The following is a 57,250-nucleotide window of genomic DNA, read 5'->3' as shown; positions in this document are numbered from 1 at the left end:
GCGCCACGTGCTTGACGATGGCGAGTCCGAGCCCCGTGCCGCCGGTGTTGCGGTCGCGGGACTGGTCGACCCGGAAGAACCGCTCGAACACCCGGTCGATGTCCGACTCGGGGATGCCGACACCCTGGTCGGTCACGGCGATCTCGACCACTCCGTCGACCGCGCGCACCCCGATTCCCACCCGTGACCCGTCGGGCGAGTAGTTGATCGCGTTGGAGACGAGATTGTGCAGGGCGGTCACGAGGAGGGCCTCGTCTCCGTACACGTCCACGTCGTGCGCGCCGCCGGTGGCGAGGGTGATGCGTCGGGCCTCGGCCACGACCCGGTTCTGGTCGACCGCGACCGCCACCACGTGATCGACCGGCACGAGCTCCGCCCGGGTGAGGGCATCCGACGCCTGCAGCCGGGAGAGCTCGATGATCTCCTGGGTGATGCGGGCGAGGCGGGCGGACTCGGTGCTCAACCGGCCGGCGAACTTGCGCACCATTTCGGGCTCGTCGGCGGCACTGTCGAGCGCCTCGGCGAGGAGCCCGACCGCACCGATCGGGGTCTTGAGTTCGTGACTGATGTTGGCGACGAAATCCCGCCGCACGTTGTCGAGGCGCACGGACTCGGTGCGGTCCTCGGCGAGCAGCAGCACGAAGCGGGTACCGAGCCGGGCGATGCGCACGAACAGGTGGATGTCGCCGTCACCGAACGGCCCGCGCCGCAGGGTGAGCTCGTCGGTGATGGGCTCGCCGCTGCGGCGCACCCGGTCGACGAGGCGCACGAGCTCCGGATGCACCAGTGACTGGTTCCAGACCAGTCCGAAGGCATGGGCACCGGGCGACGCCTTCATGACGTTGTTCGACGGGTCGAGCACCACCCCGGCGGACTCGAGGGCCTCGATGACCTGATCCACACCGTCGGGCACGCTCGGGAAGATGACCTCGACGGCGCGTTCGCCGCGGAGCGACGCGTGGTGCAGAAGCCACACGAATCCCGAGCCGACCGCCAGACCGAGGGCAAGTGACACGAGCACCAACAGACCGGTGTCCATGGGAACAACATTAGGAGACAACCCGGTGGGCTCCGCCCCGATCGCCCCCATCAGGGCTACTTTGGTAAGTGTTCACGGCTCGGGCACCGGTCGTTAACCTCGGGCGACGATCCTGATTCCGTTTGCCGTTCCCGCTCAGGTACCAGTGAAAGGACTCCACTCATGCGCGAGGTATTTCAGCAGGAACTGCGCGAGGTGCAGGACCGACTCGTGGAGATCTCGGCTCTTGTCGCGACCGCCATCGACAACGCGACCCGCGCGTTCAACGAGTCCGACGTGGGACTCGCCGAATCCGTCATCGCGGAGGACTCGGCCATCGACGACGCGGCGCACTCCCTCGACGAGCTCGCCATCAATATCCTCGCCCGGCAGCAGCCCGTCGCCCGCGATCTGCGCATCGTGGTGAGCGCCCTGCGCATCAGTGCGTCGCTCGAGCGCATGGGCGACCTCGCCGAGCACATCGCGCAGCTCGCCCGGTACCGCTTCCCCGACAAGGTCGTGCCGCAGAGCCTCCGTCCCACCTTCCAGGAGCTCGGACAGCTCGACGTGGCCATCGCGCAGAAGCTGCACCAGCTGCTCGAGAACGAGGATGTGGCTCTCGCCGAGGAGATCCGCAACGACGACGACCGCATCGACGAGCTGCACCTCAGCGTGTTCGACGCGGTGCTCGGCGAGGCGTGGAAGGGTGCGGTCGTCGACACGGTCGACTCCACGCTGGCGAGCCGGTACCACGAGCGCTTCGCCGACCACGCCGTCTCGATCGCCAAGACCATGAAGTACCTGTCCACCGGCGATCTGGTGCCGAGCTTCCCGTAACGCGACGAACCGAGCCGAACGACGAAGGACCCCGGACGAGTCGTCCGGGGTCCTTCGTCGTTCGGCTCTGCCTTACTTCTTGGTTCCCTGCGCGGCGACCGCTGCGGCGCCTGCCGCGGCGGCCTCGGGGTCGAGGTAGCGGCCACCGGGTGTGATCGGCTGGAACTCGTCGTCGAGCTCGTACACGAGCGGGATGCCGGTGGGGATGTTCAGCTCGGCGATGTCGTCATCCGAGATGCCGTCGAGGTGCTTCACCAGCGCGCGCAGCGAGTTGCCGTGCGCGGTGACGAGCACGACCCGGCCCGACGCCAGGTCGGGCTTGATGTCGGACTCCCAGTACGGCAGCATCCGTTCGATCACGTTCTTCAGCGCCTCGGTGCGGGGCAGCCGGTCACCGAGGTCGGCGTAGCGCGGGTCGTGCGCCTGGGAGAACTCGTCGTCGTCCTCGATGGGCGGCGGCGGCACGTCGAAGGAGCGACGCCAGGTGGCGAACTGCTCGGGACCGTACTCCTCGAGGGTCTGCGCCTTGTCCTTGCCCTGCAACGCGCCGTAGTGGCGCTCGTTCAGGCGCCAGGAGCGCTTGACGTCGATCCACGAGCGACCGGCCCGGCGGAGGGCGATGTTGGCGGTGTCGATGGCCCGTACGAGGCGGGAGGTGTAGAGGAGGTCGGGCAGGAGCCCGGACTCGACGAGCAACTCGCCCGCGCGCTCACCCTCGGCCACCCCCTGCTCCGTGAGCCCCACGTCCACCCATCCGGTGAAGAGGTTCTTCTGGTTCCATTCGCTGTTGCCGTGCCGGAGCAGGATCAGTGTCGTAGTCGCCATGCGGTCAGTTTAGTGAGGATCAACCACGTCGGCGTCCCTCCCCGTCCGCGCCTCGCCCGCCGGAGGCACGGGACGGGCTGGGTTACGGTGGACGGATGCGGAACCGCGCGGCGTTCGCGCCGGTGGGCTCCGTCACCCGCGGCACGACCCATACCAATCGACTGCGACGCGTCGACCGGTGGATCGCCGCGCTGCCCTCCCTGCGGCGCACGGGGAACCCGGTCGTCGTGGACCTGGGCTACGGCGCGAGCGGGGTCACCACCCTCGAGCTGGCGTCGCGCCTCGCTCGGGTGCGCCCCGATGTGCGGGTGGTCGGGTTCGAGATCGAGCGCGACCGCGTGACCCGAGCGAGTGCGCAATTGGCCGCACGCCCCGCATCCGCGCCCGCCCTCCCCGCGGTGCGCTTCGACCTCGGCGGATTCGAGGTGCCCCTGCCTCTTGGCGAGCAGGCCGCGGTCATCCGGGCGTTCAACGTGCTGCGACAGTACGACGAGTCGGAGGTCGCCCCCGCGTGGCGGCTCATGCTCCGCCGGTTGCACCCCGACGGGGTGCTCATCGACGGTACCTGCAACGAGATCGGCCGGGTCGCGAGCTGGGTGGCGGTCACGGCCACCGGGCCGGCCTCCCTCACGATCGCGCTCCGCCTCTCCGACCTCGACCGGCCGAGCGTCGTCGCCGAACGGCTGCCGAAGGTCCTCATCCACCGCAACGTGCCGGGCGAGCGCGTGCACGACCTGATCCGCGCGCTCGATTCGGCGTGGCAGCTGAGCGCCCCGCTCGCCGCCTACGGTCCGACCCAGCGGTGGATCGCGACCGTGCGGCGACTTCGTGACGCGGGCTGGCCGGTGGGCGGCGGGCCGGCGCGGTGGCGCCTCGGCGAACTCACCGTTCGCTGGGAGTCCGTCGCTCCGGCGGGTTTCGTCTGGTCCGACTGAACCGGGCCGTCGCGCGCCCCTAGCGGGTCACGCGGCCCTAGCGGGTCACGCGGCCGAGGCGGGGGATGCGCGGCACGTCGGCGACGGCGCCGGCGTCCGTCGGCACGATGATCTCCTGAGCGGCTGCCACCTGGACGTCGTCGGCCAAGACGGTGAGCACCGCATCCGGCGCGACGGCTCGCTTGATGACCGCGAGCGCCACGGGACCGAGCTCGTGGTGCATCGCGCTCGAGGTGATCGCCCCGACCGGCACCGTCTCCCCGTCCCGGGTCATCGACACCACCGATCCGGGTGCGGGCAGCACGGCGTCCGATCCGTCGAGGTGCAGCATCACGACGCGACGCGGCGGCTTGCCGAGATTGTGCACCTTCGCCACGGTCTCCTGACCGCGGTAGCACCCCTTGTTCAGGTGCACGGCCGAGCGGAGCCAGTCCACCTCGTGCGGGATGCTGCGGTCATCGACCTCCGCCCCGAAGCGCGGGCGCCAGGCGGCGATGCGCAGCGCCTCGAGAGCAAGGACGCCCGCGGCGGACAGTTCTCCGGCGGCGACGCGCTCCACGAGCGTCGGGAGCGCCGTGCGGTCGACGAGCACCTCGCTCTCGTGCCAGTCGGAGCCGGGATGCGGCTCGGCCCGGGCATAGCCGTACCCACCGGCGGTCACCGCGCTCCACGGATCCGTCCAGTGCAGAGGCACGCCGTTCGGCGCGGCCACCGGCAGTCCGAGGTCGGCCACCGATCCGAGGGTGGCCACGGTGGCGTAGTCCGCGGTGCGGTCCTCGGGCTCCACGCGCAGCATGAAGCGCATCCGCAGCAACCAGGCGAGCAACGGCGCGGCCTGATCGCGTTCCACCAGCAGCCAGGTCACGGCACCGTCATCGAGCAGCTTGATGGCATGCTCCACCCGCCCGTGCGGATCGAGGAGCAGAGTCTCCGCCGACTCGCCCGGCGGCAGAGCGGCGATGCTCTGGCTCGTGAGCGAATCGAGCCAGGTGAGCCGGTCGTCCCCCGACACCGTGAGGACGGCACGACTGGACAGGTCGACGATGGCGCCGCCCGCGGCGAGCGCTCGCTGCTCCGCCACCGGGTTGCCGTAGTGCGCCGGCGTTCCGGCATCGGCACCCGAGGCGTCCACCGCGCCCGGGAGGGTCAGGAACTCACTCAAGGCGGGCCAGCCGTCCGGATGCATGGGTCCGCAGATCCTGTCCGAGCGCGGCGATGTCCCACGTCCAGAGCAGGTCGCGCTCGACGAGCCCGTACAGGCGGGTCGCGGCCGAATAGCTCTTCGATCCGTCGGTGCGGATCACGGCGTCGGTGGCCAGCTGGATGCGCGGGCCCTTCACCTGGCCGAGGTACACCTCGCTCACCCCGCCCGGGTGCACGAGGGACAGTTCGATGTCGAAGCCCTCGGCGGAGTTGCGCAGCGTCTCCACATCGGATGCCGTGCTGTACGGACGTTGCCCGACACCGGGGAGGAGCCCGGGGCCGGGGTCGGCGGCGGAGAGGGGTCGGCTGAGGCGCCAGTATCCGGTCTCCGTCGCGAGGGGCGTCGGATCGAAGCCGACGGCCGACTCGGCGTCACCGGCGTCCGGCGCCGGCGCGACCCCGACGAGCCAGGTCGACGAGCTGTAGTTGAGGTGCGGCAGCCCGTCATGACTGAAGCTGACGCGCTGACGGAACTCGTGCCGTTCGATCGACTCCCCGACGCTGTATTCGACGACGCCGGTCCCCTCCCACACCCCGAGCAGCCAGGACAGGGGGACGAGTTCGGCGGAGAGGCCGGTGGGCAGCTCGATCACGAGTCGTCCCCTTCCCGATTCGGCCGGGGGAAGCGATTCGTCAGCTCTGGCCCCGGAACAGGTTGTACAGCACGACGACCGAAATGGCGCCGATCGCGAGCGTGGCCAACACCAGAAGGCCGGTGTAGAAGAGTTCGAGAGCGATCAGCGACGACATGGGTTCGATTTTATCCCACTGATCCGACGAAGACCGCCAGCACCACCGTGACCAGTGCCAGCAGTACCGCCGCGCCGCACACGCTCAGCAGTACGCGCGCCACGAAACCGGTCTTGCGGCGGAGGGTGAGCTGCAGGGCGAAGGCCGCGATGGTGGTGAACGCGAGCACCACCGGGAACCAGCCGATCGCCTCACCACGCGGCGCGAACACGACCACGGCGACGGCCCCGCCGAGCGCGAGCACCCACACGGGCACGATGCTTCTCCACTGGTGGTCCACACCCTCATTGTGCCCCACGATGCGCACCGCCCCGGGCTGAACCATCGCCGGCGCGAACGGCGGCGGCACGGAGGCCGTCGCCGGTGGCCATAGTATGAAGTCAATTCTGTTCGGGAGGGTCTTTCGTGGCTCAGCTGTTGGTCCTGACCTCTGCGGTCGATTCGGAGGCGCTTCCCGCTCTCGCCCTCCTCAGCCACCGCACGCGGCAGATCCCCGCCGAGCCGGCCAGCCTGGTGAACGCGCCGGCCTGCGACCTGCTCTTCGTGGACGCGCGGCGGGACCTCGCGAGCGCCAAGTCCCTGTGCAAGATCCTCACGACGACGGGCATCAGCGTGCCGCTCGTGCTCATCCTCACCGAGGGCGGGCTCACCGCAGTGAGCGCCGACTGGGGGGCGACCGACGTCATCCTCGACACGGCGGGCCCCGCGGAGGTCGACGCGCGCATCCGCCTCGTGATCGGCCGGGCGGCGCAGGAGCAGACCGGTGCGAAGATCCAGGCGTCCGGCGTGGTCATCGACGAGGCCAGCTATTCGGCGAAGGTGCACGGACGGCCGCTCGACCTCACATTCAAGGAGTTCGAACTGCTGCGCTTCCTCGCCAGTCACCCCTCGCGCGTGTTCACGCGGGAGCAGCTGCTGAGCGAGGTGTGGGGGTACGACTACTTCGGCGGCACCCGCACGGTGGACGTGCACGTGCGACGCCTCCGGGCGAAGCTCGGCGATCTCGAATCGCTGATCGGCACCGTGCGGAACGTCGGCTACCGATTCAACGTGTACGAGGACGACGATGAGCACTCCCCCGCCGCGGTCATCGAGTCGTAGCGGGTCGGCCGCCGCGGTGACACCGGCCTTCCGGCGGCTAATCGCCGATGCGGCAGCCGTCGACGGGCAGCGCGCGTTCAACGACCAGACGCTGCTCACCCTCGGCACGGACGACGGCCCGCTGCTTCTCGAGGTGGAGCGCGACGGGCAGCTCGTCGGAGCGGCCACGCTGAGGGACGGTGACGCGGAACTCGTGGTGGCGCCCGCGTACCGACGCGGCGGGATCGGCACAGCTCTGGTCGGCGAACTGATCGACCGATCGCCGGAGGGGTTGGCGGTGTGGGCCCACGGCGACTCGCCCGGCGCGGCCGCACTCGCCCGTACCTTCGACTTCGATCGTGCACGCACCCTGCTGAAGCTTCGCGCGCCGATTGCGGACGTGCACCGACCGTGGACCCGCACCGACCTGGTGCTGAGCACCTTCGACCTGGACCGCGACGGCACGGACTGGGTGGCGCTCAACGCGCGGGCGTTCGCCTCGCATCCCGAGCAGGGCAGGCAGACGCTCGCGGACGTGACGTCCCGGAGCGGGGAGCCGTGGTTCGCCGGTACCGACTTCCTGCTCGCCCGGACTCCCGACGGGACCCTCGTGGGCTTCTGCTGGCTCAAGGTGGAGGACGGAGAGGGTGAGATCTACGTGCTCGGGGTCGACCCCGACCGGTCCGGGGCCGGCATCGGCAGGTCGCTCCTCGCCGCAGGTCTCGACCGACTCCGCGAGCGCGGAGTGTCCGTGGTGAGCCTGTACGTGGAGGCCGACAACCACGCCGCCGTGCGTCTCTACCGTTCCGAGGGCTTCACCGACGAGACCATCGACGTGCATTACCGCCGGAGCGGGGCAATGCCAAGATAGACGAATGGACAGCGACACCTACCTCGGAGACGCCAAGGCGGTTGCCGACCTGCTCGACGATTTCGACGAGGAAACGAGCAGCATCGACGACGGAACCCTCCCCGAGGATCGCTTCCTCGACCGCGAGCTGAGCTGGCTCGCGTTCAACAAGCGGGTGCTCGAACTGGCCGAGGACACCCGTCTGCCGGTTCTCGAGCGGGCGAACTTCCTCGCCATCTTCGCGAGCAACCTCGACGAGTTCTTCATGGTGCGCGTCGCCGGACTCAAGCGCCGCATCGTCACCGGCCTCGCGGTTCCCACGGTCACGGGACGGACGCCCGCCGAGGTGCTGTCGGACATCAACCGCACGGCGTACGAACTGCAGCGCAGACACGCCGAAGTCTTCGCCACCAGCGTCAAGCCCGCGCTCGACGAGGCCGGCGTGCGCGTGGTGAAGTGGGACACGCTCGACGAGGGGCAGCGCGCCCACCTGCACGAGGTGTTCTCCGACCAGATCTTCCCGGTGCTGATGCCGCTCGCGGTGGACCCGGCGCATCCGTTCCCCTACATCTCCGGTCTGTCGCTCAACCTCTCGATCCGGGTCCGGAACCCGAAGGGCAAGGAGAGCTTCGCCCGGCTCAAGGTGCCGCAGATGCTGTCCCGCTTCGTGCCGCTCAGCCCCGACACCGGCACCGGGCCGGTCGAGTTCATCGCCCTCGAAGACCTGATCGCCAATCAGCTCGACGCGCTCTTCCCGGGCATGGAGATCGTGGAGCACCACATCTTCCGCGTGACCCGCAACGAGGACGTGGAGGTCGACGAGGACGAGACCGAGAACCTGATCCAGGCCCTCGAGAAGGAGCTGCTCCGTCGACGCTTCGGACCACCCATCCGTCTGGAGATCTCCGACGACATGGACCCGGTCACCCTCGACCTGCTGGTGCGGGAGCTCGACATCACCGAGCAGGAGGTCTACACCCTCCCGTCGCCCCTGGACCTCGGCGGACTGTTCGCGCTGACCAAGCTCGATCGCCCGGCGCTGCACTATCCCAAGCACGTGCCGACCACGAGCATGCCCATCATGCCCACCGAGCCGAACAGCAAGCCCGACATCTTCGGGTCGATCGCCCGCCAGGACATCCTGCTGCACCACCCGTACGAGTCGTTCGCCACGAGCGTCCAGGCGTTCCTCGAGGAGGCCGCGGCCGACCCGAACGTGCTCGCCATCAAGCAGACCCTGTACCGCACGTCGGGCGACAGTCCGATCGTCGAGGCCCTCATCGACGCCGCCGAGGCCGGCAAGCAGGTGCTCGCCCTCGTGGAGATCAAGGCGCGCTTCGACGAGCAGGCCAACATCCTCTGGGCCCGCAAGCTCGAGAAGGCCGGCGTGCACGTGGTCTACGGCCTCGTCGGACTCAAGACCCACTGCAAGCTGGCCCTCGTGGTGCGCCAGGAGAAGGGTCGCCTGCGGCACTACAGCCACATCGGCACCGGCAACTACAACCCCAAGACGAGCCGCATCTACGAGGACCTCGGGCTGCTGACCGCCGACGACACGGTGGGCAAGGACCTGACGCGCCTGTTCAACGAGCTGTCGGGCTACGCGATCGAGAAGAAGTTCAAGCGCCTCCTCGTCGCCCCGTTGCACCTCCGCAAAGGTCTGCTCAAGCGGATCGCGAACGAGACCCGGAACGCCCTCGACGGCAAGCCGAGCGGCATCCGCATCAAGGTGAACTCCATCGTCGACGAGGCGATCATCGACGGCCTCTACCGGGCGAGCATGGCCGGAGTGCCGATCGACATCTGGGTGCGCGGAATCTGCGCGGTGCGCCCCGGGCAGCCGGGGCTCAGCGAGACCATCCGGGTGCGGTCCATCCTCGGTCGCTATCTCGAGCACTCGCGGGTGTTCAGCTTCCTAAACGACGGGGACCCGCAGGTGTACATCGGCAGCGCCGACATGATGCACCGCAACCTCGACCGTCGGGTCGAGGCCCTGGTGCGTCTCGTGAACCCCGACCAACTGCGCGAGATCGACGAGCTGTTCGACCTCGCCATGGCGCCCACCACGTCGTCCTGGTGGCTCGACGAGCTCGGCGAGTGGACCCGGATGCACGAGGACGAGAACGGCGACGTGCTCGACGACATGCAGAACACCGTCATGTACCAGGTGTCCGGCCGTCGGCGGTCCGGCGGCTTCCGTTGACGCCCTGGACGCTCTGAGGATGGCGGGTTCCTCCGTCGTCTACGCGGCCGGTGGCGTCGTGTGGCGACAGGTCGACGACCGTGTACTCGTCCTCCTCATTCATCGCACCCGGCACAGGGACTTCTCGCTCCCCAAGGGCAAGCTGGACCCGGGCGAGACGCTTCCCCAGGCCGCGGTGCGGGAGATCGCCGAGGAGACCGGCATCCGGGTGACCCTCGGACTCCCGCTCGGTGCGGTCGACTACCCCATCGCCAACGGTCGCACCAAAGAGGTGCACTACTGGGCCACCGAGGCGACGGATGCGGCAGTCGCGGCGTCGACGTTCTCCCCCAATGCCGAGGTGGACGGCCTCGAGTGGCTGCCGATCCCCGCGGCCCTCGGCCGCCTCAGCTACGCGAGCGACATCGACGTGCTGCAGCTCTTCGCCGACATGCACGACCACGGCACCCTCCGCACTTTCGCTCTTCTCACCCTCCGGCATGGCAAGGCCGTGCAGCCGTTCGAGTGGGAGGACTCGGATGCGTCGCGCCCGCTCTCCGCGCAGGGGCATGCGCAGGCGTCGGCCATCGTGCCGACCCTCGCCGCGTTCGGACCGCGCACGCTGATCTCGAGCAGTGCCAGGCGATGCATCGAGACCCTCGAACCCACGGCCGCCGCGCTCGGCCGACCCCTCAAGACGACGAACGCCATCAGCCAGGACGCGTACGAGTCGCACGGCGGTTCCGTGCCCCGGATCGTGCAGAAGCGCCTCGCCAAGCGCAGGACCGCGGTGCTCTGCAGTCACAGCCCCGTTCTCCCCGAGATCCTGCACGAGATCGCGATCGCCACCTCGACGCCGTCGGCGCTCCGGCTCACCCGCGCGGGCATGCTGAGCCCCGGCGAATTCACCGTGGTGCACCTCTCCGCGACCGACCCGGCCGCCGGAATCCTCGCCGTGGAGACCCACTCGCCGCCCTCCTGACCCACCCGGTGATGCCGCACGGGGATCGTCGGTCCGCCGATTCGCCGGGGGTGCTGTTCACCTCCCGTTCACCGGCGTGAAAGAGCCCTGTTAACACGCGTGGTTAGCGTTGCGACCGGTCAGCACCGGCCTGCAATCCCGATCACGAACCCGGAAGGGAACATCCTTGAACAAGAAGCGTTTTGGAGTCGTCGCCACCCTCGCGACCGTCACGACTCTCGCACTGACCTCGTGCGCAGCGAACGAGGGCGGCTCAGCAACGCCCGACGGCGGAGACGCGGGCAACGAGTCGACGCTCTCCGGCACCCTGGTGGGTATCGGCGCGTCGTCGCAGGGCTCCGCCCAGGAGGTCTGGCGTGCATCGTTCCAGACCGCGAACCCCGACGTCACGGTCGAGTACTCCCCCGACGGCTCAGGCGCAGGTCGTGAGGCCTTCATCGCCGGCGGTGCCGACTTCGCCGGTTCCGACCGGGCCCTGAACGAGGAGGAGCTGTCCGGCACGTTCGGCAAGTGCGTCGAGGGCACGTCGGCACTCGACCTGCCGGTCTACATCTCCCCGATCGCCGTCATCTTCAACGTGGAGGGCGTGGACAGCCTCAACCTCGACGCAGCGACCCTCGCCGGCATCTTCGCCGGGACCATCACCTCGTGGGACGCCCCGGAGATCGCCGCGCTGAACCCCGACGCCACGCTCCCGTCCGCGCCGATCACGGCCGTGCACCGCTCCGACGACTCGGGCACCACCGAGAACTTCGCGGAGTACCTGTACGCCGCGGCCCCCGACGTGTGGACCGAGGAACCGGACGGCGAGTGGCCCTCCGCGTTCGGTGGCGAGGCAGCGGCGCAGACGTCCGGTGTCGTGGATGCCGTGACCAACGGCACGAACATCATCGGCTACGCCGACGCGTCCCGCGCGGGCGAACTCGGTGTCGCGGCCATCAAGGTCGGCGAAGAGTTCGTCGAGTACTCGCCGGAGGCCGCCGCGGCCATCGTCGACGCCTCGCCGCGCGTCGAAGGCCGAGCGGACAACGACATCGCGTTCGAGCTCGACCGCACGAGCACCGAGTCGGGCGTCTACCCGATCGTGCTCGTGAGCTACCTGCTCGCCTGCGAGGACTACCAGGACGACTCCGTGGCCGAGCTCGCCAAGGCGTACCTCGGATACGTGGCCAGCGCGGAGGGCCAGGCGGAGGCCGCGGAGGCCGCCGGCATCGCCCCCCTGTCGGAGGACCTCTCCGAGCAGGTCGCCAGCGCCATCGAGTCCATCCAGTAAGACCGCACCATTCGTTGCTCGCCCCCGCCGTTCCTCGGAGCGGCAGGGGCGAGCAATTCCGGTTTGCTCCGCCTACCGGCATACTGAGCATGCTTTCCCCCACCCGACCGCTAGCCCCAGGGACCCGATGATCGCCGTAGGCACCACTCCCCCCGTCATCAAGGCGAAGCAGCGCCCCGGTGACCGCATCTTCTCCGCCGGCACTCTGCTCGCCGGTAGCCTGATCCTCGCCATCCTCGCGGCCGTCGCGGTCTTCCTGATCGTGCAGGCGCTTCCCGCCCTCGTCGCCGACCCCGCGGACATCTCCGGCGGTGAAGGCTTCCTCGCCTACGTCGCCCCGCTCGCCTTCGGAACCGTGTGGGGAGCCATCATCGCCCTCGCCATCGCGGTGCCGCTGTCCATCGCGGTCGCGCTCTTCATCTCCCACTTCGCCCCGCGCCGCCTCGCATCGGCCCTCGGCTACGTGATCGACCTCCTCGCCGCCGTGCCGTCCGTCGTCTACGGACTCTGGGGCATCGGCGTGCTCGCCCCGGCCATCGTGCCCGTCTACGTCTGGCTGACGGAGAACATGGGCTGGTTCCCGCTCTTCGCCCCGCCCGTGTCGGGCACCGGGCGCACGATCCTCACCGTCGCGATCGTGCTGGCGGTGATGATCCTCCCGATCATCACCGCGCTCAGCCGCGAGATCTTCCTGCAGACGCCCGTCCTGCACGAGGAGGCGGCCCTCGCACTCGGAGCCACCCGGTGGGAGATGATCCGCACCGCGGTCCTGCCGTTCGGCCGCCCCGGCATCATCTCCGCCTCGATGCTCGGACTCGGGCGCGCGCTCGGCGAGACCATGGCCGTGGCCATCATCCTGTCGCCCGCCGCCGTCGTGAAGTTCGCGCTGCTGCAACAGCAGAATCCGAACACCATCGCGGCGAACATCGCCCTGAGCTTCCCGGAGTCCTACGGGCTCGGCACCGACACCCTGATCGCCTCGGGCCTCGTGCTCTTCGTGATCACCCTCGTGGTCAACTCCATCGCCCGATACATCATCAACCGCCGCAAGGCTTTCTCCGGAGCAAACTGATGGTCGCCACCACAGACACCCGCCCGATGACCAACTCGCTGACGGCCGGCAAGCTGCCGAAGAACACCACGGTGCTCGTGCTCGCGGCGAGCCTCCTCATCCTGACGATCCTGTTCGTGATCCTGCAGCTCGCCGGGGCGACCGACGGCTTCAACTACGTGGGCGCGATCGTGCTCGGTGTGATCCTGTTCACCGTGGCCATGTACGCGATCTCCCTCGCGGTGGAGGGTCCCCGCAAGGCGACCGATCGCCTCGCCTCGATCCTCGTCACCGCCGCGTTCGTGCTCGCCCTCATCCCGCTGATCAGCCTCGTCTTCACCGTGGTCACCTTCGGTTCCGCCCGGTTCGACATCGAGTTCTTCACCTACTCGCTCCGCAACATCGTCGGCGCGGGCGGCGGCGCGATTCACGCGATCGTCGGCACGGTCGAGGTCACGCTCGCCGCCACGGCCCTCAGCGTGCCGATCGGCATGGCCACCGCGATCTACCTCGTGGAGTACGGTCGCGGGCGCCTCGCGCAGGCGATCACCTTCTTCGTGGACGTCATGACGGGCATCCCCTCGATCGTCGCCGGCCTCTTCGCCTACGCGCTCTTCGTGCTCTTCTTCGGCCCCGGCATCCGGATGGGCTTCGGTGGTGCCGTGGCGCTCTCGGTGCTCATGATCCCGATCGTCGTGCGCTCCACCGAGGAGATGCTGAAGCTGGTGCCGAACGAGCTGCGCGAGGCCGCCTACGCCCTCGGTGTGCCGAAGTGGCTGACGATCGTGAAGGTCGTGCTGCCCACCTCCATCGCGGGTATTCTCACCGGTGTGATGCTCGCCGTCGCCCGGGTGATCGGCGAGACCGCACCGCTCCTCATCGTCGCGGGGTTCACCTCCAACCTGAACTACGACCTGTTCAGCGACCGGATGATGACGCTGCCGGTGTTCGTCTACAACCAGTACGTGGCCCAGGGTCAGGACGCGCAGGCGTACATCGACCGCGCCTGGACCGGCGCCCTCGTCCTCATCCTCATCGTCATGCTGCTCAACCTCATCGCGCGGATCGTCGCCCGGGCCTTCGCGCCCAAGATCCGCTAACCCCCGTAAGGAAAACCCGTGTCAAAGCGCATTGAAGTGAACGACCTGAACGTGTACTACGGCAAGTTCAAGGCCGTCGAGGACGTGCAGCTCTCGATCGAGCCCCGCACCGTCACGGCGTTCATCGGCCCGTCCGGGTGCGGCAAGTCGACCTTCCTCCGCACGCTGAACCGCATGCACGAGGTGATCCCCGGCGCGTACGTGGACGGCGAGGTGCTCATCGACGGCGACAACCTGTACGCCCCCGGGGTCGACCCGGTGCTGGTGCGCCGTCAGGTCGGCATGGTGTTCCAGCGACCGAACCCGTTCCCCACCATGTCGATCCGCGACAACGTGCTCGCGGGCGTGAAGCTCAACAACCGTCGCATCTCGAAGAGCGACGCCGACGATCTCACCGAGAAGTCCCTGCAGGGTGCGAACCTCTGGAACGAGGTCAAGGACCGCCTCGATCTGCCCGGGTCCGGTCTGTCGGGAGGTCAGCAGCAGCGGCTCTGCATCGCCCGCGCGATCGCGGTGCAGCCCGATGTGCTGCTGATGGACGAGCCCTGCTCGGCGCTCGACCCCATCTCGACCCTGGCGATCGAGGACCTCATCGAGGAACTCAAGCAGCAGTACACGATCGTGATCGTGACGCACAACATGCAGCAGGCCAGCCGCGTGTCGGACCGCACCGCGTTCTTCAACATCGCGGGCACGGGCAAGCCCGGCAAGCTCATCGAATACGACGACACCACCACGATGTTCTCCCGCCCCAGCGTGCAGGCGACCGAGGACTACGTGTCGGGCCGGTTCGGCTAGACCGCTATGGCACAGAAGGCGAGCCGGAGTTTCCGGCCCGCCTTCTGTGCGTCATGCCGAAGGCGGGTCGGATTATCCGGCCCGCCTTCTGTGTGTCACGCTGCTTCGATGGCCACGATGGGCTCGGTGGTCGGCGCGTCCGAACCGCCGTCCGGCTCCACCGTGACGCCGACGACGGAGCCGCTCGCGAGCGATCCGTCGAGCACCCGGAACGTCGCCGCGTCCTCGTCGGCCCGGAAGGTGCCGGCCGAGGTCGCCGCCCCCTCCGCGTTGATGTACCAGGCCTGGTACACGCGGTCGTCGGGCAGCGGGTCGAGTTCGTCGAACACCACGGCGGAGCGGGAGAGCTCCCCCGACCAGACGAGCGTGGCGGTCGCACCCTCGGCGACCTCGGCGCTCACGCGCTGCACGTCCGGTGCGGCGTTCAGCTCGGCGAGTGCGGCGGCCTGAGCCTGCACCTGCTCGAGCTCTCCGCGATCCTGCAGCGTCGATCCGATGGCGATGCCGCCGACCAGCACGGCGACCGCCGCGGCTGCCGCGGCGAGCACCGTGCCCGTCCGGCCGAACCACCGGGCGTTCGCTCGGTCAGCTGCCGGCGTCGCGCCGGCCGGGGCTGCTCCCGCCCGGGCCGCGCCGGTTCCCGTGGCGCCCGTCGCGGGCTCTGCGGGGGCCGTCGCGGCGGGCGGCGTGTGCGCCTGGACCGTCGCCTCGTACACCGGGGCGTACGCGGCGGGGGCGGTCCGCTCGGATTCGGCTGCACCGGAGTCCTGCGTGCCCGAGATCGCCGGGAGCTGGGGCGTGGTCGCGGCCAGCTGCAGTACCCGCGCGCGGAGGTCGGGTGGCGGCGTCACGGGCGTGGTGGCGAGTCCGAGTTCCACGGCGGTATCGGTGAAGCCGGCCACCTCCGTGCGCAGGCTCTCGGACCGGGCGAGGTACGCCTCGAAGGCGGCTTCCTCCTCGCCGGTCAACGCACCGAGCGCGTAGGCGCCGGTGGACAGCGACGGGTCATCGCGTTCGGTCATGAGGTCACCCCCAGCGCATCGCGGAGGCGGATCATGCCATCGCGCAGCCGCGTCTTCACGGTACCGATGGGCACACTGAGCATGGTCGCGACCTCGCTGTGACTCAGTCCGCGATAGTAGGCGAGGGTGACGGCCTGGCGCTGCAGCTCCGTGAGCTGCGACATGGCCCGCTCCACCCGTTCGTGCTCGATCCGTGTCTCGACCTCTTCCGAGACGGAGTCGTAGCCGGTCTCGTGGTCGCGCGTACCGATTCGGAGATCCCGATCGCGGCTGGCCTGCGATGCCCGGATGCGGTCGACGGCGCGGCGGTGCGCCATCGTGAGGATCCAGGTGAGGGCGCCGCCCTTGCTCGCGTCGTAGCGCGGCGCGGTCTGCCAGATCTCCAGGAACACCTCTTGCGCCACCTCCTCCGACTGCGCCGGGTCGACGAGGACACGGCGGATCAATCCCAGAACGCGCGGCGCGACCTGGTCGTACAGTGCACCGAAGGCCTCCTGGTTGCCCGAGGCGACGAGCGCCAGCAGCTCTTCCCTGCTCCGCGGGTCGACGGAATCCAGATCGTCTGCACGGTCGGTTCCGGAAGGCACGAGGACAAGCATGTCAGCTTAACTTTGCGTTCGCATATCGGAGACTCGGCACACTTTCCGTTCGGAGAAGCACGCCGAACGGATTGCTCGCCTCGGCGAATCTACGGATGTCGGGATCCGGTGCCGGGAAGTCGGGTGCCGGACCGCAGAAACGCCTCTCGGCGCGAGGCCGCTCGAAGCGGCTATAAATGGAGCCCGGGGTTACTGCGGCCCGACGTGGCCCCGAAAGGCCGCACCCAGTCTAAACCACCGCGGGAGTCGCCGCACCGCGGGCGCCCCGCCCGCCCGGTCCCTGAGCCCGTCGAAGGGACGCACCGCACACGGTCCCTGAGCCCGTCGACGGGACGCACCCCGCACGGTCCCTGAGCCCGTCGAAGGGACGCACCGCACACGGTCCCTGAGCCCGTCGAAGGGACGCAACGCACCTCACGCCGCTTCGACAAGCTCAGCGACCGTATCCCGTGTCCGCCCGCACGGTCCCCGAGCCCGTCGAAGGAACGCAACGCACCCCACGTCGCTTCGACAGGCTCAGCGACCGTATCCGCGTCGCTTCGACGAGCTCAGCGACCGTATCCCGCGACCGCCGCCGCGGTCCCTCAGTCGAGCCCGTCGCTTCGCCAGAGGCGGGCGCACGCGGTCAGCTCGGAGGCCGTCTTCGTCAGGCGGAGGGCCCGGGTGGTGAGCTCGGTGGCACGGTCCGGCGTGATCGCGTCCACGTCGTCGGCCACGCTCGTGCACCCGGCCGAGGTGATGCGGCAGAAGGCGGCGGCCCGGTCGAGCGCGATGGCGAAGTCGCCGGAGAAGACGCCGCGCAAGATCTCGTCGGCGAGCGACACGATCTCCGTCGGTCCGGTCGGAGCGCTGGCCCCGGCCACGACCGCGTCGATGGTGACCGACACCTCGGTGCCGCGCTGGAAGTAGAAGCTCGTGCTCTCCGCATCGGACCGAATCATCGCCCGCACGAGATAGAGACGCCAGAGCGCACCGGGAAGGCTGCGGGGACTCGCCCGCGACCACAGTTCCGCCACCGCGTCGATGCCGTGCAGGTCGGTGTACTCCACGATGCGGTCGATCACGCCCGGCTCGTCGCTGTCGCGCACCCGACGCAGAAGGGCATGCGCCGACTCGTGGGCGACACGGGAGATGGCGGCGGGATCGTCTCCGCCGTGCATGCTCTCGAACTTGGCGCCCGCGAACTTCGTCGGCTTGTGGAACTCTTCGGTCACCCGTCCACCCTACGTCCGGCTGTTCACGGGGCGACGCGGTTGCGGCGTCCCTCGCTCCGCCGACTGCGAACAGGGCGCGTTCGCGCGCGATAGATTAGGGAACGCGGGCCTCTAGCTCAGTTGGTAGAGCAAAGGACTTTTAATCCTTGGGTCGTCGGTTCGAGCCCGACGGGGCCCACCCATCCGGACGCGCGTCCCGGTCGGCGACGGCGTCAGACCTCGCGCCAGTCGTTGGCCGTCAGGTGCGAACCGGCCTGCGGGCCCATCTGCAGCATGCCGCCGTCGACCACGAACGACGCGCCGGTCACGTAGCTCGACCCGGACGAGGCGAGGAAGGCGATGACCGACGCGATCTCGCGGGCATCCCCCGGACGACCGAGCGGGATGCCCGGCCGGTCGACCGTGTGCGGGTCGACGTCGGTCTGCCCCGTCATGGGCGTGGCGATCTCTCCGGGTGCCACCGAGTTCGCGGTGATGCCGTGCGCACCCAGCTCGAGCGCCGCGGTCTTGATGAGTCCGCCGAGGCCGTGCTTGGCGGCGTCGTACGGCGCGGAGCCCACCCGGGGCTGGTGCTCGTGAACGCTGGTGACCGCGATGATCCGGCCCCCGGTGCCCGCGGCGACCATGCGGCGGGCCGCGCGCTGGATGCAGACGAACGCGCCGTCGAGGTCGGCGGCGACGACGTGCCGCCAGGTCTCGTAGTCGAGGTCGACGAGAGGCGTCGAGTCACCGGTGCCGGCGTTGTTGACCAGCACGTCGAGGCCGCCCAGCTCGTCGGCGAGGGCATCGATCACGTCACCGCACTGCGGGAGCTCGGTGGTGTCGAGCCGCGCCACGACCGCGTTACGGCCGTGCGAGCGCACCTCCTCGGCGGTCTGCTCGGCTCCCTCGGAGTCGGTGTACCAGGTGATGCCGATGTCCATGCCGGCGGCGGCGAGAGCGACGGCGGTGGCCTTGCCGATGCCGGAGTCGGCTGCGGTGACGATGGCGGTGCGCGGGGTGAAGGTCATGCGTCGATCCTGCGCCGGTGGGCGGCGCCCGGCAAGCACCGGATCAGTGCCCGGCGGATCCTCCGGCGTCCGTCGCATCGGCCGCGTCCCTCGCGTCGGCGACATCGGGGAAGCCGGTGAACCGGATGCCCCACGACAGCGACCACTCCTGGTCCGGCTCCAGCCAGCGCAACCCCTGACCGCTGTTGAAAGCGTTCGCGGGAGCGGTCATCGGTTCGATCGCCACGGCGAGGTTCGGGCCCGCCGCCGTGGGGAAGATGTTCGGCGTGTACACCTGCAGGTAACCGAAGTTGTGGTCCGCCCACAGCTCGACTCCTCGACCGTCGGGAGCGGTCAGGGACGAACGGCTTGTGCCGTCGGCCTTCTGCACGGCGCCGAAGCCCGAGTTCATGTTCAGCTCGGCGACCCGACGGCCGCCCCTCAGGTCGAACGGCGTGCCGTCCACGCGGTGCTCGGCGACCGGGATGAGCTGCGAGTCGGTCTCGAAGAACGTGTCCGCGGGGACCCGCAGCACGAGCTCCGCCGTCGGCACGTCCCCGATCTTCACGTAGGGGTGCGCGCCGACCGCGACCGGCGCCGCCCGCCCCGAGTCGTTGCGGACCGTGTGCGTGACCATCAGGCCGTCATCGGTCAGCCGGTACCGGATGCGGGTGTCGAGGAGGAACGGGTAGCCGTGCTGCGGAAAGACGGTGGCGGCCAGCACGACGGTGTCGGCCGCACGCTCGACCTCCGCGTAACCGGTGTTGCGGAGCAGCCCGTGCGACGCGTTGCCGTAGCCGGGCTCGGTGATGTCGAGCTGCTGCTCCTCACCGTCGAGCAACCACACCCCGTCGCGGATGCGGTTGGGCCACGGCACGAGCACCAGACCGGCACCCATCGGCGCGATGCGGTCCTCGCCGTACGGCTCGACCAGATCGATGCCGTTCACCGAGAGCCGGCGGAGAGCCGCCGCGAGCGCGGTGACGGTGGCGCGCACCTCCCCCGCCGGCGTATCGCGGCGCAGGGTGAACTGGTTTCCGGAGACGGCTCGCATTCGCCCGATTCTACGGGGCACTCCGGCGCGCACCTGCCCGGTGCACGCACGTCACCCGGGCCGCGCGAGTTCGGTAGCCTAACGGCATGACCGCGCCCGAAGCAGTGCAGCTCTCATCCGGCATCGTGAAGCGGAGGACCGTGCTGTCCGACGGTCGCGAGCTCATCTACTATGACGACCGGGACACGACCCTCCCTCCCGAGCGCGCGGCGGACGCGAGACCCGTCACCGTGCGGCCGGAGACCGCGACGATGCGGCAGGACGTGCTGACCGGCGAGTGGGTGTCGATCGCCGCCGCCCGCCAGAACCGGGTCTTCCTGCCCCCGGCCTCGCAGGACCCGCTCGCGCCCGCGACCGCCGAGAATCCGTCCGAGGTGCCGAGCAACTACGACGTCGCCGTGTTCGAGAACAAGTCCCCCTCGTTCGGGCCCGCACTGACCGGGGAGGATGCGCCCCAGGGGCTCGCCGACATGGCCGAGATCGGCTTCGAACGCACGCGCACGTCGGTGGGGCGCTGCGAGGTCGTGTGCTTCAGCCCGGAGCACTCCGGGTCGTTCAGCGGGCTCACCCCGTCGAGGTCGCGCACCGTGATCGAGACCTGGGCCGACCGCACGGCAGACCTGTCCGCCCTGCCCGGAGTGCAGCAGGTCTTCCCGTTCGAGAATCGCGGCGAGGCGATCGGCGTGACCTTGCACCACCCGCACGGGCAGATCTACTCCTACCCCTACGTGACGCCGCGCACGACGAAGCTGATCGACTCGATCGCCAAGGTGGGCCCCGACCTCTTCGCCCGCGTGCTGGAGACGGAGCGCGCCTCCGAGCGGGTGGTGCTCCACGGGGAGCACTTCACCGCCTTCGTGCCCTTCGCCGCCCGCTGGCCGGTCGAGGTGCACATGCTGCCGCACCGCCACGTGCCCGACCTCGCGGCGACCACCGTGGAGGAGCGGGACGAGCTCGCCGAGCTCTATCTGCGTCTGCTGAGGGGAATCGACGCCCTCTACGACACCCCCACGCCGTACATCTCGGCATGGCACCAGGCACCGGTGCACACCCACCGGGACGAGATCCGGCTGATGCTGCAGATCACGTCCCCGCGGCGGGCGGCCGACAAGCTGAAGTTCCTGGCCGGGTCGGAGGCGGCCATGGGTGCCTGGATCGGAGACGTGCCGCCGGAACGCACTGCGGAGGTACTACGAGAGGGCATCGAACGATCATGAGCGACAGCACACGGAACGTATCGGCGGACGCCGCGGACGGGTTCGCCTCGCGCTACGGACGCGAACCGCTCGGGCTCTGGTCGGCGCCCGGACGGGTCAACCTGATCGGAGAGCACACCGATTACAACGACGGGTTCGTGTTCCCGTTGGCGATCGACCGCCGCACCGTGGTGGCGCTCGCCCTCCGCGACGACGGGGTCGCGCGGGTGGCCAGCTCGTTCTCCGACGACACCGTGGAGGTGGCGCTCGCCGACCTCTCCCCCGCGGTGCTGTCGGGGTGGTCGGCCTACCCCTTCGGTGTGGCCTGGGCGCTCGGCCAGCACGGCGCCGACCTCGACGCACTGCCCGGTTTCGACGCGTACTTCGACTCCGACGTTCCGGTCGGGGCCGGGCTCTCGTCGTCCGCCGCGATCGAGAGCGCGATCGGTATGGCGCTCAACGACGTGTGGAACCTCGACTTCGACCGACGCACCCTCGCGAGGGTCGGACAGCTCGCCGAGAACAAGGCCGTGGGCGCCCCCACCGGCATCATGGACCAGTCGGCCTCCCTGCTCGGCGAGAGGGACGCCGCCGTCTTCCTCGACTGCCGCAGCCTCGACGCGGAGGTCATCCCGCTCGGATTCGAGCCCGCCGGTCTCGAGCTGGTCATCATCGACACGAACGTGAGCCACTCGCACGCGACCGGCGGGTATGCCGAACGGCGGGCGTCGTGCGAGGCGGGTGCTGCGGCCCTGCACGTCAGGTCGCTGCGGGACCTGACGGTGGACGATCTCGAGCGCGCCGAAGCGGTGCTCGACGACGTCACTCTGCGCCGGGTGCGGCACGTGGTCACGGAGAACGCGCGGGTGCTCGACGCCGTTCGCACGCTGCGCGAGGACGGCCCGCGGGCCATCGGAGAACTGCTCGACGCCTCGCACGTGTCGATGCGCGACGACTTCGAGATCTCGGTTCCGGAACTCGACCTCGCGGTGTCGACCGCCCAGCGGAACGGCGCACTCGGAGCGCGCATGACCGGCGGTGGATTCGGCGGCGCCGCGATCGCGGTGGTGCCGAGCCACCTGGTCGCGCAGCTGTCGGAGTCGGTACGCGACGCCTTCGCCGCGGCCGGCTACACGGCGCCCGACATCTTCTCGGTGCAGCCCTCCGAGGGAGCACGGGCAGAACCGAGCGCATAGGCCCGCGGCACCCGCGCCCCCGGAACCCTTGCCCCTCAGCACCCCTTGCCCCCAGCACCCTTGCCCCCCAAAGTGCCGACTTGATAGGCACGATGGGGACGCATACCGTAGTAACCGTCGCCGATCTGATTCGGGTTTGGGTCGTCGACAACATGTCGGAGCGTGCTACGCGCGCTGCTGACGGGCTTCGGTCTGGCGCCTCGAGCGCCCGAAGTGCCGGTGGGTGGTCGGGGGACTGCCGCGACCGGCACCCTCGGTTTCCCCGGAAGGGGAGGATGCGTACTTTCCCTGGGAGGGAAAGGGCGCTCAGCGGCGGGTGTTGCGCTTCTTGTCGGCGGACCTCTTCTTCGATGCCGCCATCAGCTTCTTGCTGGCGAAGGCGATCAGTGCGGTGAGAATGTAACGCTGGATCACTCGGTAACTCCTTTTTCGTCGGCGCCGGGTGGGCGCCTGTGTGGTGAATGGGCTAGACCGATCCTTAACGTCTCGACGCTCGCTGGCAACCCCTGGGCACTGATCCGACCCATCCGTCGGTGCTCGGTGGGTAGCCTGTTCGCATGACCGTCGACCCGCGCGCGCTCGTCCTGTCCGTTCAGGGCAGCCGACCGGTCGTGCACGACACCGCCTTCGCCTCTGCCGGGGCGACGCTGATCGGGCGGGTACGCATCGACGCGGAGGCGGGGGTGTGGTTCAATGCCGTGCTGCGGGCCGAGACCGAGTCCATCCACCTCGGCGCCGGCTCCAACGTGCAGGACAATGTCAGCTGCCACGTCGACGCCGGATTCCCGCTGACCATCGGCCGGAACGTCTCCATCGGCCACAACGCGGTGGTGCACGGCTGCACGATCGAGGATGACGTGCTCGTCGGAATGGGTGCGATCGTGTTGAACGGTGCCGTCCTCGGGGCCGGCTCGCTCATCGCGGCCGGCACCGTGGTGCTCGAGGGCACAGTCGTGCCGCCGCGCTCGCTCGTCGCCGGCGTGCCGGGCAGGATCCGCCGCGACGTGACCGAGGCCGAGGTCCGAACGATCCGCCGGAACGCCGAGCGGTACCGCGAACTGGCCGGAGCCTATGGTGCGGGTGGATCTCAATAGCGACCTCGGCGAGACCGTCGACGGGGTGCCCACCGCCGACGACGCCGCCATGTTCGCCGTGATCACCAGCGCGAACATCGCCTGCGGATTCCACGCCGGTGATACCGCGACGATGGTGGCGTCCTGCACACGCGCGCGGGAGACCGGCGTGGCGCTGGGTGCGCACGTGTCGTACGACGACCCGGCGGGATTCGGCCGACGGGATGTCGACATCGACCCCGAGCGGCTGCGTACCGATGTCACGACGCAGCTCGTCGCGCTCGACCGTGCGGCCCGTAGGGCGGGCACGCGCATCCGCTACGTCAAGCCGCACGGCGCTCTCTACAACCGCATCGTGACCGACACCGAGCAGGCCGACGCGGTGGCCGACGCGGTACGAATCTTCGACCCCACCCTGCCGATGCTCGGGCTGCCCGACTCCGCGATCGCGGTGGCCTCCGCGGCGCACGGCCTGGCCTTCCGCGCCGAGGCGTTCGTCGACCGCGCGTACCTCGCGGACGGCTCGCTCGTGCCCCGGTCCGCCCCGGGCGCGGTGCTCATCGATGCCGAGCGGGTTGCGGAGCGCGCCGTCGCCCTGGTGCACGAGGGAACCGTCCTCGCCATCGACGGCACTCCGATCCGCGTGCGGGTCGATTCCCTGTGCGTGCACGGGGACACCCCGGGGGCGGTCGACATGGCCGTGGCGGTGCGCGAGGCGCTCACCGCGGCCGGCGTGACCCTGGAGGCGTTCGCGTGACGCGGAGCATCCTCCCGTACGGGGATCGTGCCCTCCTCGTGCAGGTCGACTCGCTCGAGGAAGTGCTCGCCCTGTACCCGGCGGTGGACGCGACGAGGCCGCCCGGTGTCGTCGACGTGGTACCGGCCGCGCGGAGCATCCTCGTCACCGTCGAGCCGGGCGTACTGCCCCTCCGGCGCGTGCAGGACTGGCTCTCCGCCCTGCCCCCGTCCCGTGCCGCCGTCCGAAACGTCGAGGACGCCGTCGTCATCGACGTGGTCTACTCCGGCCCGGATCTCGACGAGGTGGCCCGGGTGCAGGGCGTCGGCGCGGACGACGTGATCGCGTGGCACACCGGGACGCCCTGGCGCGTCGCCTTCAGCGGCTTCGCGCCCGGCTTCGGCTACCTGACCGCCGGATCCGGACGCAGGATCGTGCCCCGCCGCGCCGAGCCGCGCCCTCGGGTCGCCGCCGGGTCCGTCGGCCTGGCCGGGGAGTTCAGCGGCGTGTACCCCCGGGAGTCACCCGGGGGCTGGCAGCTGATCGGAGCGACGCGGGCTCGTCTGTGGGATGCGGCCGACGAGCATCCCGCCCTGCTGATGCCCGGACGAACCGTGCGCTTCCGGGCGATTCCGCCGTGACCGCCTTCGACGTGCTCGACCCCGGCCCTCTGCTGCTCATCGAGGACCTCGGCCGACCCGGCTCCGCGCATCTCGGTGTTCCGCCGTCGGGAGCGATGGATCGGGCGTCGCTCCGCCTCGCCAACCGGTTGGTCGGCAACGCGGAGGGCACGGCGGCGCTCGAGATCCTCGCGGGAGGCGCACGCCTGCGAGCACGGGGACCGCACTGGGTCGCCGTCACGGGTGCGTGGGGTGACGTCCGCACGGATGGGCGCCCGCTGCCGGTCGATCGTGCCGTCCTGCTCCCGCACGGCGCGATTCTCGAGTTCCCGGTGCCCGACCGTGGACTGCGGTACTACCTCGCCGTGCGGGGCGGCATCGGCGGGGCGGATGCTCTGGGCTCACGGTCGACGGACGTGCTGTCGGGCATCGGTCCCGATCCGCTCCTCGCGGGTGACGTGCTCGTCGCCGGACCGGTCCCCGCGCTTCCCGTGCCGCCGATCGATGAGGCGTTCACCGGCCCGCCGCTCGACGGTCTCGTGCGGTTGCGGCTTCGACCCGGGCCCCGCACGGACTGGTTCGCACCCGGGTCGATGCAGGCGCTGGTCGATGGCGAGTGGCGGGTGTCCCCCGCGTCGAACCGGGTCGGTGTGCGCCTGGAGGGCGAGCCGCTGCGGCGGGTCCGCGACGACGAGCTGCCCTCGGAGGGAATGGTCGCCGGCGCCCTGCAGGTGCCGCCGAGCGGCCTGCCCACGATCCTCGCGGCCGATCATCCGGTGACCGGGGGCTACCCGGTCATCGCCGTACTCGTCGACGCCGACCTCGACGCGCTGGGTCAGCTGCGGCCCGGTCAGCCCGTGCGGTTCACCCGGGCCACCGGGTTCGCCTGATCGGCGCGACCCCGCCCCGCGGGATCAGGCGTCGCGTTCGGCGGCGGCCACCACGTTCGCGAGCAGCATGGCGCGGGTCATCGGACCGACGCCGCCCGGCACGGGCGACAGCCAGCCGGCCACATCCGCCGCGGCGGGGTCCACGTCCCCGGTCAGCTTGCCCTTCCCCGTGTCGGCGTTCAGCGTGCGACTGATGCCCACGTCGAGCACCGCCGCACCCGGCTTCAGCCAGTCGGCCTGGATGAGCCCGGGCACGCCGACCGCGGCGACGACGATGTCCGCCCGCCGCACCTCCGCCGCCAGATCGACCGTGCGGGAGTGGGTGAGCGTGACCGTCGCGTCGAGTCCCTTACGGGTGAGCACGAGGCCGAGCGGGCGACCCACGGTGAGCCCACGGCCCACGACCACGACGTGGCTCCCGCGGATCGGGATATCGGACCGCTCGAGCATCTCCACGATGCCGGCGGGCGTGCAGGGCAGCGGGAAGGCGTCTCCCCCGGCTGCCGCATCGACGTTCAGCACGAGCCTGCCCAGGTTGGTGGGGTGCAGGCCGTCGGCGTCCTTCGACGGGTCCATCAGTTCGAGCATGGCGTTCTCGTCGATGCCCGCGGGCAGCGGCAGCTGGACGATGTAGCCGGTGACCGCCGGGTCGGCGTTCAGTTCGCTGATGGCGGCGCGCACATCGTCCTCGGAGGCCGTGGCCGGAAGGTCCACCCGGATCGAGGTGATGCCCACCTCGGCGCAGTCCCGGTGCTTGCCCGCGACGTACGACCGCGACCCCGGGTCGTCGCCCACGAGGAGGGTGCCGAGCCCCGGGGTGATGCCCCGCGCCTTCAGCGCGGAGATCCGGTCGGCGAGCTCGTTCTTGACGGCCGCGGCGGTGGCGTTGCCGTCGAGGATGCGGGCCGTCATGCGGTCGCTCCCGAGGCGGTGAGTCCCGGGTACAGCGGGAAGGCATCGGTCAGTGCCGCGACCCTGCCGCGCAGCGCGGCGACGTCGGGCGACGGCTGCAGCGCGGACGCGATGATGTCCGCCACCTCGGTGAACTCCTCGTCGCCGAACCCGCGCGTGGCGAGGGCGGCGGTACCGATCCGCACTCCGGACGTGACCATGGGCGGGCGCGGATCGAACGGAACCGCGTTGCGGTTGACCGTGATGCCCACATCGTGCAGCAGGTCCTCGGCCTGCTTGCCGTCGACGGCGGCGTTCCGCAGGTCGGCGAGCACCAGGTGCACGTCGGTGCCGCCGGTCAGCACGCTGAGTCCGGCATCGGTCGAGTCGGTGGCGACGAGTCGCTCGGCCACGCGCTGCGCGCCGCTGATCGTGCGCTGCTGACGGTCGACGAACTCGGGCTCACCGGCGAGCTTGAACGCGGTGGCCTTCGCCGCGATGACGTGCATGAGCGGTCCGCCCTGCTGCCCGGGGAACACGGCCGAGTTCAGCTTCTTGGCCAGCTCGGTGTCCCGGCTCAGGATCACGCCGGAGCGCGGACCGGCGAGGGTCTTGTGCACGGTGGAGCTGACGACGTCGGCGTGCGGAATGGGCGACGGGTGCAGGCCCGCCGCGACCAGCCCGGCGAAGTGCGCCATGTCGACCCACAGCGTGGCGCCGACCTCGTCGGCGATGTCGCGGAAGGCGGCGAAGTCGAGCTGGCGGCTGTAGGCCGACCAGCCGGCGATGATGACCCGCGGGCGGTGCTCCAGCGCACGATCGCGCACGACGTTCATGTCCACGCGGAAGGTTTCAGGGTCGACCCCGTAGCTGGTCGCGTTGTAGAGCTTGCCGGAGAAGTTGAGCTTCATGCCGTGGGTGAGGTGGCCCCCGTGGGCGAGCTCGAGGCCGAGGATGGTGTCGCCCGGCGTGGCGATGGCGGCGAGAACGGCGGCGTTGGCGGAGGCGCCGGAGTGCGGCTGCACGTTCGCGTACTGCGCGCCGAACAGCGCCTTCGCGCGGTCGATGGCGAGCTGTTCCGCCACGTCGACGAACTCGCATCCGCCGTAGTACCGCCGGCCGGGGTACCCCTCGGCGTACTTGTTCGTGAGCACGGAGCCCTGCGACTCGAGTACGGCCCGGGGCACGAAGTTCTCGCTGGCGATCATCTCGAGGGTGCCGCGCTGGCGGCCGAGTTCCTGCTCGAGTACGGCGGCGATCTCGGGATCGACCTCGGAGAGAGGCGCGGTGAAGGTGGAGGAGAGGGTTTCGGAGGGCACGGTGCTCCTTGAGGATGGATGCGGGCACGGATCAGAGGGGAACAGGCATCCCGACGCACGCACGGCGGGAGTCGTCGTGGCCCAGGCGTACGGCCACGAACCGTGTAAGTCGCTCCCCGATGGTGCCCCATCCGAACGCCAGTCGCGACGTTCTCCACCATATCAGCAGGGGTCCGCGCGCCGGGTGAGGGGCGGCCTCGACGCGAGCGTCCCGCCCGCTACTGCGTCCGCAGGGGACGACGGAGCAGCACGTCGGTGCCGAGCAGCACGACGAGCGCGACGACGAGGATGCCGACGTACACGAACGGGATCGTCGCGAGCCCGAACGAGTCGAGCACGAGAGCGCCGACCAGAGCACCGCCGCCGATGCCGATGTTGAACGAGGTGGTGAAGAACGCGCTCGACGTGTCGCGGATGCGCGCGGGCGCGGCGTGCAGCAGACGGGTCTGCAGCAACGCCGGCAGCCCCCCGAGCACGAGTCCCCAGATCGCGAAGCAGAGCACGGCCAGCGGAACCATCGCCGGGAAGGTGCCGAGCGTCGCGACGACCACGAGCGCGAGCACGAGGGTCCCGACGAGACTCACGCGCGGCCAACGGCCGAAGTAGGCGCCCACCAGGGCGAGCCCCACCGCGCCGGCCACGCCGTAGGTGAGGAGGAGCGGACTGATCGCCGCAGTTCCCACGCCCACCTCCCGCAGGAAGAACGGCGTGATGTACGTGTAGAAGGTGTACTGACCCACCATCAGCAGGGCGGTGAGCACGCAGATCACCGCGACGGCGGCGATCGAGTGGTCCCGCCGACGCGGCTCGTCGACGCGAGCGGCCGCCTCGGAGTCCGCGGCGGCGAGGTGGTCCACGCGGGGCAGGAAGCGCCACACCAGCAGCGCGCCCACCGCCACGAGGGCGGCGAGGGAACCGAAGGTCGCCCGCCAGCCGAACCACTGCCCGAGGGCGGTGCCGAGGGGCACCCCGAGCACGAAGGCGAGGGAACCGCCGCCGAGGGTGATCGACACCGCCCGGCCGAGCTGCTCCTTCGGCACCAGGTACGCGGAGTAGGCCCCCACCACCGACCAGAACACGCCGTGGGCGAGTCCGCCGACGATCCGCGACGCGACCACCAGCTCGTACGTCGGGGCGACGGCGGTGAGCGCGCTGCTCGCCGCGAAAACGGCCAGCACGCCGACCACGAGCGCGTGCCGCGGCAGACGCCGGGTCAGGGCCACGAGCGGTGCGCTGGTGACCACGACGGTGAAGGCGAACACGGTGACGAGAAGGCCCACGCTCGACTCGCTCACGTCGAGGTCGTCGCTCATCAGCGTCAGCAGCCCGGTGGGCACCATCTCGATGGTCACGTTCAAGAAGATCGCCACCCCGAGCATGATCAACGCCAGATAGGGAAAGCGGGGAACGGTCGGCGCCGGGGTGGCGACGGAAGAGGTCACAGACACGCGAGGAACATCCGAAGCGGGAGAAAGGCGGGAGACTCGTCCCGGGGCCGCACGAGATCCGCCGACCAGGAGTCAGTCTAACGCTCAGCGGCGTTCGGGTCCGCCTATCCTGAACGGATGACTTCTGCGCCATCGCTCACCCACTGGGTCCTCTCCCTCGTCTGCGACGACGCACCCGGCATCGTGCACGCGGTGAGCGGCGCCGTGGTGCGGGCGCGCGGCAACATCACCGAGTCGCAGCAGTTCTCCAGTGCGGACACCGGGCGGTTCTTCATGCGCCTGCAGGTCGAGTCGGAGGCGACCCGGCAGGAGTTCGCCGAGGCGCTCGCCCCGGTGCTGGAGCGCTACCGGATGACCGAATTGCTCGACACCGTCGGTCGGCCGTTGCGCACCCTGGTGCTCGGGTCGACCGCGGCGCACTGCGTGAACGACCTCCTCTTCCGCCAGCGGGCCGGGCAGCTGCCCGTCGAGATCCCGCTCGTGCTGAGCAATCACGATGTGCTGGGCGATCTCGCGAGCTTCTACGGGGTGCCGTTCGAGCATCGACCCGTCACCGACGCGGCGAGCAAGGCGGCCCTCGAGTCGAGGATCCTGCACGCGGTCGAGGAGCACGACATCGAACTCGTGGTGCTCGCGCGGTACATGCAGATCCTCTCCCCCGAGCTGTGCGAACGGCTGAGCGGCCGCATCATCAACATCCACCACTCCTTCCTGCCGGGGTTCAAGGGCGCCAACCCGTACAAGCAGGCCCATGCGCGCGGGGTGAAGCTCATCGGCGCCACGGCGCACTTCGTGACGAGCGACCTCGACGAGGGACCGATCATCGAGCAGAACGTGGTGCGGGTCGATCACTCCCGCACGCCGCAGGAGCTCGTGGCGATCGGTCAGGACGAGGAGTCCCGCACGCTCACCCAGGCCGTGAAGTGGTTCGCCGAGGGGCGCGTGCTGCTCGACGGCGCACGCACCATCATCTTCAGGTAGGCCGCCCGGCCGAGGGTAGAATTTGCTTCCGTTCGTCGATCGCAGCTCAGAGGACAGTTCCCATCCGAGTCATCAGCTACAACCTCCGCAAGAACAACGCGAGCAACGAGCTCACCGCCCTCGCCGACGGCTTCGAACTCGACGTGCTCTGCCTCCAGGAGTGCGACACCGCGGCGCTGCCGGCTGAGGTGGGACCACTGCACCTCGCCGACTCGACCAAGCGCAACCGGCTGGGGCTCGCCATCTACTACCGGCGCGATCGGTTCACCGCGGTGAAGACGGAGTCCTTCGCGTTGAAGAAGTCGCTGCACGACCACATCCTCACCCCCGCGCACGAGCGGCTGATCGGCACCCGGCTGAGGGACATCGAGGCCGACCGGGAACTCGTGGTGGCGTCGTTCCACGCCGCGCCGCTCACCGCCCGCAACTCGCTGCGCCGCCACCAGATCAGCGCCGCGCACGCGGAGCTCCGCGGACTCGGGGCCGACCTGCCGCAGCTGATGGTGGGCGACTACAACTACCCCTTCTTCACCACCCGGCTGAACTCGCACGTGCAGGAGTCGGGATACGACCTGTCGCTCAGCGACCGCACCACCTACACGCGCTACAAGTTCTTCAAGGGTCACTTCGACTTCGTCACGTCGGCCGACCTCTCGATCACCAGCGTCGAGACACTGCCGAGCGGCAAGTCCGACCACATGCCGATCCTGGTCTCGGCCGACTACCTGGACTGACCGGCACGCGCCCGCCCCCGCCCGCTCTGCGGGCGGAGGAACCGGTCGAGCAGCACCGCGAGAAAGGCTCCGGCGAGGTAGGGCGGCAGGTCGGCGGCGGAGTACCCGCTGCCGAGCACGAGGGCGACCGGCGGCACCGCGTCGGCCAAACGGGCCGGTATCGCCGTCAGCTGGAAGAGCTCGATGCCGACGCAGATCGTGAGCGCGACTCCCCCGAGAAGCCAGCGGGACGCCCGGGGCGCGAGGAATGCCACGAGGACGTACACCAGGAGCGCGTAGCAGGCGCCGCCCAGGGGGTCGGCCGCAGCATCCGGAAGCCCGAAACGCAGCGTGAGGCCGAGCACCACGATCGCGGGTGCGGCGAAGAGGATGCGGGCGCGCGACCGCGGGGCGGCCTCGGGCCTCGCCGACCGATCCGGTGCGCCACCCATGCCCGGAAGGCTACAACGACGAAGGGGGCGGATGTCGTGACATCCGCCCCCTCCTCGCCTATCCGACGCCTAGAACAGCACCCAGAACAACCGGTACGCGCTCGTGCCGCCCGCGGTGAGATCGTCACCCGAGTAGGTCGCGTTCACCAGGTAGATGCCACCACGGTACGCGGGCAGGGTCACCCGACCGCGGCCCGACTCGTCGAGAGCGACGTCGTAGCTCCGTCCGCCGGCGTGCACCACGGCCGTTCCGGTGGGCGCGGCCTCGGCCGCGCTGTCCACCCGCACGTCCACGGTCACGCGCTGCCAGGAGAACAGCACCGAGCGGTTGAGGTTTACCGCCACCGTGGCCGCGTACTTCACGACGACAGCGGCGGAGGTCGCCGTACCGGCCGGACGGCCCTCGGCGGTGGCGGTAACGGTCACGGTGATCGCCGTGCCCTGGTCCGCGGCGGTCACCCGGTACTTGCGGTCGGTCGCGCCGTCGATCGCGACGCCGTCGGCGAACCACTGGTACGCGAAGGTCAGTCCCTCGGTGTCCCACTCGCCCGGCGTTGCGGTCAGCTTCTTCCCGACCACGGCGTTCCCGCGGATCTCCGGTGCGACGATGTTGACCGGCGCCTGCGGTTCCGGCTCGGTCGCCTCTCCGGAGTCCACCGACACGTAGGTCGCCTGTCCGGTGTCGCCGTAGGTGACGAGACCGAGGTAGGTCGTCTCGGGCGCGAGTCCGGACCACGACGCCGTGTAGGTGACGGGAACGCCCTGCACCGCGGGTACCACGTCGGGGGTGACGGTGAAGTTCCCCTCGCCCGTTCCGGGCGCGAGCGACCATGACGTGACGACGAAGTCGGCCGTCGTCTGGTCGGTTCCCACGGCGTACACGAGCGCGATGACCAGGTAGGTGGCCGCGTCCGGGTTCTCGATGGTGACCCGCTCGTCAGCCGCGGCGGTCGCGGACACCCACTGGGCGATCGGGGTACCCGATTCGTCCAGCTGCTGCACCACGAGGTCGAGGTCGGCCGAGTCGTCGATCGAATCGAGGTCGAAGCGGGCCACGTCGAGCCCGGCCGCGAGGTCGATCTCGTAGAGGAACTCGCTCCGCGCCGCGCCGGACCCCGTGATCGGCGACCCGGGGTCGTCGGGGTTCGCCACGCGAACGCCCGGCGCGAGACCCGTGGCGGCCAGCGGGATGTCGCCGGTTCCGCCCGGCGTGATCTGCACGTCGACCGAGCCGTCGATGCCCTCGCCGGTCACCTCGTCGGGCGCGACGAGCGTCACCGGCTGAACGGCGATCGGGCTGCGCACGACGGTGTCGCCGCTGGTCCAGCTCAGCGATCCGGTGGCGTAGGCGTCGAGCGGGGCGTCGGTGCGGGTGAACGTCACCGTGTAGCTCTGCTCCTCACCGGCGGCACCGAACGTGAGTGTGCTCGGCGACACGACCGCGTCCACGCCGGCGAGGCCGTCGATCGACGCGGTGAACGTGCCCGCCTGGGTGGAGGTCACGGTGCGGGTGACCGTCTCGGCCGCGGTCAGCGAGCCGATCGCGATCGACGCGAGGTTGAGGTTGCTCGGGTCGATGGGGTCGACTCCGGCCTCGTACCCGGCACCCTGCGCGTAGGCCAGCCAGTCGGCGAGCCCGTTGAGGTAGAGCAGGCCGGGCTCGAAGAACCGCGTGGGGTCGACGTGCCCGGCGCCCTGGCTGAGCGGGTCGGTGACCGCGGAGCCGTCCGCCGCCACCGTGTCGTACGCGGTGGTCATCATCGCGGACTTGATCTCCGAGGGAGCGGCTTCCGGCCTCTCGCCCAGGTAGAGCAGCGCGAGTCCCGCGATGTGCGGGGCCGCCATCGAGGTGCCGGACAGGAACGCGTAGGTGCCCTCCGCGTCCTGCTGGTTGGCGGTGGCGGCGAGGATCGCGACACCGGGCGCCGTGATGTCCGGCTTCAGGATGTCGCTGCCATCGGCGAGCACCGGTCCACGCGAGCTGAAACCGGCGAGCTGCGGAGCGGGCACGACGACGTCGGTGGTGTTCTCCGGCGTGAACGTGACCGTGGCACCCGCGGTCTCCGCGTACGCGGTGACCTCGTCGTAGTACTCCGCGTCGAGGTGGATCGTGGGCACGGCGTGGTCGTCGAGGTCGACGGATCCGGGCGTCACGTTGACGAGCAGCATGCCGATGCCGCCCGCGCGGGCCACCTCGACCGACTTGTCGACACGCGCGAAGACGCCCCGCTCGCAGAGCACGATGGTGCCGGCGGCGAGCGCGGGGTCGAGCGTGCCCGGACCGCAGAGGTTCGGGTTCTCGGCGCCGTCGAGGGCGACCGATGCTGCCGTCACGAGCGGACCGGTGAGCGGCTCGGCACCGTCCGTGGCGTCGACCGTGATCGATGCACCGGCGAAGGCCTCACCGTTGCCGAGCGTGGCGGTCGCCTCGTAGCTCGGGATGGTGCTGGCGGCGACAGTGGTGATCCACGGCGACGCGTTGTCGAGCGTGGACGACCCGGGGCCCGCGTTTCCGGCGGACGCCGAGACGAAGATGCCCGCGGCGGCTGCACCGAGGAACGCCTCGTCGGTGACCTCGATCGTCGATTGGGCGGCGCCGCCCCCGATGGAGAAGTTGATCACGTCGACGCCGTCGGCGACGGACTGGTCGATGGCGGCGACCAGGTCGGAGGTCGCGCAGCCGTCGTCGGCGGTGTCGACCGGGTCGGGACCCGACCAGCAGACCTTGTAGGACGAGATCTTCGCCGCGGGAGCCACACCGGAGATGGTGCCGAAGTCCGTGCCGGAGACCGACGCGGCGACGTCGTGATTGCCCGCGGCGGTGCTCGCCGTGTGCGAGCCGTGCCCGTCGCCGTCGCGCGGGGACAGGAACTCGCCCGGACCGGTGGTCTCGTCCCCGATGTTTCCGGCGCCGAAGCCGTCGACGTAGTACCGGGCGCCGATCACCTTGGTGTTGCAGTCATCGGCACCGAACTGGGCGCCGGTCTCGCAGACGCCGGAGAAGGTCTGTCCGTCCGCCTTCTCGAAGACGATGGTCTCACCGGCGCGGTAGGGCTCCTCGCCGGGCGTGTAGCCGAGCGGCTCGCCCGCGAACGACGGGTTCTCCGGCGCGATCCCGGTGTCGAGCACACCGAGGACGATGCCCTCGCCTGCGGTATCGACGCCGCCGATGGCGGCCCAGACGCCGTCGTCGCCCTCGAGTCCGAGGAACTCGGTGCTCGGGGTGGCGGTCACCTGCTGCAGTTCATCGCGGGTCACCGAGGAGACCTTGCGGTCGGCGCTGAGACGCGCGGCCTGTTCGGCGGTGAGATCGGCGGAGAAGCCGTTGAGGGCGAGGGTGTAGGAGTACGCGATGTCCGCGCCGACGCTGTCCGCGACGGCGCTCTGGGTCTCCTCGAGGTGCTCGACGTAGTTCTCGACCGGTGCGGTGCGCGCGTCCAGGGAGTTCCCGGGCTCCGGCTTCGTTGCCGTGAGGCCCTGGATACCACCGTCGTAGGTGGAGGCTGCGTCGTCCGCGAGGGTGACGATGTATCGACCGTCCTCGAAGAGGGTCGGCGACACGGGCGGCTTGCTGATGCCCGGTGCCGGAGCGGCGTGGGCGGCCGGTGCCGATGCGGCGACCAGCCCGGCCGCGAGGAGGGCCGTCGTGAGGCCCGTCGCGACGGTTTTGCGGAAGCTGCCGGCGGATGCAGGCAGGGGGAAGTTCATCCCGAATCGAGCGCTCAAAAGTGTCCTATCTCCATTGAATGAATCGCACGTGAGCGCGGTTCGGGTCCGCACACGACTCCCAACATAACCGCGGATTCCGGCACGCACAGAACTATTTATTTCCGGGACGTAAATAATGCCGGCGAGTCGACCGTCCGGCACGAAGAAGCGCCCCGGGTCGACAGACTCGGGGCGCTTCTTCAGGGACCTGCTACGCCAGGCGCGCCTTGAGGTTCTCGGCGAGGGTGGCGAGGAACTCCTCGGTGGTCTGGAAGTCCTGGTCGGGCCCGACGAGGAGCGCGAGGTCCTTCGTCATCTTGCCGGACTCGACGGTCTCGACGACGACCTCCTCCAGGGTGGTCGAGAAGTCGATCAGCTCCTGGTTCCCGTCCAGCTTTCCGCGGTGCGCGAGCCCGCGGGTCCACGCGTAGATGGAGGCGATGGGATTCGTCGACGTGGGCTTGCCGGCCTGGTGCTGACGGTAGTGCCGCGTCACGGTGCCGTGGGCCGCCTCGGCCTCGACGACCTTGCCGTCGGGCGTGGAGAGCACGCTGGTCATGAGACCGAGCGAGCCGAAGCCCTGCGCCACGGTGTCGGACTGCACGTCGCCGTCGTAGTTCTTGCAGGCCCAGACGTAGCCGCCCTCCCACTTCATGGAGGCCGCGACCATGTCGTCGATCAGTCGGTGCTCGTAGGTGAGGCCGGCCGCGTCGAAGTCGGCCTTGTACTCCGCCTCGAAGACCTCCTCGAACAGGTCCTTGAACCGGCCGTCGTAGGCCTTCAGGATCGTGTTCTTCGTGGAGAGGTAGACCGGGTAGTTGCGGGCGAGACCGTAGCTGAGCGACGCGCGTGCGAAGTCGCGGATGGAGTCGTCGAGGTTGTACATGCCCATCGCGACGCCGCTGCCCGGGGACTGGAAGACCTCGAACGACTGCGGTTCTGATCCGTCCTTGGGCGTGAAGGTCATCGTGAGCGTGCCCTCGCCCTCGAAGCGGAAGTCGGTGGCGCGGTACTGGTCGCCGAACGCGTGACGACCGACGATGATCGGCTTGTTCCATCCGGGCACGAGCCGCGGGATGTTGGAGATGATGATCGGCTCGCGGAAGATGGTGCCGCCGAGGATGTTGCGGATCGTGCCGTTGGGCGAGCGCCACATCTTCTTGAGGCCGAATTCCTCGACCCGCGCCTCGTCGGGCGTGATGGTGGCGCACTTCACGCCGACGCCGTGCTTCTTGATGGCGTTCGCCGCGTCGATGGTGATCTGGTCATCGGTCTCGTCGCGCTTCTCGATACCGAGGTCGTAGTACTCGAGATTCACGTCCAGGTACGGGTGGATGAGGCTGTCCTTGATGGACTGCCAGATGATGCGCGTCATCTCGTCGCCGTCGAGCTCGACGACGGTTCCTTCAACCTTGATCTTCGACAAGTGAACTCCCATGTTGTGTGTGCCCGAATAGGTCCGGACCTAGCCTACTCGCAGCCAAGTATCTCGATGTCGAGATACTTCGTGCGGAATCGATCCGACCGGCACGGGTCGCGGGCGCCCCTCGACTACCGGAGCCGTCGCTCGTCGCGTTAGCCTGTGCGCATGGGCGAACTCAGACTTGAAGAATTGTCGGCGAGCACGATCGTCGCCGCCAATACGCTGTCCCTCAAGCCGGGTCAGGAGAACTTCGTCGCGCCCGTCTCGTTCTCGATCGCCGAGGCGTACGTCAATCCCACGACCGCGTGGCCCCGTGTCGTGCTCGAGGACGACGAGGTCGTCGGCTTCATCATGGGGAACTTCGACCCCGACGCCCGCAACGAGATCTTCCGCAGCTGCATCTGGCGCATCAACGTGTCGGCCGACGCCCAGGGGCACGGCGTGGGGCGATTCGCGGTCGTGTCGTTGGCCGACGAGGCCCGGTCCCGCGGGTTCGATCGGGTCACCGTCATCTGGGAGACCGGCGAGGAAGGCCCTGAGCAGTTCTTCCTGAGGATGGGGTTCACCGTGATCGGCGAGACCGAGTACGGCGAGCAGATCGGTGAGCTCCGCCTCTGAGGCACGACCGTGGCGGTCTTCTCCGAACCCGGTGAGTACACCGAGCGAGTGCTCGACGTCGTCGAAAGCATCCCACCCGGCCGGGTCATGACCTACGGCGACGTGGCAGCCGTGTTCGGCCGGCCCGGGGCGCGCGCGGTGGGCATGGTGCTGCGCTACTCCGGTGGGACCGTGCCGTGGTGGCGGGTCATCCGGAGCGGCGGGCACCCTCCCGCGGGGAAGTCGGCCGAGGCGCTGGCGCAGTACGAGCGGGAGGGCACACCGATGCTGCCGTGCGACTCGGATGCCGGGTATCGAATCGATTACGATTCGGCCGCCTGGTTGCCGTAATCGGCGTCTTATCAGCCTTTAGGATGAGCGTCCCCCGTCTGGGGGACGATGCGCCCGACGGCCCGAATTGCTTCAATGGCTGCATGAGAACCCCAGCATTCCGCACCGTCGGCGCCGCTTCGACCGCACTTGCGGGTGCCCTGTTGATGACGGGGTGCTCCGCCCTCTCGCCGGTGACGGAGCTGGCGGCGCCCGTGCACAACGCGCTCTACTCCACCGTCGCGGATGCGGACGGCACGCTGCCCGAGTGGCTCCCCGAGGACGCGGAGCAGATCCGGGTGAAGTCGTCGAACAGCTCCGACGCCACGATCATGACCTACACCTCCGGCACGCCGCTGCCGGAGGAGCTGTGCGCGCCGAGCGAGGCTCCCCCGGAGCCGCCGCGCCTGCGCGACTCCTGGTCGCCCACGGCGATTCCGGAGGACGCACTGACCTGCTCGGACGGCTGGCACGCCGTCGCGACCGGGAACACCGTGTTCGCGTGGTCCGGAAGCGCCCCGACGAGCCTCGCCCGCTGAACGCCGGAGCGTTGCGGAATCAGCGAGTGAGTGCCGCGGCGTTCCGGACCGACGCGTGAACGCCGCGGCGCTCTAGACCAGGGAGTCCCGCCACGCCGCGTGCAGCTGTGCGAAGCGGCCCGTTCCCGAGATCAGGTGCTCGGGGGTGCCGTCCTCCACGATGACGCCGCGCTCCATGACGAGCACGCGATCGGCGATCGCCACCGTCGAGAGGCGGTGGGCGATGATGATCGCGGTCCGGTCGGCGAGGAGCGTCTGCAGACCCTCCTGAACGAGACGTTCGCTCGGGATGTCGAGCGAGGAGGTCGCCTCGTCGAGGATGAGCACGGACGGGTTCGCGAGGAATGCGCGCGCGAACGAGATCAGCTGGCGCTGGCCGGCCGACACCCGCCCGCCGCGCTTGTTCACGTCGGTGTCGTACCCGTTCGGCAGGCCGCGAATGAAGTCGTCCGCCCCCACCGCACGCGCCGCGTCCATGATCTCGTCGAGCGAGGCGTCGGGCTTGCCGATGGCGATGTTGTCCGCGACCGATCCCGAGAACAGGTACGCCTCCTGCGTCACCATGACGATGGCGCGGCGGAGATCCTTCGGGTGAAGCCGGCGCAGGTCCACGCCGTCGAGCAGCACGGACCCCGCAGTGGGGTCGTAGAACCGGGAGAGCAGCTTCGCGAGGGTGGTCTTTCCCGCCCCCGTCGAGCCGACCAGCGCGATCGTCTGACCCGCCGGGATGTCGAGCGTGAACTCCGGAAGCACCACCCGGTCGGCCTTGTACGCGAACTCGACCCGGTCGAAGTGCACATGACCCTTCGCCGACCACAGGTCGATCGGAGCGGTGGGATCGGGCACGCCCGGCTTCTCCTCGAGCACGCCCGAGATCTTCTCCAGCGCCGCGGACGCCGACTGGTAGCTGTTGTAGAACATCGCGATCTCCTGCGCGGGTCCGAAGAACTGGCGCGTGTAGAGCACGATGGCGAGGAGCGATCCGATGAGGAGCTCCCCGTCGGCGACGCGGAGGCCACCGACCAGAAGCACCATGCCGAGCGTCACGTTGCCGATGAAGACGAGCGAGGGGTCGAACGTACCGAAGAGGCCGATGACCTTGGCGTTCGTGTCGCGGTAGTCCTCCACGAGGTCGGCGAACAGCTTCTCGTTGCGCTTCTCCTTGCGGAACGCCTTCACCGCGCGGATGCCGGTCATGCTCTCCACGAACTGCACGATGAGCCGGGCCGACGCCACACGGGTCTGCCGGAACATGCGCTGCGAGTTGACGGCGAACCACCGGGTGAGGAAGCCGAGCGGCACGAGCGCGCAGAGCAGGATGAGGCCGCTCACCCAGTCGAACGAGAACAGCGCGATCGCCGTGAAGCCCATGAACAGCACGCCCTGGACGAGCTGCGCCAGTCCGCCGCTGAGCAGCTCCCGGATCGAGTCGAGGTCACTGGTCTGGCGGGAGATGATCCGCCCGGAGGTGTAGCTCTCGTGGAAGTCGAGGCTGAGCCGCTGGGTGTGCAGGAACACGCGCTTGCGCAGATCGATGAGAATCGCCTGCGCGATGCGGGCGGACATGATCTGGAACTGCGCCACGAGCAGCGCGCCCACGACGGCCACGATGAGGTAGCTGCCGATCACGAGCCCGAGCGGCATCCAGTTCTGCTGCTCGACGAGGGCGGGCAGTGCCTGGTTGATGCCGATGGCGATGAGCGCCGGTCCGAGCACCGAAGCGCCGGTGGCGACCAGGATGGTGATCGCCGTGACGATGACCTTCGACCGCAGCGGCTGCAGGGTCGACAGGAGCAGGCGGGTGGACCGCCTGCGGATCTCCCGGCTCTCGCTCTTGGTGAAGTCGTCCCGCTCTTCACCGCTCACTCCGTGCACGCTCATGCGTTCACCTCCTCTGACACGCTCGGTTGGTCGTCCTCGAGACTCGAGATGACGAATCGGTAGTGCTCGCTCGACGCGAGCAGCTCGGAGTGGGTGCCGACCGCGGTGATGCGGCCGTTCTCGAGCAGCGCGACGCGGTCGGCGAGCATGACGGTCGACGGGCGGTGCGCCACGATGAGCGCGGTCGTCGCCGCGAGAACGCGACGGAGGGCCGCCTCGACGAGCGCCTCCGTGTCGACGTCGAGCGCCGACAGCGGGTCGTCGAGCACGAGCACCCGGGGGTCTGCGGCAACGGCGCGCGCGAGCGCGAGGCGCTGGCGCTGGCCCCCCGACAGGCTGAGCCCCTCCTCCCCGACCAGGGTGTCCACACCGTTGGGCAGGTCGTGGACGAACGTGGCCTGGGCGATCTCGAGCGCCTCGGCGAGCGCCGCGTCGGCCTCGGGTCCGCCGTCGTCGAACTCCGGGCGGCCGAGCAGCACGTTGTCGCGCACCGACGTCGAGAACAGGGTCGCGTCCTCGAACGCCATGGCCATGTGCCTGCGCAGCTCCTCGAGCGACAGGTCGCGCACGTCGACGCCGTCGAGCGCGATGGAACCGCCGGTCACGTCGTAGAGCCGGGTGGTGAGCGAGGTGAGCGTGGACTTACCCGATCCGGTGAGGCCGACGATCGCCATCGTCTCGCCAGGTTCGAGCGTGAGGGTGACACCGTCGATCAGGTCGGGGAACCGCTCGGGCGCGTCCGGGTAGCGGTAGTGCACGTCGGTGAACGTGAGCCGGCCCTGCGGTTCTGCGATCGTCCGCGGCGACTCGGGGTCGGTGATCGTGTTCGTCTCGTCCATCACCTCGAAGTAACGGTCTACCGCCGTACGGGTGTCGAAGGTCATCGAGAGCAGGAAGCCGACCGACTCGATGGGCCAGCGGAGCACCGTGGCGGTGGCGAAGAAACCGATCAGGTCACCCACGCTCATCTGTCCGTTGGCAGTGAGCAGCACGCCGGCGAGCAGGCCGAGCGCGAAGGTCACGTCGGGCACGAGCAGCAGCCAGAGCCAGATGCTGGCGATGGCGCGGGCCTTCTCGATCTCGGTGCCGCGGAGGTCCTCCGCCTGGCTGGAGAAGCTGTTCAGCATGTGCTTGCCGCGGCCGAACGCCTTGAGCACGCGGATGCCGTGCACCGACTCCTCCACGGCGGTGGCGAGGTCACCGGCCTGGTCCTGGCTGCGCCGGGTGACGATCGAGTACTTCTTCTCGAACACGTAGCCGTAGATCCAGATCGGGATCGAGCAGATGAAGAACCCGACGCCGAGGATCCAGTTGATGTTGATCAGGAAGGCGAAACCCACACCGATGGTCACCACGTTGACGACGAAGAGCACCAGACCGAACGAGAGCCAGCGGCGGATGAGGTTGAGGTCGCTGACCACCCGGGAGAGCAGCTGGCCGCTCTGCCAACGGTCGTGGAAGGCGACCGGCAGGGCCTGCAGCCGGCGGTAGAACGCGTTGCGCAGCCGGGACTCCACGTGCGTACCCGGCTGCAGCACGAACCAGCGCCGCAGCGCGATCATGCCCGCCTCGAGCACACCGAGACCGAGGATGAGGAGCACGGCGGGCACGACCTCGTCACCGTTGCCGGTCTTCAGCGGTCCGTCCACGAGGGCGCGGAGCACCTGCGGGATGAGGAGGGCGACGATGCCGCCGATGAGGGCGGCCAGCATCCCGAGCAGGATGCGCGGGACCGCGGGTTTCGCGTAGGGGTAGAGGCGCCAGATGGTGGCGATGGTGCCTGGACGACGGGGTTCGGCCGTCGTCGAGTCGGAAACAGACAAAACGAGTTCCTTTGTAACGTGGGTGCGAGCCCGGCATCGGTGTCGGGCGGTATCTCGGAGGGTGCGGGAGGGACGCGGAGTCCCGCGTCGCCTAACGGGGAAGGAGCGGAAGCACCCGTGCGCGGGCGAGAGGGAGCCGCCCGGCGGCCGAGGTGCGAGCGTGGCCGTATACCGTTGCGATGCGTGTCGTCATGACATCCTCTTCAGTCCCGTATGAGATTCCGTGGCCGCGACCCGAGGCAATCGATTGTCGACACCCCGCGCTAAGCAGCCTTACAGGATATCCACACCGATGAAATGTATGCAATAGCCCGAGCAGGAATCGCCGCCCGGGTCAGGGGATGCGCACCGAGAGGCAGGTGACGCAGCCCTCGAGCTTCTCGAACTCCGAGATGTCGACCTGAACGACGCGGTACCCCAGGTCGGCGAGTCGCGCGGCCGTCTCGGGCGCGGACGCCGAGATGAGCAGCGTCCCGGGGTCGAGCACCACGACGGCGGCCCCGGTGGGTTCCGGCACCGCGAAGAAGCGGTCGAACAGAGCGGGATCGTCGACCGAGGCCGGGAAGCCGAGTACGGTGCCATCGGGCAGAGCGGTCACCTGCGACTTGAGATGCAGCGTCTTCGTGACGGGGACGGGGATGACCCGGTAGCCGAGCGGACCGACGATGGTCCGCAGCTGCGCGATGCCCTCCCCGTTGGTGCGACCGCTCCGGCCCACGTACACCTTGTCGCCGATCGTGAGCACGTCTCCCCCGTCGAGCGTGCCCGGCAGCTCGATGGATTCGACCTCGAAGCCGAGCTCGCGCACGGCCTCCTCCACGCCGTCCTTCTCCCCGCGCCGGGAGAGGGCACCCGGGCTGGTGAGCACCGCGGTGTTGCCAAACAGCACGACGATGTCCTCGACGAACACCGAGTCGGGCAGGTCCGCGGCCGCCGGCACCTCCCGGGTCTTCCAGCCGTTCTCCTCGAAAGCGGCGACGTATCGCTCCCACTGCTCGTCGGCCAGCGTTCCGTCCACGTCCGCGTGCTCGATGTGGGTGCGGAGCCCGTCAGCGAGGGTCGTCGCCGGCACGCGCACGAGCGCGGTCTTGGATCGGACGTCCGCGGGCGCGCGGTAGCCGAGCGCATACTGCCAGAGTCTCCGACCGAGGGTTGCGGCGGTGATGGTGTAGGCGAGGATGAACACGAGGTTCACCGTGACGATGCTCGCGCCGACGAACGCGAGGGCGTCGCCGCTGAGCGGCTGACCGGTGCTGGTGATCGACAGGGTGGTGGCCAGCAGGGATCCCACGAGCGATGACACGAATCCGGCGACCAGGGCGCGCGGCCAGCGACGGAATGCGCCGAGCGCGGCGAACGCGAACAGCAGCACGAAGGCGAAGACCGACGAGAGCATGAAGAACCGGCTCACCTGGCCGAGCACCTGCACCGTGTTGCCGCCACCGATGAAGAACGCGACGGTGTTCGCCGCGTGGGCGACGAGCGCCACTCCCAGGGCGGCGATCAGCGCAGCGGCGATGGCACGGCCGAACGAGGGTTCGGCGGTCGGATTCAGCGGTCGGGCGGATCTCGCGGCGGGATGGGTCACGGCATACGACCCTACCGGGCGCACCTCGGAGGATTCGCGGGGCGGCCGCGCCGGCGAACGGCCGACCGGTGCGTCAGTGGAAGAAGTGGCGCTCGCCGGTGAAGTACATCGTCACGCCGGCGGCCTCCGCCGCCGCGATCACCTCGGCGTCGCGCACGGAACCGCCGGGCTGCACGACCGCGCGCACGCCCGCGGCGAGGAGCACCTCGAGACCGTCGGCGAACGGGAAGAACGCGTCGGACGCGGCGACCGACGATGCCGCCCGGTTCCCCGCACGGCTCACGGCGAGGTGGCAGGAGTCGACACGGTTGACCTGGCCCATGCCCACGCCGACCGAGGCGCCCGCATTGGCGAGCAGGATGCCGTTCGACTTGACCGCACGGCACGCCTTCCAGGCGAACTCGAGGTCTGCGCGGGTGGCGGCATCCGCCTCGGGACCCGCGGCGAGGGTCCAGCCGCTCGAGTCGAACTCGGCGAAGGAGTCCGCTGTCTGAACGAGCAGTCCACCGCTGATCTGCCGGATCTCCCGCGCCTCGCGGGCGTAGCCCTCCGGCAGCTGCAGCAGACGCAGGTTCTTCTTGGCGCTGAGCACCTCCAGCGCATCGGCGTCGAAGCCGGGCGCGACGAGCACCTCCGTGAAGATCTCCTTCACCGTCTCCGCCATGCCGAGCGTGACCCGCCGGTTCGCGGCGATGACGCCGCCGAACGCGGACACCGGGTCGCAGTCGTGGGCGCGACGGTGAGCCGATGCGATGGAGTCGACGGCCGTCGGCGACGCGACCGCGATTCCGCAGGGGTTCGCGTGCTTGATGATGGCGACGGCGGGTTCGGTGAAGTCGTAGGCCGCGCGGACGGCGGCATCCGCGTCGACGTAGTTGTTGTACGACATCTCTTTGCCGTGCAGCTTCGTGGCCTGGGCGATACCCGCGCCCGCCGGACGCGTGTACAGGGCGGCTCGCTGATGCGCGTTCTCGCCGTAGCGCAGCACCGACGCGAGGGTGGCCTCCGTGCTGAGGGTGTCGGCGAAGTCGTCGGTCGCGGCGGCGCCCTCGAACCACCCCGCGACGGCGGAGTCGTAGGCCGCGGTGGCGGCGAACGCCACCCCGGCGAGGCCGCGACGCTGGTCGAGCGTCGTGCCGCCCGAGCGCAGCGCGTCGAGGATGAGGGGGTAGTTCGCCGGGGAGACGACGACGGCGACGTTGGCGTGGTTCTTGGCCGCCGCGCGCACCAGGGCGGGTCCGCCGATGTCGATCTGCTCGACGATGTCCGCCGCAGGCGCACCCGACGCGACGGTCTCCACGAACGGGTACAGGTTCACGACCGCGAGGGTGAACGGCTCAATCCCGAGCTCACCGAGCTGGCGCTCGTGCGACTCGAGCCGGAGGTCGGCGAGCAGACCGGCGTGCACGGCGGGGTGCAGCGTCTTCACGCGGCCGTCGAGGGACTCCGGGAATCCGGTCACCTCCGAGACCTCGGTGACGGGATGTCCGGCCGCGGCGATGGTCTTCGCCGTGGATCCGGTCGACACGATCTCGACTCCGGCCTCGACGAGGGCGGCCGCCAGTTCCTCCAGCCCGGTCTTGTCGCTCACCGAGATGAGGGCGCGCGTGATCGGAATGGTGTCGCGCTCGCGGAGGGTGGAGGGATCCGGTGCGGCACTGGTCATGAGCGGAGCCTTTCGGGGGTGGGAGGTGTCGGCGAGAGGGTGAGGTCGCCCTCGGCGATGCGGCGCACCGTGTTCACCAGCAGCGCGCGTTCGACGACCTTGATCCGTTCGTGGAGTGTCGCCTCGGTGTCGCCCGGCAGGACGGCGACGCGCTCCTGCGCGAGGATCGGCCCGCTGTCGACGCCGTTGTCCACCACGATGATCGACGCGCCGGACCGGTCCGCGCCGGCGGCGATCGCGTCGCGCACCGCGTGCGCGCCCGGGAACTCGGGCAGATAGGCGGGATGGGTGTTCACGAGGTTCGGGCTCAGGGCGTCGACGAAGGCGGGTGGCAGCAGTCGCATGAATCCGCTCAGCAGCACGAGGTCGGGCTTCCACACGCGAACCTGGTCGAGCAGTTCCTCCGCCCAGCTCTCCCGGTCGGGGTAGGAGGTGAACGGCACGGTGAACGAGGGGATGTCGAACTGCTCGGCGTAGGCGAGTCCGTCCGCGTCGCGGTCGGAGCCGATGGCGACGACGCGGGCCGGGTAGTCGGCTCCCTCGGCCGCCCTCAGCAGAGCGTGGAGGTTGGACCCCCCACCCGAGATGAGAACGACGAGCTTCAGCACTGCGCCAGCCTATCGGGGGGCAGGATCGGAGCGTCGTCTGGCGCCGACGAGCATGCCGCCGGTTGCGGCCAGGCCGATCTCGAGGAAGGCGAACAGGAGCACCAAGAACGGTGCGGGTCCCACGTCGACCAACCGGCCCGGCCCCGCGGACCCGCCGGAGAGCGCGGTGAGCACGGCCAGGACCACGGCCGCGACCAGTCCGATCCCGAGACCGGCCCCGACGTACCACGGCCAGGTACGCCCGGGAGATGCGAGGTGTCGGGCCACGCGAGGCTGGAGAGCGAGCGCGGCGAGGAAGCCGGCGAGCACGGGCACGAGCAGGCCGAGCAGTCCGTAGGTCAGCTCCCCCTGCGGCAGCGGACCCAGCACGGGGAGCGCGGGAAGCGGCCCGAGGACCGTGCCGAGCGGGGACACCGATGACCCGGTTCCGATGGCGAATCCCGGTCCGACGAGCCAGCTCGCGGCCCAGAGCACCAAGTTCGGGAGAAGCGCGAGCTGCGCGAGGGTGAGAGCGATGCCACCCGTCACCCCCACCTGCAGCGACTGGTACAGCGTGATCACGCTCGCGTACCCGGTCGCGAGGAGGACCGCGACCACGACGGAGGCGGCCGCGACGACGGCGAGGGCGGCGGCGGTTCCGCCGACCAGGGCGGATGCGGCGGCGGAACGCTCGACGGCGGGGCGATCGAAGACGGCATCGCGCACCGGGCGGACGACGGTGTCCGTCAGGCGCCGCAGCCTGGCTCCCGCACCGTCCGGCGCTTCGACGGGCACGGCGACGCGAGCACCCGGCGCGGGGCTGCTCGCGATCGCGGTTCGACGGCGGCTGGCGAGTCGCGCCCCGGTCGCCACCCCGACGCCGAAGATGCCCGCGGGGAGGAGGGTGCCCTGCCCGATCGCCGGGCGGGCGTTCGGATGCTGGGCGAGCAGCGAGACGGCGAGCGCGAGGAGAGCGAACACGACGACCGCGACGACGAGGCCCAGTAGGCGGTGCCGCGTCTCGCCCACGCGCCGTCCGGCCCGCATCCCGAGCAGCAGGGTGAGCAGGGCGAACCCGAGGGGGGCGATCGTCAGGGAAAAGGCAGCGTCCGCTCCCGGCAGCGCAAGGGCCGCGGCGTGCGCCGGGTCGAGCACCACCGAGAGATCCACGCCGTGGCCGAGCAGCCACACGTCCGCGGCGGCGCGGAAGTAGACCGCCCAGTCGATCTGGAGGTCGTACTGTGTCGCCCACAGCACGGTGAGCGGCACGAGCGGGATCCCGATGCCGATCGCGACGACGAGCAACGACTCGAGTCCCGCGAAGAGCGCGGTTGTCGCACGGTTCACGTTCTCACCCCCTCCCCTGTCGGCGACATGACGCGAGGTGCCCGAAACGGGGCCTCCGACCGGGGTCGAAGGGCGATTCCGGACACCTCGCGTGCGATGGTTCTACAGCGATGCGACGAGTTCTCGCATCAGGTTCGCGGTCTCGGTGGGCGTCTTGCCCACCCGGACGCCGGCGGCCTCGAGGGCCTCCTTCTTGCCCTGGGCCGTGCCGCTGCCTCCCGAGACGATGGCGCCCGCGTGGCCCATGGTCTTGCCCTCCGGCGCGGTGAAGCCGGCGACGTAGGCGACGACGGGCTTCGTGACGTGGGCCTTGATGTAGTCGGCGGCGCGCTCCTCGGCGTCTCCGCCGATCTCGCCGATCATCACGATCGCCTTGGTCTCGGGGTCGGCCTCGAACGCGGCGAGGGCGTCGATGTGCGTGGTGCCGATGATCGGGTCGCCGCCGATGCCGATGGCGGTGGAGATGCCGATGTCGCGGAGCTCGAACATCATCTGGTAGGTCAGGGTGCCCGACTTGGAGACGAGGCCGATCGGTCCGGCGTCCGTGATGGTGGCCGGGATGATGCCGGCGTTCGACTTGCCGGGGCTGATGACGCCGGGGCAGTTCGGGCCGATGAGACGGGTGCGGTTGCCGGTGCTCTTGGCGTGCGCCCAGAACTCGGCCGAGTCCTTCACCGGGATACCCTCGGTGATCACGACCGCGAGCTCGATGCCGGCGTCGATGGCCTCGACCACGGCGCCCTTCGCGAAGGCCGGCGGCACGAAGATGACCGACACGTTCGCGCCGGTGGCCTCCATGGCCTCGGCGACGGAGCCGAAGATCGGCAGCGAGGTGCCGGCGATCTCCACTTCGGTGCCCGCCTTGCGCGGGTTGACGCCGCCGACGACGCGCGAGCCGGAGCTCAGCATGCGGCCGGCGTGCTTGGTGCCCTCGGAGCCGGTGAGCCCCTGGACGATGATGATGGAGTTCTCGTCGAGAAGAATCGACATGGTTTGGAGTTCCTTTTCTCTCTCGAGCGCGTCAGTTGGCGGCGTGTGCCAGCTCGGCCGCGCGGTCGGCGGCCTCGTCCATCGTGTCGACCACGGTCACGAGCGGGTGCGCGGCCTCGGCGAGGATGCGGCGGCCCTCCTCGACGTTGTTGCCGTCGAGGCGCACGACGAGCGGCTTGGATGCGGTGTCGCCGAGCTTCTCGAGCGCGCCGACGATTCCGTTCGCCACGGCGTCGCACGCCGTGATCCCGCCGAACACGTTCACGAAGACGCTCTTGACCTGGTCGTCACCGAGGATGACGTCGAGACCGGCCGCCATGACCTCGGCGGACGCTCCGCCGCCGATGTCGAGGAAGTTCGCCGGGCGGACGCCGCCGTGCTTCTCCCCGGCGTAGGACACCACGTCGAGCGTCGACATCACGAGACCGGCGCCGTTGCCGATGATGCCCACCTGACCGTCGAGCTTCACGTAGTTGAGGTCCGACTCCTTGGCCTTCGCCTCGAGCGGGTCCACGTCGCCCGCTTCGACGAGCGCCTCGTGGTTCGGGTGCCGGAATCCGGCGTTCTCGTCGAGCGTCACCTTGCCGTCGAGGGCGATGATCTCACCGTCCTCGGTGAGCACGAGCGGGTTCACCTCGACGAGCGTCGCATCCTCGTCGCGGTAGACGGCCCACAGGCGCTCGATCACCGGGGCGATCTTCGGGAGCAGGTCGTCGGGGAAGCGAGCAGCCCGGGCGATCTCCTCCGCCTTGGCGGTGTCGATGCCGGCGATGGGGTCGATCTCGATGCGCGCGAGCGCCTCGGGCCGGGTGACGGCCAGTTCCTCGATCTCCACACCGCCCTCGACGCTGGAGAGCGACAGGTAGGAGCGGTTGGCGCGGTCGAGCAGGATGGAGAAGTAGAACTCCTGGGCGATCCTGGCGCCGCTGGCGACCATGACCCGGTGCACCGTGTGGCCCTTGATGTCCAGACCGAGGATGGCGGTACCGGCCTCGAAAGCCTCGTCGGGCGTCTTCACGACCTTGACGCCGCCGGCCTTGCCGCGGCCTCCGGTCTTGACCTGGGCCTTTACGACCACCGTGCCGCCGAGCTTCTCCGCCGCGGCACGCACCTCCTCGGGGGTGTCCGCCACGACACCGGGAAGGACCGGCACCCCGTACGACTCGAAGAGATCTCTCGCCTGGTATTCGAATAGGTCCACGCTTGTCCATCCCATCCGCACGGGCGACGCGACGCCGTGCGTTATTGCGGTGTGAGTGAGTTCGTGACCGCGTGACTCGATCGGGCGGGAACCGTCCGGGAGACACACGAACCGTTGAGAAGCCTACCGCTAGCGTTTCCCTCGGGAGTACGGAGCACGACCGAGGCGGGAGGAGTCCACCATGCGGGGAACCCGCCGCGAACGGCCGGTGCACGCGGCAGATATCGCGGCCGAGGCGGTGCTGATCGGCGCGGGCGGGCGCGCGATCCTGCTGCAGCTCGCGGATCCGGCAGTGGGGCGCGGTGTCGCCGAGCACAGCGACTTCGAGACCCGGCCGACCGACCGGCTGACCGGCACGCTGACGTTCGCCTACGCCGTCGTCTGCGGTTCCGAGTCCGACATCCGACTGGCGCGGCGCCGGGTGAATGCCGCACACGCGACGGTGCGCGGCGCACGGAGCGACGCCGGTCCCGCCTATTCGGCGTCGCATCCGGAGCTGCAGCTGTGGGTGGCGGCCACCCTGTACGACTCCGCGGTCACGATGCACGAACTGGTCTACGGTCCGCTCGACGACGCGACTGCCGACGCGCTCTACGCGGCCTACGCCCCGCTCGCGACGGAGCTCGGGATGCCGCCCGACCTGTGGCCGGCGGACCGCGCCGCGTTCGGCGTGTACTGGGCGGATCGCCTCGCCACCCTTTCCCCCGGTGAGCTCGCCCGGGACACCGCCGCGCGCGTGCTGTTCCCGGCATCGGGGCCACTGTGGCTGCGCCTGTCGATGCCGCTCGCGCGCCTCGTCACCGCGGGTCTGCTGACCCCGCGGCTGCGAACCGCCTTCGGGCTCGCGTGGTCGCCCCGGCGCGAGCGCGCGTTCACGGCGGTGCTGGCAGTCACCCGCGCCGTGTACCCGCGGCTCCCCCGGACGATCCGACACCTGCCGAAGACGCTGCTGCTCCGCCGCCTCCGCCGCGACGCGTGACCGTCCCCCTGACCGCTCCCCGCTCCCGTTGCGCTTCCCCGCTACACACATAACGGTAGCGACGACGCGTATCCGAAGCAGGGAGCTCCCCGCGCGGGGCTCGTGCCGGGCTCGTGCCGGGCTCGTGCCGGCGAGGCTAGAGCTTCTCGATCGGCGCGACCTTGATCAGCAGCCGCTTGCGTCCCGCGGTGTCGAACTGCACCTCCGCGATGCGCTTGGGCCCGACGCCGGTGACGCCGTTCACACGTCCCTCGCCGAAGTCGGTGTGGCGGATGCGATCGCCGGCCACCAGCTCGAGGTCGCCGTTGTCGCGCACGGTGCCGGTCACCCGGTTGGTCCACTCGGTCTTCGGTCGCCCGGCTCCGAGCGCCGTCGGGTCGGTGGTGCCGAAGCGGGGGCCGCGGTCGTCGGACGAGCGGAGCGACGTGCGCCCGGAGCCGTATCCGCCGCCCTCGCGGCGGGCGTTCAGGGCCCGCGGCTGGGTGCCGCCGCGAGAGTTGGCCATTCCGGGCGACTGCCGCCACTCGATGAGGTCGGCCGGGATCTCCTGCAGGAAGCGGCTCGGCATCGCCACGTTCACGTCGCCGAACTGCGCCCGGGTCATGGCCAGCGAGAGGAAGAGCTTCTGCCGTGCCCGGGTGATGCCCACGTAGAACAGCCGTCGCTCCTCGGCGGGGCCGCCCGGCTCGTCGGCGGACATGCGATGCGGCAGCAGGTCCTCCTCCACGCCGGTCACGAAGACCGCCGGGTACTCGAGTCCCTTCGCGGTGTGCAGGGTCATCAGCGAGACGGTGCCGGAGCTGTCGTCCAGTTCATCGGCGGCCGCCACCAGCGACACCTCGGTGAGGAAGTCGATCAGTTGGCCGTCGGGATTGTTGCGCCCGAACTCCTTCGTCACGGCGAGGAGTTCCTCGATGTTCTCCGCGCGCGCCTCGTCCTGCGGGTCGCGGCTGGCGCGCAGCGCATCGACGAGCCCGCTCCGGGTGATCAGCGTGCCGAGGATGTCGCTCACCGGCGCGGGCCCCGACGCGTCGGTCGGTTCGAGCATCGCCGCGACCTCGTCCAACAGGGTCGACAACTGCAGGATCGCCCCGGTGACCTTCGGGCCGAGCCCGAGCGACGACGCGTGGCGCATCGCCTCGCGGTAGGAGACGCCGTGCGTCTCGGCGAACACGGCCAGTTGCGTCTGCGTGGCCGGGCCGATGCCCCGCTTCGGGGTGTTCAGGATGCGGCGGAGGGCGAGCTCGTCGTTCGGATTGGCGACGGAGACGAGATATCCCATCGCGTCCTTGATCTCGGCGCGCTCGTAGAACTTGGTGCCGCCCATGATCCGGTATGGCAGCGCCGACCGGATGAAGATCTCCTCGAGCGCACGCGTCTGCGAGTTGGTGCGGTAGAAGACAGCGATGTCCTTATAGTCCATGCCGCTGTCGTGCAGCTTCTGGATCTCGTCGGCCACGAACTGGGCCTCGTCGTGTCCGGAGTACCCGGTGAAGCCCACGATCTTCTCGCCGTCGCCGATCGCCGTCCACAGCTTCTTGTCCTTGCGGTCGAAGTTGTGGGAGATCACGGCGTTCGCCGCCGAGAGGATGTTCTGCGTCGACCGGTAGTTCTGCTCGAGCATCACCACCTTCGACTGCGGGAAGTCGCGCTCGAACTCGACGATGTTGCGGATGTCCGCGCCGCGGAACGCGTAGATCGACTGGTCGGAGTCGCCGACCACCGTGAGCGAGGCCCCCTCGATGCCGCCGGTGCCGGAGAGCGCCATGCGGGTGTCGGCCGGCACGTGCTCGGGCGCGACCGGCCGGGTGAGTTCGCGGATGAGCGAGTACTGCGCGTGATTGGTGTCCTGGTACTCGTCGACGAGCACGTGCCGGAACCGTCGCTGGTACTTCGCGGCGACGTGCGGGAAGGCGCGGAAGAGGTAGACGGTCTGCCCGATCAGGTCGTCGAAGTCGAAGGCGTTCGCGGCGCTGAGCGAGCGCGTGTATTCGCGGAACACCTCGACGAACGCGGTCTCGGCCGGGTCGTTGAAGTTCGCGGTTCGGGCGAAGCTGTCGGCGTCGGCGAGTTCGTTCTTCAGCTTGGAGATGCGCCCCGCCACCGACGAGACCGTGAAGCCGTAGGTGTCGGCCTCGTACTGCTTGATGATGCGCTTGATCAGCACGCGGCTGTCGGCCGAGTCGTAGATCGTGAAGTTCGGGGTGAAGCCGAAGTTCTCGGCCTCACGGCGCAGGATCCGCACGCACGCCGAGTGGAACGTGGAGATCCACATGCCCTCGGCGGCCTGGCCGACCAGTTGCTCCACACGCTCGCGCATCTCTGCCGCGGCCTTGTTGGTGAAGGTGATGGCGAGGATCTGGCTGGGCCACGCCTCGCGGCTCTCCAGCAGTCCCGCGATGCGATGCGTGAGCACCCGCGTCTTGCCCGACCCGGCACCGGCGACGATGAGGAGGGCGGGGCCCCGGTACTCGACCGCTTCGCGCTGCTCGGGGTTCAGTCCGTCGAGAAGATCGGCAGCGGGTTCGACGATCACCGGGTACGCGGGCGCGGGCGTGAGGCGGGGAGTCACGGGGGGAGTCATCTCCGTGCAATTGTATTCGCCGCCACCGACACCGGACCCGGGGCGGCGTCCTACCCCTCGACCATGTCCTACTCCTTGACCGCGCCGTCGAGCATCCCGCGGATGAAGTGCCGCTGCAGCAGGAAGTAGAGCAGCACCACCGGCAGGGCGACGAGCACGGCACCGGCGGCGAGAAGCGCCGTGCCCTGCGTGTACTGGCCCTGGAAGAGCGCGAGGCCGAGCGGTGCGGTGCGGAAGGAGCCCGACGGCGACATCACGAGCGGGATGAGGAACTCGTTCCATGTCCACATGAACATCAGCACCACCATCGTGGTGATGGCCGGCCGTCCCATCGGTACGAGGATCGACCACAGCACCCGCTGCGACGACGCACCGTCGAGGCGTGCCGCCTCGATCACCGATCGGTTGACCCCGCGGAAGTAGGTGCGCATCCAGTACGTGCCGAACGCCACGGACTGCGCCACCTGCGGCAGCGACACGGCCCAGACGGTGTCGGTGAGCCCGAGCGTGCGCAGGTCGAAGAACAGGGGAACGATGATGGCCTCGGCCGGCACCATGATGCCGAGGAGGAACAGGTAGAACAGCACGTTCTGGCCGCGGAAGGTCATGGTGCCGAAGGCGTAGCCGCTCAGAAGCGACAGACCCACGGCGAGGGTCACGACGATCGCGGCGACGAGCACGGACGTGGCCATGTAGCTGCCGAAGCGCCCCTCCTGCCACGCCGCGACGAAGTTGCCGGGGTGGAAGGCGCCTTCCCGGGCGGCGCTGGCGCTCGCGGGCGAGAAGGCGGCGATCAGGATGGTGAGGATCGGCGCGAGCACGAGCACCGACACCCCCACGAGGACGATGTAGTTCGCGGCGCGTTCGCCCACCCCGATCCTCACGCGCCGCGCTCCGCTCGCCTGTTGATCACGACGCTCAGGGCGAAGATCACCGCGGTCAAGGTCACTCCTACGGCGGCGGCCGACCCGACCTCGCCGAGTTCGAACGCACGGCGGTAGACCTCGTAGCTCGGCACGGTGGTGGAACTGCCCGGGCCTCCACCCGTGGTCACATAGATGAGGTCGAACGTCTTGAGCGATGCCACCACGGTCAGCGTGAGCGCTACCGTCGCCTCCGGGCGAACCGCGGGCACGATGATCGAGAAGAACTCACGCACCGCGCCGGCGCCGTCGAGCCGGGCCGACTCGAAGAGTTCCGCCGGGATCCGGGCCATGCCCGCCATGAGGAGCACGGTGACCAGCCCGGTGGACACCCAGGTGCCGATGAGTCCCACCGCGGGCAGTGAAAAGGTGTAGTCGCCGAGCCAGGCCCGGGTCAGCGCGTCCAGCCCCACGGCTCGCAGCGCGGTGTTGAGCACGCCGTCGGGCGCGTAGATCTGCCGCCAGGCGATGGCCACGACCACCATCGCGATCACCTGGGGAAGGAACACGATGGTGCGGAACAGGGGCAGGCCGCGCACGCGCGCGCGGGTGAGCACCGCGGCCAGGGCGAGCCCGATGCACACCGGCAGGATGGCGAAGAAGAACACGAGAACCAGCGCGTGGCCGAAGGCGGCACGGAGGCGCTCGTCCGTGGCGATGTCGATGTAGTTGTCGAACCCGACGAAGGTGGCGAGGGTGAGGCCGTCCCAGTCGAACAACGAGAGGTGCACGGATCGCGCGAGCGGGAAGAGGAGGAAGGCCCCGTAGACGAGGAAGGCGGGGAGGATGAGGAGGTACGGGGTCGGTCCGGCGGAGGGGCCGGCGCGACGCACCGCGGGCGTGCTCGTCGTGCCGCGCGCGGCGGACCGTGTCGCGGCCCGCGGCGCGGGGGGCTCAGTCCGCCGCCGTGAAGTCGGCATAGTCCGCCTCGAGCGCCTCCGTGACCTGCTCGGGCGAGAGGCGGCCGTCGAGGAGGCCCTGGAGCGCCTCGCCGAGCGTGTCTCCCATGGTGGGCGTCGCGTAGTCGAGGTAGGGCAGGAGCGCGCCCTCCTCGGTGACCGACCCGAACGCGGTGTACACGTCGCGCAGCACCCCGCTGGCGGGCGCGTACTGCTGCGTGTCGACCACGGGCAGGTTGCCGGTCTCCGCGAGGATCGCCATCGCGTCGTCGCTCGTGATGTAGTCGATGTACGCGGCCGCGAGGTCGGGGGTGTCGGTGGCGCTGGTCACCGTGAACGGCAGCCCGGTGCCCCCGGTGGTGCGGGCGCCCTCGCCGGCCGTCGCCGGCGGCACGAAGAATCCGACGTCCTCGCCCATGGCGTCCTGCAGGTCCGCCGCGAGCCACGATCCGCCCATCAGGAAGACCCCGTCGCCGGCGGCGAGACTCTGCCAGGCGGCGTCGTAGTCGGTCCCGTTCACTCCCTCATTGAAGAATCCCTCGGTCTGCCAGGAGGCAAGCTTTGCCGCCGCGGCCACGTTCTCAGGCGTGAGCCAGCTGGCGCCCTCGTTGCCGAAGCCGAGGCTCTGGATCTCCTCGCTGTCGACCAGCGCACCCTGCACGGGGCCGAACACGTGCCCTGCCGGCCACTTCTCGATGTTGCCGAGGAGCAGGGGCGTCTCACCGGCATCCTTCGCCGTGCGGAGGGCCGCCTCGAAGGCCTCCCAGTCCGCGGGCACGTCGATACCGAGCTGGTCGAGCTTGGCCTTGCTGTAGAACACGCCCACGACCTCGCCCACCTGCGGGAGCCCGTAGAGGGAGCCCTCGCCGAACGTCGTGGCGTCGTCGCTGTAGGTGGAGTAGGTGAGGATGCTCTCGGGGTACCGGTCGGCCCAGCCGTACTCCTCCGCCCACGGGTCGAGCGGAAGCAGCTGGTCCGCCGCGACGAACGCGCCCATCGACGCACGGGAGTTGTTGGCCTGCACCACGTCGGGTGCGTTGTCACCGCTCAGCGCGAGGCGCAGGGTGCGACCGAGGTCGTCGAAGGACTGCGATACCCGCTCGATGGTGATGTTCGGGTACTCCTCCTCGAATGCGGCGTTGAGCCGGGTCATCTGCTCGTCCTGGCCGCCGCGCACCTCCTGGTCCCACACCGTCAGCGTCCGGTCGCCGAGGGCCGAGACGTCCGTCTCGATCTCGCGATCCGGATCGAGGGTCGGCGCGGGTGTTCCCCCCGAGCCCGGAGTGCACCCGGCGAGCGTGACCGCGAGAACCGCCGCCGCGGCGAGGCCGGCGAAGCGGGGTCGGAGAGGAGCGTTCATGGCTTGTCCTTTCGAGGGCGGAACGTCTGTCGGGGAATCCGCCCTCGGAGCGGGCGATCCAGGTGGGGCCGTCGGGTCATGGTTCGGCGAACTGTTCCGCCTCGGTCAGCAGACCGAACGTGGCCTCGGCCCGCCGCACGGCGTTCCGAGGCACGTCGCGCACGAGATCCTCGAGAAAACCGTAGCGCTGAGCGAGCTCCGCGGCATCCGCACTCGATCCGGCCGCTCGGGTCGTGGCCTCCCACCAGTCCGCGATGTCGCCCCACCCCGGCGACGCAAGAGATCCGCCGAAGTGCTGCACCGCGAGCGCGGAGCACAGCGATGCGAAGAGGAGGCGCTGCTCGAGCGGCCACTCCGCGAGCGTGCCCAGCACCACGGCTGCCGCGAACACGTCGCCCGCGCCGGTCGGATCGACCGAGCGCACGTCGAGGCTCGGCACGGACGCGGACTCGCCAGTGGTCGAGTCCACCGCGATCGCTCCGGCGCTGCCCTTGGTGACGATGGCGAGCGGCACGCGGTCGGCCAGTCTGCCGAGCGCGTCCTCCGGGGTGTCGGCCCGGGTGTAGGCCATCGCCTCCACATGATTCGGCAGGAAGGCGTGGCACGACGCGAGCGCGTCGAGGTCCGCCGCGTTCCACCGCTCGGTGGGGTCCCACCCCACGTCGGCGAAGACCAGGGCGCCGCTGTCCCCCACGGTTCCCCACCACGGTTCCTCGCCCTCCGGCGCGACCAGCTCGGCCAGCACGGCGCGGGTGCGAGGAGGACGTCCCACCAGCTCGGCCTGGGGGATCGGAACGGGGTGGCCGTGCGTGATCATGGTGCGGTCGCCGTGCGTGGCGAGGGACACGGTCACGGCCGAGTGCCAGCCCGGGAAGGTGCGCGACCGACTGAGATCGATGTGCTCCTGGTCCTCGAGCAACGACCACGCCCACTGCCCGTAGGCGTCGTCACCGAACCCGGCTGAGAGACTGGTCCGCAGTCCGAGGCGTGCGGCGGCGACCGCGAGGTTCGCCACGCCGCCGGGGAGCGAGCCCATGCCCTCCGCCCACACCTCCGTGCCGGGGGCCGGTTCGGCCGGCAGTCCGGTGAAGACGATGTCGAAGAAGATCGGTCCGGTGAGGAACAGGTCGAACTCGGCGGGTGCGGTCACCGTGGCCTTCTTCCCTGTTCGCTCCGACGGCGCGGTCCGCCTGAGAATTCGGACGATAGCACGGGGGATTCCCCGGCGAAGTACTCTGGGAATCCGACAGGCAGGAAGCGCGGTATTCGTCGCATGAAACTCACCCTCATCGGCGGCGGCGGCTTCCGAGTTCCGCAGATCTTCCAGGCGCTCGGGGCCGACGGCGACGCCGCCCGGGTCACCGAACTGTGTCTTCACGATGTCGCCCCGGAGCGACTCGACACCATCCGCGCGGTGCTCACGCACATGGCCGGCACTCTCCCCCGTCCGCCGCGGGTGACCGCGACGACCGATCTCGACGACGCGGTGCGGGGCGCCTCGTTCATCTTCTCGGCGATGCGCATCGGGGGTTCGGAGGGCCGGATCGC

At 69.8% G+C, this 57,250-nt stretch carries 52 protein-coding genes, 1 tRNA gene and 1 riboswitch (2 of these 54 running past the window's edge); of the genes, 24 read left to right on the top strand and 29 right to left on the bottom strand.

All coding sequences use genetic code 11. From position 1 onward, the window contains the following. Positions 1–1,039, bottom strand: the 5' portion of a protein-coding gene (locus EY822_RS09075; protein WP_150307976.1) for a sensor histidine kinase. It extends 146 nt beyond the left edge of the window; only the first 1,039 of its 1,185 coding nucleotides appear in the window; the start codon lies at positions 1,037–1,039; its stop codon lies off the left edge, out of view. A 162-nt stretch (positions 1,040–1,201) separates the two neighbouring features. Here EY822_RS09075 and phoU point away from each other — a divergent pair, with 162 nt between their 5' ends. Further along, a complete protein-coding gene (gene phoU, locus EY822_RS09070) occupies positions 1,202–1,855 on the top strand; it encodes a phosphate signaling complex protein PhoU (protein WP_150307975.1) in 654 nt (217 codons plus the stop codon). A 72-nt stretch (positions 1,856–1,927) separates the two neighbouring features. Here the strand turns inward: phoU and EY822_RS09065 are convergent, their stop codons facing one another. Beyond that, positions 1,928–2,680: a phosphoglyceromutase gene (locus EY822_RS09065; RefSeq protein ID WP_150307974.1), complete on the bottom strand. Its 753-nt coding sequence runs from the start codon at positions 2,678–2,680 to the stop codon at positions 1,928–1,930. A gap of 95 nt (positions 2,681–2,775) precedes the next feature. Here EY822_RS09065 and EY822_RS09060 point away from each other — a divergent pair, with 95 nt between their 5' ends. Then, entirely contained in the window at positions 2,776–3,615 is an 840-nt protein-coding gene (locus EY822_RS09060; RefSeq protein ID WP_150307973.1) for a class I SAM-dependent methyltransferase, read from the top strand. Between the two features lie 37 nt (positions 3,616–3,652). Here the strand turns inward: EY822_RS09060 and ygfZ are convergent, their stop codons facing one another. From ygfZ to EY822_RS09045, 3 genes are all read right to left on the bottom strand, one after another. Next, a complete protein-coding gene (gene ygfZ / locus EY822_RS09055; protein WP_150307972.1) occupies positions 3,653–4,801 on the bottom strand; it encodes a CAF17-like 4Fe-4S cluster assembly/insertion protein YgfZ in 1,149 nt (382 codons plus the stop codon). Further along, entirely contained in the window at positions 4,770–5,411 is a 642-nt protein-coding gene (locus EY822_RS09050; RefSeq protein ID WP_150307971.1) for an FABP family protein, read from the bottom strand. The genes ygfZ and EY822_RS09050 overlap by 32 nt, the downstream gene beginning before the upstream one ends. Positions 5,412–5,578: 167 nt before the next feature. Further along, entirely contained in the window at positions 5,579–5,893 is a 315-nt protein-coding gene (locus tag EY822_RS09045; RefSeq protein ID WP_150307970.1) for a hypothetical protein, read from the bottom strand. An 80-nt stretch (positions 5,894–5,973) separates the two neighbouring features. On the opposite strand from EY822_RS09045, the gene EY822_RS09040 reads away from it, so the two are divergent. The 8 genes from EY822_RS09040 to pstB all read left to right on the top strand — a co-directional run bounded on the left by EY822_RS09040 (position 5,974) and on the right by pstB (position 14,884). Beyond that, a complete protein-coding gene (locus EY822_RS09040) occupies positions 5,974–6,669 on the top strand; it encodes a response regulator transcription factor (RefSeq protein ID WP_150307969.1) in 696 nt (231 codons plus the stop codon). Further along, the gene (mshD, locus tag EY822_RS09035) at positions 6,635–7,519 is read left to right on the top strand and encodes a mycothiol synthase (protein ID WP_150307968.1); all 885 of its coding nucleotides are present in this window, start codon (positions 6,635–6,637) and stop codon (positions 7,517–7,519) included. Before EY822_RS09040 ends, mshD begins: the two co-directional genes overlap by 35 nt. 4 nt (positions 7,520–7,523) lie before the next feature. Beyond that, positions 7,524–9,701, top strand: a complete 2,178-nt coding sequence (locus EY822_RS09030; RefSeq protein ID WP_150307967.1) for an RNA degradosome polyphosphate kinase — start codon at positions 7,524–7,526, stop codon at positions 9,699–9,701. Between the two features lie 19 nt (positions 9,702–9,720). Beyond that, the gene (locus EY822_RS09025) at positions 9,721–10,662 is read left to right on the top strand and encodes an NUDIX hydrolase (RefSeq protein WP_150307966.1); all 942 of its coding nucleotides are present in this window, start codon (positions 9,721–9,723) and stop codon (positions 10,660–10,662) included. Positions 10,663–10,828: 166 nt separating this feature from the next. Beyond that, the gene (locus EY822_RS09020) at positions 10,829–11,935 is read left to right on the top strand and encodes a phosphate ABC transporter substrate-binding protein PstS (RefSeq protein WP_150307965.1); all 1,107 of its coding nucleotides are present in this window, start codon (positions 10,829–10,831) and stop codon (positions 11,933–11,935) included. A 127-nt stretch (positions 11,936–12,062) separates the two neighbouring features. Next, the gene (gene pstC, locus EY822_RS09015; protein WP_150307964.1) at positions 12,063–13,007 is read left to right on the top strand and encodes a phosphate ABC transporter permease subunit PstC; all 945 of its coding nucleotides are present in this window, start codon (positions 12,063–12,065) and stop codon (positions 13,005–13,007) included. 26 nt (positions 13,008–13,033) lie between these two features. Beyond that, positions 13,034–14,086: a phosphate ABC transporter permease PstA gene (pstA, locus tag EY822_RS09010; protein WP_406610171.1), complete on the top strand. Its 1,053-nt coding sequence runs from the start codon at positions 13,034–13,036 to the stop codon at positions 14,084–14,086. Between the two features lie 18 nt (positions 14,087–14,104). Beyond that, complete coding sequence (gene pstB / locus EY822_RS09005; protein WP_150307962.1) at positions 14,105–14,884, top strand: phosphate ABC transporter ATP-binding protein PstB; 780 nt, start codon at positions 14,105–14,107, stop codon at positions 14,882–14,884. Positions 14,885–14,979: 95 nt separating this feature from the next. On the opposite strand, the gene EY822_RS09000 is transcribed toward pstB, so the two are convergent. The 3 genes from EY822_RS09000 to EY822_RS08990 all read right to left on the bottom strand — a co-directional run bounded on the left by EY822_RS09000 (position 14,980) and on the right by EY822_RS08990 (position 17,719). Further along, the gene (locus EY822_RS09000) at positions 14,980–15,906 is read right to left on the bottom strand and encodes an anti-sigma factor (RefSeq protein WP_150307961.1); all 927 of its coding nucleotides are present in this window, start codon (positions 15,904–15,906) and stop codon (positions 14,980–14,982) included. Further along, on the bottom strand, positions 15,903–16,505 hold the full coding sequence (locus EY822_RS08995) for a sigma-70 family RNA polymerase sigma factor (RefSeq protein WP_150307960.1): 603 nt from the start codon (positions 16,503–16,505) through the stop codon (positions 15,903–15,905). Before EY822_RS08995 ends, EY822_RS09000 begins: the two co-directional genes overlap by 4 nt. Before the next feature lie 584 nt (positions 16,506–17,089). Continuing rightward, positions 17,090–17,719, bottom strand: a complete 630-nt coding sequence (locus EY822_RS08990; protein WP_150307959.1) for a DNA-directed RNA polymerase subunit beta — start codon at positions 17,717–17,719, stop codon at positions 17,090–17,092. 105 nt (positions 17,720–17,824) lie between these two features. Between EY822_RS08990 and EY822_RS08985 the strand changes: the two genes are divergently transcribed. Further along, positions 17,825–17,897 (top strand) — tRNA-Lys (locus EY822_RS08985). A gap of 34 nt (positions 17,898–17,931) precedes the next feature. Here EY822_RS08985 and EY822_RS08980 read toward each other — a convergent pair. Then, positions 17,932–18,729 (bottom strand): SDR family oxidoreductase, encoded by a 798-nt coding sequence (locus EY822_RS08980; RefSeq protein ID WP_150307958.1) that lies wholly within the window; start codon positions 18,727–18,729, stop codon positions 17,932–17,934. A gap of 43 nt (positions 18,730–18,772) precedes the next feature. Then, positions 18,773–19,762: an aldose 1-epimerase family protein gene (locus tag EY822_RS08975; RefSeq protein ID WP_150307957.1), complete on the bottom strand. Its 990-nt coding sequence runs from the start codon at positions 19,760–19,762 to the stop codon at positions 18,773–18,775. An 86-nt stretch (positions 19,763–19,848) separates the two neighbouring features. Between EY822_RS08975 and galT the strand changes: the two genes are divergently transcribed. The 6 genes from galT (at position 19,849) to EY822_RS08945 (ending at position 25,473) form a co-directional block, all read left to right on the top strand. Beyond that, positions 19,849–20,979 (top strand): galactose-1-phosphate uridylyltransferase, encoded by a 1,131-nt coding sequence (gene galT / locus EY822_RS08970; RefSeq protein WP_150307956.1) that lies wholly within the window; start codon positions 19,849–19,851, stop codon positions 20,977–20,979. Continuing rightward, complete coding sequence (gene galK, locus EY822_RS08965) at positions 20,976–22,154, top strand: galactokinase (protein WP_150307955.1); 1,179 nt, start codon at positions 20,976–20,978, stop codon at positions 22,152–22,154. Before galT ends, galK begins: the two co-directional genes overlap by 4 nt. Before the next feature lie 557 nt (positions 22,155–22,711). After that, positions 22,712–23,248 carry a gamma carbonic anhydrase family protein gene (locus tag EY822_RS08960; RefSeq protein WP_150307954.1) on the top strand — a complete coding sequence of 179 codons (537 nt, stop codon included), beginning with the start codon at positions 22,712–22,714 and terminating at the stop codon, positions 23,246–23,248. Further along, a complete protein-coding gene (locus tag EY822_RS08955; RefSeq protein ID WP_150307953.1) occupies positions 23,226–23,984 on the top strand; it encodes a LamB/YcsF family protein in 759 nt (252 codons plus the stop codon). Before EY822_RS08960 ends, EY822_RS08955 begins: the two co-directional genes overlap by 23 nt. After that, complete coding sequence (locus EY822_RS08950) at positions 23,981–24,604, top strand: 5-oxoprolinase subunit B family protein (protein WP_150307952.1); 624 nt, start codon at positions 23,981–23,983, stop codon at positions 24,602–24,604. The genes EY822_RS08955 and EY822_RS08950 overlap by 4 nt, the downstream gene beginning before the upstream one ends. Next, positions 24,601–25,473 (top strand): 5-oxoprolinase subunit C family protein, encoded by an 873-nt coding sequence (locus EY822_RS08945; RefSeq protein ID WP_150307951.1) that lies wholly within the window; start codon positions 24,601–24,603, stop codon positions 25,471–25,473. The genes EY822_RS08950 and EY822_RS08945 overlap by 4 nt, the downstream gene beginning before the upstream one ends. Positions 25,474–25,497: 24 nt before the next feature. Here the strand turns inward: EY822_RS08945 and EY822_RS08940 are convergent, their stop codons facing one another. The 3 genes from EY822_RS08940 to EY822_RS08930 form a co-directional block, all read right to left on the bottom strand. Continuing rightward, positions 25,498–26,385 (bottom strand): bifunctional methylenetetrahydrofolate dehydrogenase/methenyltetrahydrofolate cyclohydrolase, encoded by an 888-nt coding sequence (locus EY822_RS08940; RefSeq protein WP_150307950.1) that lies wholly within the window; start codon positions 26,383–26,385, stop codon positions 25,498–25,500. Beyond that, positions 26,382–27,683, bottom strand: a complete 1,302-nt coding sequence (gene glyA, locus EY822_RS08935; protein WP_150307949.1) for a serine hydroxymethyltransferase — start codon at positions 27,681–27,683, stop codon at positions 26,382–26,384. The genes EY822_RS08940 and glyA overlap by 4 nt, the downstream gene beginning before the upstream one ends. Positions 27,684–27,755: 72 nt before the next feature. Then, a riboswitch (ZMP/ZTP riboswitch) is annotated at positions 27,756–27,839 on the bottom strand. A 62-nt stretch (positions 27,840–27,901) separates the two neighbouring features. Then, positions 27,902–29,131, bottom strand: coding sequence for an MFS transporter (locus EY822_RS08930; RefSeq protein WP_227497153.1), 1,230 nt, complete (start codon positions 29,129–29,131; stop codon positions 27,902–27,904). Positions 29,132–29,248: 117 nt separating this feature from the next. On the opposite strand from EY822_RS08930, the gene purU reads away from it, so the two are divergent. Further along, complete coding sequence (gene purU / locus EY822_RS08925; RefSeq protein ID WP_150307948.1) at positions 29,249–30,112, top strand: formyltetrahydrofolate deformylase; 864 nt, start codon at positions 29,249–29,251, stop codon at positions 30,110–30,112. A gap of 62 nt (positions 30,113–30,174) precedes the next feature. Next, complete coding sequence (locus tag EY822_RS08920; protein WP_150308850.1) at positions 30,175–30,846, top strand: endonuclease/exonuclease/phosphatase family protein; 672 nt, start codon at positions 30,175–30,177, stop codon at positions 30,844–30,846. Here the strand turns inward: EY822_RS08920 and EY822_RS08915 are convergent. The 3 genes from EY822_RS08915 to EY822_RS08905 all read right to left on the bottom strand — a co-directional run bounded on the left by EY822_RS08915 (position 30,834) and on the right by EY822_RS08905 (position 36,411). After that, the gene (locus EY822_RS08915) at positions 30,834–31,277 is read right to left on the bottom strand and encodes a ribosomal maturation YjgA family protein (protein ID WP_150307947.1); all 444 of its coding nucleotides are present in this window, start codon (positions 31,275–31,277) and stop codon (positions 30,834–30,836) included. The genes EY822_RS08920 and EY822_RS08915 overlap by 13 nt on opposite strands. Before the next feature lie 69 nt (positions 31,278–31,346). Further along, positions 31,347–35,003, bottom strand: coding sequence for a S8 family serine peptidase (locus EY822_RS08910; protein ID WP_227497152.1), 3,657 nt, complete (start codon positions 35,001–35,003; stop codon positions 31,347–31,349). Positions 35,004–35,196: 193 nt separating this feature from the next. Further along, positions 35,197–36,411: an NADP-dependent isocitrate dehydrogenase gene (locus EY822_RS08905; RefSeq protein WP_150307946.1), complete on the bottom strand. Its 1,215-nt coding sequence runs from the start codon at positions 36,409–36,411 to the stop codon at positions 35,197–35,199. A 162-nt stretch (positions 36,412–36,573) separates the two neighbouring features. On the opposite strand from EY822_RS08905, the gene EY822_RS08900 reads away from it, so the two are divergent. The 3 genes from EY822_RS08900 (at position 36,574) to EY822_RS08890 (ending at position 37,874) form a co-directional block, all read left to right on the top strand. Next, positions 36,574–37,026 carry a GNAT family N-acetyltransferase gene (locus EY822_RS08900; protein ID WP_150307945.1) on the top strand — a complete coding sequence of 151 codons (453 nt, stop codon included), beginning with the start codon at positions 36,574–36,576 and terminating at the stop codon, positions 37,024–37,026. 9 nt (positions 37,027–37,035) lie between these two features. Continuing rightward, positions 37,036–37,356, top strand: a complete 321-nt coding sequence (locus EY822_RS08895; RefSeq protein WP_150307944.1) for an MGMT family protein — start codon at positions 37,036–37,038, stop codon at positions 37,354–37,356. Positions 37,357–37,439: 83 nt separating this feature from the next. After that, on the top strand, positions 37,440–37,874 hold the full coding sequence (locus EY822_RS08890) for a hypothetical protein (protein WP_150307943.1): 435 nt from the start codon (positions 37,440–37,442) through the stop codon (positions 37,872–37,874). Positions 37,875–37,946: 72 nt separating this feature from the next. Here the strand turns inward: EY822_RS08890 and EY822_RS08885 are convergent, their stop codons facing one another. The 8 genes from EY822_RS08885 to sucC all read right to left on the bottom strand — a co-directional run bounded on the left by EY822_RS08885 (position 37,947) and on the right by sucC (position 48,957). Further along, positions 37,947–39,755 carry an ABC transporter ATP-binding protein gene (locus EY822_RS08885; RefSeq protein ID WP_150307942.1) on the bottom strand — a complete coding sequence of 603 codons (1,809 nt, stop codon included), beginning with the start codon at positions 39,753–39,755 and terminating at the stop codon, positions 37,947–37,949. Further along, on the bottom strand, positions 39,752–41,467 hold the full coding sequence (locus tag EY822_RS08880; RefSeq protein WP_150308848.1) for an ABC transporter ATP-binding protein: 1,716 nt from the start codon (positions 41,465–41,467) through the stop codon (positions 39,752–39,754). Before EY822_RS08880 ends, EY822_RS08885 begins: the two co-directional genes overlap by 4 nt. A gap of 445 nt (positions 41,468–41,912) precedes the next feature. Further along, positions 41,913–43,166, bottom strand: coding sequence for a dimethylargininase (ddaH, locus tag EY822_RS15570; protein ID WP_319803470.1), 1,254 nt, complete (start codon positions 43,164–43,166; stop codon positions 41,913–41,915). 73 nt (positions 43,167–43,239) lie between these two features. Continuing rightward, positions 43,240–44,832 carry a bifunctional phosphoribosylaminoimidazolecarboxamide formyltransferase/IMP cyclohydrolase gene (gene purH / locus EY822_RS08870; RefSeq protein ID WP_150307941.1) on the bottom strand — a complete coding sequence of 531 codons (1,593 nt, stop codon included), beginning with the start codon at positions 44,830–44,832 and terminating at the stop codon, positions 43,240–43,242. Further along, entirely contained in the window at positions 44,829–45,440 is a 612-nt protein-coding gene (purN, locus tag EY822_RS08865; RefSeq protein WP_150307940.1) for a phosphoribosylglycinamide formyltransferase, read from the bottom strand. Before purN ends, purH begins: the two co-directional genes overlap by 4 nt. Before the next feature lie 9 nt (positions 45,441–45,449). Next, entirely contained in the window at positions 45,450–46,766 is a 1,317-nt protein-coding gene (locus EY822_RS08860; protein ID WP_150307939.1) for a cell division protein PerM, read from the bottom strand. A 102-nt stretch (positions 46,767–46,868) separates the two neighbouring features. After that, positions 46,869–47,756 (bottom strand): succinate--CoA ligase subunit alpha, encoded by an 888-nt coding sequence (gene sucD / locus EY822_RS08855; protein ID WP_150307938.1) that lies wholly within the window; start codon positions 47,754–47,756, stop codon positions 46,869–46,871. A gap of 31 nt (positions 47,757–47,787) precedes the next feature. After that, a complete protein-coding gene (gene sucC, locus EY822_RS08850; protein WP_150307937.1) occupies positions 47,788–48,957 on the bottom strand; it encodes an ADP-forming succinate--CoA ligase subunit beta in 1,170 nt (389 codons plus the stop codon). Positions 48,958–49,138: 181 nt separating this feature from the next. Between sucC and EY822_RS08845 the strand changes: the two genes are divergently transcribed. Beyond that, positions 49,139–49,936, top strand: a complete 798-nt coding sequence (locus EY822_RS08845) for an oxygenase MpaB family protein (RefSeq protein WP_150307936.1) — start codon at positions 49,139–49,141, stop codon at positions 49,934–49,936. 136 nt (positions 49,937–50,072) lie between these two features. Here EY822_RS08845 and EY822_RS08840 read toward each other — a convergent pair whose 3' ends face one another. From EY822_RS08840 to EY822_RS08820, 5 genes are all read right to left on the bottom strand, one after another. Continuing rightward, a complete protein-coding gene (locus tag EY822_RS08840; RefSeq protein WP_150307935.1) occupies positions 50,073–52,520 on the bottom strand; it encodes an ATP-dependent helicase in 2,448 nt (815 codons plus the stop codon). Between the two features lie 68 nt (positions 52,521–52,588). Continuing rightward, positions 52,589–53,392 carry a carbohydrate ABC transporter permease gene (locus EY822_RS08835; RefSeq protein ID WP_406610163.1) on the bottom strand — a complete coding sequence of 268 codons (804 nt, stop codon included), beginning with the start codon at positions 53,390–53,392 and terminating at the stop codon, positions 52,589–52,591. Between the two features lie 8 nt (positions 53,393–53,400). Then, a complete protein-coding gene (locus tag EY822_RS08830) occupies positions 53,401–54,276 on the bottom strand; it encodes a carbohydrate ABC transporter permease (RefSeq protein ID WP_227497151.1) in 876 nt (291 codons plus the stop codon). A gap of 61 nt (positions 54,277–54,337) precedes the next feature. Further along, positions 54,338–55,702 carry an ABC transporter substrate-binding protein gene (locus EY822_RS08825; RefSeq protein WP_150307932.1) on the bottom strand — a complete coding sequence of 455 codons (1,365 nt, stop codon included), beginning with the start codon at positions 55,700–55,702 and terminating at the stop codon, positions 54,338–54,340. A 76-nt stretch (positions 55,703–55,778) separates the two neighbouring features. Next, entirely contained in the window at positions 55,779–56,852 is a 1,074-nt protein-coding gene (locus tag EY822_RS08820) for a PfkB family carbohydrate kinase (protein WP_150307931.1), read from the bottom strand. Positions 56,853–56,975: 123 nt separating this feature from the next. On the opposite strand from EY822_RS08820, the gene EY822_RS08815 reads away from it, so the two are divergent. Beyond that, a protein-coding gene (locus EY822_RS08815) for a 6-phospho-beta-glucosidase (protein ID WP_150307930.1) crosses the window boundary here: on the top strand, positions 56,976–57,250 show its beginning. The gene runs 1,069 nt beyond the window's last position; the window shows 275 of its 1,344 coding nt (coding positions 1–275); it begins with the start codon at positions 56,976–56,978; its stop codon lies beyond the right edge, outside the window.

The organism is Planctomonas psychrotolerans, assembly GCF_008642235.1.
GTDB lineage: Bacteria > Actinomycetota > Actinomycetes > Actinomycetales > Microbacteriaceae > Planctomonas > Planctomonas psychrotolerans.
Note: the sequence above shows the minus strand (reverse complement) of the source record. Positions and strands in the feature narration are given on the sequence as shown.

Coding starts and splice junctions, on each gene's coding strand:
- phoU (WP_150307975.1), top strand. CDS start 1,202: ATGCGCGAGGTATTTCAGCAGGAACTGCGCGAGGTGCAGGACCGACTC.
- EY822_RS09065 (WP_150307974.1), bottom strand. CDS start 2,680: ATGGCGACTACGACACTGATCCTGCTCCGGCACGGCAACAGCGAATGG.
- EY822_RS09060 (WP_150307973.1), top strand. CDS start 2,776: ATGCGGAACCGCGCGGCGTTCGCGCCGGTGGGCTCCGTCACCCGCGGC.
- ygfZ (WP_150307972.1), bottom strand. CDS start 4,801: ATGCATCCGGACGGCTGGCCCGCCTTGAGTGAGTTCCTGACCCTCCCG.
- EY822_RS09045 (WP_150307970.1), bottom strand. CDS start 5,893: ATGGTTCAGCCCGGGGCGGTGCGCATCGTGGGGCACAATGAGGGTGTG.
- mshD (WP_150307968.1), top strand. CDS start 6,635: ATGAGCACTCCCCCGCCGCGGTCATCGAGTCGTAGCGGGTCGGCCGCC.
- EY822_RS09030 (WP_150307967.1), top strand. CDS start 7,524: ATGGACAGCGACACCTACCTCGGAGACGCCAAGGCGGTTGCCGACCTG.
- EY822_RS09025 (WP_150307966.1), top strand. CDS start 9,721: ATGGCGGGTTCCTCCGTCGTCTACGCGGCCGGTGGCGTCGTGTGGCGA.
- pstC (WP_150307964.1), top strand. CDS start 12,063: ATGATCGCCGTAGGCACCACTCCCCCCGTCATCAAGGCGAAGCAGCGC.
- pstA (WP_406610171.1), top strand. CDS start 13,034: ATGACCAACTCGCTGACGGCCGGCAAGCTGCCGAAGAACACCACGGTG.
- EY822_RS09000 (WP_150307961.1), bottom strand. CDS start 15,906: ATGACCGAACGCGATGACCCGTCGCTGTCCACCGGCGCCTACGCGCTC.
- EY822_RS08995 (WP_150307960.1), bottom strand. CDS start 16,505: ATGCTTGTCCTCGTGCCTTCCGGAACCGACCGTGCAGACGATCTGGAT.
- EY822_RS08980 (WP_150307958.1), bottom strand. CDS start 18,729: ATGACCTTCACCCCGCGCACCGCCATCGTCACCGCAGCCGACTCCGGC.
- EY822_RS08975 (WP_150307957.1), bottom strand. CDS start 19,762: ATGCGAGCCGTCTCCGGAAACCAGTTCACCCTGCGCCGCGATACGCCG.
- galT (WP_150307956.1), top strand. CDS start 19,849: ATGACCGCGCCCGAAGCAGTGCAGCTCTCATCCGGCATCGTGAAGCGG.
- galK (WP_150307955.1), top strand. CDS start 20,976: ATGAGCGACAGCACACGGAACGTATCGGCGGACGCCGCGGACGGGTTC.
- EY822_RS08960 (WP_150307954.1), top strand. CDS start 22,712: ATGACCGTCGACCCGCGCGCGCTCGTCCTGTCCGTTCAGGGCAGCCGA.
- EY822_RS08955 (WP_150307953.1), top strand. CDS start 23,226: ATGGTGCGGGTGGATCTCAATAGCGACCTCGGCGAGACCGTCGACGGG.
- EY822_RS08940 (WP_150307950.1), bottom strand. CDS start 26,385: ATGACGGCCCGCATCCTCGACGGCAACGCCACCGCCGCGGCCGTCAAG.
- purU (WP_150307948.1), top strand. CDS start 29,249: ATGACTTCTGCGCCATCGCTCACCCACTGGGTCCTCTCCCTCGTCTGC.
- EY822_RS08915 (WP_150307947.1), bottom strand. CDS start 31,277: ATGGGTGGCGCACCGGATCGGTCGGCGAGGCCCGAGGCCGCCCCGCGG.
- EY822_RS08900 (WP_150307945.1), top strand. CDS start 36,574: ATGGGCGAACTCAGACTTGAAGAATTGTCGGCGAGCACGATCGTCGCC.
- EY822_RS08890 (WP_150307943.1), top strand. CDS start 37,440: ATGAGAACCCCAGCATTCCGCACCGTCGGCGCCGCTTCGACCGCACTT.
- EY822_RS08885 (WP_150307942.1), bottom strand. CDS start 39,755: ATGAGCGTGCACGGAGTGAGCGGTGAAGAGCGGGACGACTTCACCAAG.
- EY822_RS08880 (WP_150308848.1), bottom strand. CDS start 41,467: ATGCTGGCCGCCCTCATCGGCGGCATCGTCGCCCTCCTCATCCCGCAG.
- purH (WP_150307941.1), bottom strand. CDS start 44,832: ATGACCAGTGCCGCACCGGATCCCTCCACCCTCCGCGAGCGCGACACC.
- sucD (WP_150307938.1), bottom strand. CDS start 47,756: ATGTCGATTCTTCTCGACGAGAACTCCATCATCATCGTCCAGGGGCTC.
- EY822_RS08845 (WP_150307936.1), top strand. CDS start 49,139: ATGCGGGGAACCCGCCGCGAACGGCCGGTGCACGCGGCAGATATCGCG.
- EY822_RS08840 (WP_150307935.1), bottom strand. CDS start 52,520: ATGACTCCCCCCGTGACTCCCCGCCTCACGCCCGCGCCCGCGTACCCG.
- EY822_RS08825 (WP_150307932.1), bottom strand. CDS start 55,702: ATGAACGCTCCTCTCCGACCCCGCTTCGCCGGCCTCGCCGCGGCGGCG.